The organism is Melioribacter sulfuriphilus (genome assembly GCF_052656625.1).
The window spans coordinates 346,030-403,700 of record NZ_JBQXXK010000003.1 but is presented as its reverse complement, the minus strand read 5'-3'; the positions used below and the strand labels follow the sequence as shown (position 1 = coordinate 403,700).

The 57,671-nt window shown below is 37.0% G+C and carries 45 protein-coding genes, 1 tRNA gene and 1 CRISPR repeat array (1 of these 47 running past the window's edge); of the genes, 38 read left to right on the top strand and 8 right to left on the bottom strand.

Annotated features, from left to right (window positions below; translation table 11 throughout):
* Window positions 1-10 precede the first annotated feature (10 nt).
* From ACUN8G_RS05540 to ACUN8G_RS05510, 7 genes are all read left to right on the top strand, one after another.
* Entirely contained in the window at window positions 11-1,246 is a 1,236-nt protein-coding gene (locus ACUN8G_RS05540) for an SGNH/GDSL hydrolase family protein (RefSeq protein WP_437346134.1), read from the top strand.
* A 239-nt stretch (window positions 1,247-1,485) separates the two neighbouring features.
* On the top strand, window positions 1,486-2,877 hold the full coding sequence (locus tag ACUN8G_RS05535) for a glycosyltransferase family 2 protein (RefSeq protein WP_437346133.1): 1,392 nt from the start codon (window positions 1,486-1,488) through the stop codon (window positions 2,875-2,877).
* A 23-nt stretch (window positions 2,878-2,900) separates the two neighbouring features.
* Window positions 2,901-3,335 carry a hypothetical protein gene (locus ACUN8G_RS05530; protein WP_437346132.1) on the top strand — a complete coding sequence of 145 codons (435 nt, stop codon included), beginning with the start codon at window positions 2,901-2,903 and terminating at the stop codon, window positions 3,333-3,335.
* Window positions 3,326-5,230 (top strand): hypothetical protein, encoded by a 1,905-nt coding sequence (locus tag ACUN8G_RS05525; protein WP_437346131.1) that lies wholly within the window; start codon window positions 3,326-3,328, stop codon window positions 5,228-5,230. Before ACUN8G_RS05530 ends, ACUN8G_RS05525 begins: the two co-directional genes overlap by 10 nt.
* Window positions 5,227-6,465 (top strand): fibronectin type III domain-containing protein, encoded by a 1,239-nt coding sequence (locus tag ACUN8G_RS05520; protein ID WP_437346130.1) that lies wholly within the window; start codon window positions 5,227-5,229, stop codon window positions 6,463-6,465. The genes ACUN8G_RS05525 and ACUN8G_RS05520 overlap by 4 nt, the downstream gene beginning before the upstream one ends.
* A 15-nt stretch (window positions 6,466-6,480) precedes the next feature.
* On the top strand, window positions 6,481-9,501 hold the full coding sequence (locus tag ACUN8G_RS05515; protein ID WP_437346129.1) for a PAS domain S-box protein: 3,021 nt from the start codon (window positions 6,481-6,483) through the stop codon (window positions 9,499-9,501).
* Window positions 9,502-9,532: 31 nt separating this feature from the next.
* Window positions 9,533-10,039, top strand: coding sequence for a methylated-DNA--[protein]-cysteine S-methyltransferase (locus ACUN8G_RS05510; RefSeq protein WP_437346128.1), 507 nt, complete (start codon window positions 9,533-9,535; stop codon window positions 10,037-10,039).
* Here ACUN8G_RS05510 and ACUN8G_RS05505 read toward each other — a convergent pair whose 3' ends face one another.
* On the bottom strand, window positions 10,040-11,344 hold the full coding sequence (locus ACUN8G_RS05505; protein WP_437346127.1) for an MFS transporter: 1,305 nt from the start codon (window positions 11,342-11,344) through the stop codon (window positions 10,040-10,042).
* A 289-nt stretch (window positions 11,345-11,633) separates the two neighbouring features.
* Here ACUN8G_RS05505 and ACUN8G_RS05500 point away from each other — a divergent pair, with 289 nt between their 5' ends.
* Window positions 11,634-12,794, top strand: coding sequence for a DegT/DnrJ/EryC1/StrS family aminotransferase (locus tag ACUN8G_RS05500; RefSeq protein WP_437346126.1), 1,161 nt, complete (start codon window positions 11,634-11,636; stop codon window positions 12,792-12,794).
* A 102-nt stretch (window positions 12,795-12,896) separates the two neighbouring features.
* Here the strand turns inward: ACUN8G_RS05500 and glmM are convergent, their stop codons facing one another.
* Entirely contained in the window at window positions 12,897-14,237 is a 1,341-nt protein-coding gene (gene glmM / locus ACUN8G_RS05495; RefSeq protein WP_437346125.1) for a phosphoglucosamine mutase, read from the bottom strand.
* Between the two features lie 138 nt (window positions 14,238-14,375).
* Between glmM and ACUN8G_RS05490 the strand changes: the two genes are divergently transcribed.
* The 12 genes from ACUN8G_RS05490 (at window position 14,376) to ACUN8G_RS05435 (ending at window position 30,192) form a co-directional block, all read left to right on the top strand.
* Window positions 14,376-15,977 carry a sensor histidine kinase gene (locus tag ACUN8G_RS05490; RefSeq protein WP_437346124.1) on the top strand — a complete coding sequence of 534 codons (1,602 nt, stop codon included), beginning with the start codon at window positions 14,376-14,378 and terminating at the stop codon, window positions 15,975-15,977.
* 45 nt (window positions 15,978-16,022) lie between these two features.
* A complete protein-coding gene (locus ACUN8G_RS05485; protein WP_437346123.1) occupies window positions 16,023-16,718 on the top strand; it encodes an endonuclease III domain-containing protein in 696 nt (231 codons plus the stop codon).
* 102 nt (window positions 16,719-16,820) lie between these two features.
* On the top strand, window positions 16,821-17,549 hold the full coding sequence (lipB, locus tag ACUN8G_RS05480) for a lipoyl(octanoyl) transferase LipB (protein WP_437346122.1): 729 nt from the start codon (window positions 16,821-16,823) through the stop codon (window positions 17,547-17,549).
* A complete protein-coding gene (locus ACUN8G_RS05475) occupies window positions 17,536-19,614 on the top strand; it encodes an alpha-ketoacid dehydrogenase subunit alpha/beta (RefSeq protein WP_437346121.1) in 2,079 nt (692 codons plus the stop codon). The genes lipB and ACUN8G_RS05475 overlap by 14 nt, the downstream gene beginning before the upstream one ends.
* A 12-nt stretch (window positions 19,615-19,626) precedes the next feature.
* Window positions 19,627-21,174, top strand: a complete 1,548-nt coding sequence (locus tag ACUN8G_RS05470; protein WP_437346120.1) for a 2-oxo acid dehydrogenase subunit E2 — start codon at window positions 19,627-19,629, stop codon at window positions 21,172-21,174.
* Between the two features lie 19 nt (window positions 21,175-21,193).
* The gene (gene lipA, locus ACUN8G_RS05465) at window positions 21,194-22,099 is read left to right on the top strand and encodes a lipoyl synthase (RefSeq protein ID WP_437346119.1); all 906 of its coding nucleotides are present in this window, start codon (window positions 21,194-21,196) and stop codon (window positions 22,097-22,099) included.
* Between the two features lie 266 nt (window positions 22,100-22,365).
* A complete protein-coding gene (locus ACUN8G_RS05460) occupies window positions 22,366-22,656 on the top strand; it encodes a 4Fe-4S dicluster domain-containing protein (protein WP_437346118.1) in 291 nt (96 codons plus the stop codon).
* On the top strand, window positions 22,653-23,726 hold the full coding sequence (locus ACUN8G_RS05455; RefSeq protein WP_437346117.1) for a 3-methyl-2-oxobutanoate dehydrogenase subunit VorB: 1,074 nt from the start codon (window positions 22,653-22,655) through the stop codon (window positions 23,724-23,726). The genes ACUN8G_RS05460 and ACUN8G_RS05455 overlap by 4 nt, the downstream gene beginning before the upstream one ends.
* A 38-nt stretch (window positions 23,727-23,764) precedes the next feature.
* Complete coding sequence (locus ACUN8G_RS05450) at window positions 23,765-24,550, top strand: thiamine pyrophosphate-dependent enzyme (RefSeq protein WP_437346150.1); 786 nt, start codon at window positions 23,765-23,767, stop codon at window positions 24,548-24,550.
* Window positions 24,547-25,110, top strand: coding sequence for a 2-oxoacid:ferredoxin oxidoreductase subunit gamma family protein (locus ACUN8G_RS05445; RefSeq protein WP_437346116.1), 564 nt, complete (start codon window positions 24,547-24,549; stop codon window positions 25,108-25,110). Before ACUN8G_RS05450 ends, ACUN8G_RS05445 begins: the two co-directional genes overlap by 4 nt.
* A gap of 118 nt (window positions 25,111-25,228) precedes the next feature.
* Window positions 25,229-26,579: direct repeats of the CRISPR family, unit length 30 nt; unit sequence GTCTTAATCGAACTATAGTAGAATTGAAAG.
* Between the two features lie 1,353 nt (window positions 26,580-27,932).
* A complete protein-coding gene (locus ACUN8G_RS05440) occupies window positions 27,933-28,517 on the top strand; it encodes a hypothetical protein (protein ID WP_437346115.1) in 585 nt (194 codons plus the stop codon).
* A 13-nt stretch (window positions 28,518-28,530) separates the two neighbouring features.
* Window positions 28,531-30,192, top strand: coding sequence for a glutamine--tRNA ligase/YqeY domain fusion protein (locus ACUN8G_RS05435; RefSeq protein ID WP_437346114.1), 1,662 nt, complete (start codon window positions 28,531-28,533; stop codon window positions 30,190-30,192).
* Between the two features lie 47 nt (window positions 30,193-30,239).
* Here the strand turns inward: ACUN8G_RS05435 and gltX are convergent, their stop codons facing one another.
* The 6 genes from gltX to ACUN8G_RS05405 form a co-directional block, all read right to left on the bottom strand.
* Entirely contained in the window at window positions 30,240-31,688 is a 1,449-nt protein-coding gene (gltX, locus tag ACUN8G_RS05430) for a glutamate--tRNA ligase (RefSeq protein WP_437346113.1), read from the bottom strand.
* A 31-nt stretch (window positions 31,689-31,719) separates the two neighbouring features.
* The gene (locus ACUN8G_RS05425; protein ID WP_437346112.1) at window positions 31,720-34,035 is read right to left on the bottom strand and encodes an ATP-binding response regulator; all 2,316 of its coding nucleotides are present in this window, start codon (window positions 34,033-34,035) and stop codon (window positions 31,720-31,722) included.
* 71 nt (window positions 34,036-34,106) lie between these two features.
* A complete protein-coding gene (locus tag ACUN8G_RS05420) occupies window positions 34,107-36,248 on the bottom strand; it encodes a S9 family peptidase (protein WP_437346111.1) in 2,142 nt (713 codons plus the stop codon).
* A 53-nt stretch (window positions 36,249-36,301) separates the two neighbouring features.
* Window positions 36,302-36,970, bottom strand: a complete 669-nt coding sequence (gene clpP, locus ACUN8G_RS05415; RefSeq protein ID WP_437346110.1) for an ATP-dependent Clp endopeptidase proteolytic subunit ClpP — start codon at window positions 36,968-36,970, stop codon at window positions 36,302-36,304.
* Window positions 36,960-38,270, bottom strand: a complete 1,311-nt coding sequence (gene tig, locus ACUN8G_RS05410) for a trigger factor (RefSeq protein WP_437346109.1) — start codon at window positions 38,268-38,270, stop codon at window positions 36,960-36,962. Before tig ends, clpP begins: the two co-directional genes overlap by 11 nt.
* 30 nt (window positions 38,271-38,300) lie before the next feature.
* A tRNA-Leu gene (locus ACUN8G_RS05405) sits at window positions 38,301-38,383 on the bottom strand.
* Between the two features lie 164 nt (window positions 38,384-38,547).
* Between ACUN8G_RS05405 and ACUN8G_RS05400 the strand changes: the two genes are divergently transcribed.
* The 18 genes from ACUN8G_RS05400 to guaA all read left to right on the top strand — a co-directional run.
* Entirely contained in the window at window positions 38,548-40,455 is a 1,908-nt protein-coding gene (locus ACUN8G_RS05400; protein WP_437346108.1) for a protein kinase domain-containing protein, read from the top strand.
* Window positions 40,456-40,462: 7 nt separating this feature from the next.
* Window positions 40,463-41,725 carry a UDP-N-acetylglucosamine 1-carboxyvinyltransferase gene (gene murA, locus ACUN8G_RS05395; RefSeq protein ID WP_437346107.1) on the top strand — a complete coding sequence of 421 codons (1,263 nt, stop codon included), beginning with the start codon at window positions 40,463-40,465 and terminating at the stop codon, window positions 41,723-41,725.
* Entirely contained in the window at window positions 41,715-43,907 is a 2,193-nt protein-coding gene (locus ACUN8G_RS05390) for a tetratricopeptide repeat protein (RefSeq protein WP_437346106.1), read from the top strand. The genes murA and ACUN8G_RS05390 overlap by 11 nt, the downstream gene beginning before the upstream one ends.
* Window positions 43,900-45,312: a CCA tRNA nucleotidyltransferase gene (locus ACUN8G_RS05385; protein ID WP_437346105.1), complete on the top strand. Its 1,413-nt coding sequence runs from the start codon at window positions 43,900-43,902 to the stop codon at window positions 45,310-45,312. Before ACUN8G_RS05390 ends, ACUN8G_RS05385 begins: the two co-directional genes overlap by 8 nt.
* A gap of 86 nt (window positions 45,313-45,398) precedes the next feature.
* On the top strand, window positions 45,399-46,745 hold the full coding sequence (locus ACUN8G_RS05380) for a TolC family protein (RefSeq protein WP_437346104.1): 1,347 nt from the start codon (window positions 45,399-45,401) through the stop codon (window positions 46,743-46,745).
* 15 nt (window positions 46,746-46,760) lie between these two features.
* A complete protein-coding gene (locus ACUN8G_RS05375) occupies window positions 46,761-48,035 on the top strand; it encodes an efflux RND transporter periplasmic adaptor subunit (protein ID WP_437346103.1) in 1,275 nt (424 codons plus the stop codon).
* A 12-nt stretch (window positions 48,036-48,047) separates the two neighbouring features.
* On the top strand, window positions 48,048-48,770 hold the full coding sequence (locus ACUN8G_RS05370; RefSeq protein WP_437346102.1) for an ABC transporter ATP-binding protein: 723 nt from the start codon (window positions 48,048-48,050) through the stop codon (window positions 48,768-48,770).
* Window positions 48,771-48,780: 10 nt separating this feature from the next.
* Window positions 48,781-50,019 carry an ABC transporter permease gene (locus tag ACUN8G_RS05365; protein WP_437346101.1) on the top strand — a complete coding sequence of 413 codons (1,239 nt, stop codon included), beginning with the start codon at window positions 48,781-48,783 and terminating at the stop codon, window positions 50,017-50,019.
* Window positions 50,019-51,251, top strand: a complete 1,233-nt coding sequence (locus ACUN8G_RS05360; protein ID WP_437346100.1) for an ABC transporter permease — start codon at window positions 50,019-50,021, stop codon at window positions 51,249-51,251. Before ACUN8G_RS05365 ends, ACUN8G_RS05360 begins: the two co-directional genes overlap by 1 nt.
* A 146-nt stretch (window positions 51,252-51,397) precedes the next feature.
* Window positions 51,398-52,231 (top strand): diaminopimelate epimerase, encoded by an 834-nt coding sequence (dapF, locus tag ACUN8G_RS05355; protein WP_437346099.1) that lies wholly within the window; start codon window positions 51,398-51,400, stop codon window positions 52,229-52,231.
* A gap of 11 nt (window positions 52,232-52,242) precedes the next feature.
* Window positions 52,243-52,539 carry an antibiotic biosynthesis monooxygenase gene (locus ACUN8G_RS05350; protein ID WP_437346098.1) on the top strand — a complete coding sequence of 99 codons (297 nt, stop codon included), beginning with the start codon at window positions 52,243-52,245 and terminating at the stop codon, window positions 52,537-52,539.
* A gap of 21 nt (window positions 52,540-52,560) precedes the next feature.
* Window positions 52,561-53,604, top strand: coding sequence for a PHP domain-containing protein (locus ACUN8G_RS05345; RefSeq protein ID WP_437346097.1), 1,044 nt, complete (start codon window positions 52,561-52,563; stop codon window positions 53,602-53,604).
* Between the two features lie 47 nt (window positions 53,605-53,651).
* Window positions 53,652-54,341 (top strand): tetratricopeptide repeat protein, encoded by a 690-nt coding sequence (locus tag ACUN8G_RS05340; RefSeq protein ID WP_437346096.1) that lies wholly within the window; start codon window positions 53,652-53,654, stop codon window positions 54,339-54,341.
* A 50-nt stretch (window positions 54,342-54,391) separates the two neighbouring features.
* Entirely contained in the window at window positions 54,392-54,958 is a 567-nt protein-coding gene (gene efp / locus ACUN8G_RS05335; protein ID WP_437346095.1) for an elongation factor P, read from the top strand.
* 12 nt (window positions 54,959-54,970) lie between these two features.
* Window positions 54,971-55,429, top strand: coding sequence for an acetyl-CoA carboxylase biotin carboxyl carrier protein (gene accB / locus ACUN8G_RS05330; RefSeq protein ID WP_437346094.1), 459 nt, complete (start codon window positions 54,971-54,973; stop codon window positions 55,427-55,429).
* A gap of 11 nt (window positions 55,430-55,440) precedes the next feature.
* The gene (gene accC / locus ACUN8G_RS05325; protein ID WP_437346093.1) at window positions 55,441-56,793 is read left to right on the top strand and encodes an acetyl-CoA carboxylase biotin carboxylase subunit; all 1,353 of its coding nucleotides are present in this window, start codon (window positions 55,441-55,443) and stop codon (window positions 56,791-56,793) included.
* A complete protein-coding gene (gcvH, locus tag ACUN8G_RS05320) occupies window positions 56,790-57,167 on the top strand; it encodes a glycine cleavage system protein GcvH (RefSeq protein ID WP_437346092.1) in 378 nt (125 codons plus the stop codon). The genes accC and gcvH overlap by 4 nt, the downstream gene beginning before the upstream one ends.
* 6 nt (window positions 57,168-57,173) lie before the next feature.
* Window positions 57,174-57,671: the 5' end (the start) of a glutamine-hydrolyzing GMP synthase gene (gene guaA / locus ACUN8G_RS05315; RefSeq protein ID WP_437346091.1), read on the top strand. 1,044 nt of this gene lie beyond the right edge of the window; the window shows 498 of its 1,542 coding nt (coding positions 1-498); it begins with the start codon at window positions 57,174-57,176; the stop codon falls past the right edge of the window.

Below are 57,671 nucleotides of genomic sequence, written 5' to 3'. Positions count from 1 at the left end.
AAGGAATTATATGAGCCGAGTTACATTAATATTATTATTGATTATATATAATTTTGTTTTCGCATCCGAACCGGTAAAAATTGATTTTATAGCTCCGAAAAATGACGTCCTTTATTTTTCACTCGGTAAGGACGAACCTTTGACCGGAAATCTGGAACAATTGAAATATTTTTTCGAGCAACTCGACCGTTTAAAGAATAAAGACAAAAGTTTGGTCCTCAGGATTGCTCACTTTGGCGATTCGCTGATACAGGGAGATGTAATCTCAGAATATCTCCGCGAATTATTCCAGGAGCGATTCGGAGGTCAGGGTGTAGGTATGATGCAAATTATTGCAAATGATATAAGAATGAGGACGACAACGCGTCATAGTTATTCAAGCGACTGGGATTACGTCTCAGTTATTACCAGAAATCCGGACAATTTACCTATTGGAATAAGCGGTTCGGTTGCTATACCAAATAAAAACAGCTGGGTTCAGTATGAAACAAGTAGAGAATTGAAATCATCTGTTTCGTTCAAATTTGCCCGTTTATTTTATAGCAACGCCGCCGATAATAGTGTAATTGAATATACGATTGATAACAGAGCCCCAGTTAAAATTAATCTAAAGGAAGGGAATGATCTGAAGGAGTTGATTATCGATGTCAAGGGAGAAGCTCATTTACTGAAAATAAAATTTATCGACGGTAAACGACCCTATTTTTACGGAGTTAGTCTTGAAAGCGGTGGTGGCGTTTATCTGGACAATTTTCCTATGCCGGGCAATAGCGGAGTATCGCTAATCGATATTCCAGAAAAAATTCTCCAGGATTTTGCCAGGCTTACAAATTACGGACTGATTATTTTAACCTATGGAGCAAACGTGAACTCGCCCAACAAATCGATTTACCAGTTATATAAAAATAAAATGCTGAAAGTTATTGAACATTTTAGAAAAGCATTTCCCAAAGTTGGATTTATTCTGGTTGGAGTGGGCGATAAAACCATGAAACGGGGCGGACGATTTATTACTAATCCCGACGTGCCATTGCTTTTGAATGCACAAAAGCAAATTGTAAAAGATGGAAATATTGCTTTCTGGAATCTTTGGGAAGCAATGGGCGGCGAAAATTCGATGGAAGATTGGGTCAATTCGAATCCACCTATGGCTCTTAAAGACTATTCACACTTTACAAAGATAGGCGGAAAAAGAGTGGCTGAACTCCTCTTTAATGCAATAATGAAAGCATATTCAGCGAAATAAATTTTTTACTCTTATAACAAGTTATATTAATTTCTTTATACTAAAGAATTAGGTCAATTATGTAACTTATTAGCTTGCAATAGTTTAATTAAAAGACTATATTCTTTATGTCTATTTTTGAGCCATTTTATCTAATTGTAAGGGAAATTAATATTTAGCTGTTTGATTAACGTTCATAATGACTAAAAAAATAATGGCATTTTTATTGAATAATATTTAATGAGTATAGTCTAAATTTGATGAGACAGGAAAAGTCAAAATATAAAATCGTCCTGGATAACAGGGAAATTAAGCCGCCAAAGCGGAATGTGGCGCGTGAAAAAATTCGAACAATCATTATATCGGGTCTAATTTCTTTGTTCCTAATTTTAATGATTATATATACAATGCCTTTTACCGTGTTGACCTGGAGCGGTTTATTCGTTTATTCCTCAATTGTTTCGCTTGTTATCTTCTTGTTTATCCTATTGATTCGTTATTTCGGTATCCTCTTTATGTCATATTTTTACCTGACCAAATATACAGTTGAAACCAAACCGGGATATTATCCCTTCGTTTCTATTATCGTTCCCGTTTATAATGAGGGAAAAATTATCAAATCTTCTATTGAGTCGCTGCTTGAACTCGATTATCCTAATTATGAAATTATTATTGTAAACGATGGTTCGACGGACAACACAGCCGAAGTGGCAGAAAGTCTGGTAGGTTATCATAAAGGAAAACGAGCGATGATAAAAGTATCGCTCATTAACAAACCAAACGGTGGGAAGTCGAAGGCCTTAAATGCCGGTATTCAGTATTCTGAAGCTCAATTTGTCCTCTGTATGGATGGCGATTCACAATTGACTACAGACACCTTAAAAATGGCTATGCGCCATTTTGTTGATCCAGCGGTGGGAGCAGTTGCTGGCAACGTAAAAGTGCAAAATCGTAAAAAGATGTTGACTGATCTTCAGGCACTTGAATATCTTGAAGGTTTGAATTTGGCAAGAAGTGCACAAGGTTTTTTGCAGATGGTCAATATAATTCCCGGCCCAATTGGGGTTTTCAGAAAATCAACCCTCAGAGATGCCGGCTTTTATTCGAGTGATACATTTGCAGAAGATGCCGACATTACACTAAAAATTTTAGCTAAAGGCTGGAAAATTGTATATGAGCCCAAAGCAATCGCTTATACCGAAGCCCCTGCTACAATTTATCAGCTTCTCAAACAACGTTATAGATGGACTCGAGGAATTTTACAGGCTATAAGAAAACATAAAAAATATCTTTATAATCCCACTCTGAATTTCAACAATAGTTTTATAATGTGGTCGATGTTTTACGAAGCGCTTATCTGGCCGGCGATGAACATCTTTGTTAATCTCTATTTTATTATTGTTGCTTTGTTTTACGGAATTCATATTACGCTCTTTCTCTGGTGGGTTGGTATCGCTGTACTCGACTTGATGTCGGCTGTCTTTTGTATAGCGGCCGAAAGGGAAGAGTTCAGACTTGTACCTTATGCAATAATTTACCGTGTCTTTTTTATATTACTGATTGACGTTACAAAGGCTATGGCGACAGTGGAAGAATTTATTGGATTTAGTATGACTTGGGGAAAACTCGAAAGAGTGGGTGCATCCAGATAATAAGTAAATATGAGGAAAGGGAAATGGAATTAATACCGATTTTATCTTTGATAGTTTTGGTAGCAACGATTTCAACGTTCATTCTGGCTGTCGGTGCTTACATTCTCTATAAAATTAGAGAGAAAAAAGGTGTATCTGAAAAAGCAGCTCAACCTGCTGCAATACCAGCAGAGTTGATAGCACCAGTTCCAATGGCTTCAGAATCAGCACAATACAGAAGCACTTTTGAACAACAGGCAGGCTACGAACCCATCAGAGAGCAGATGGAACGACCCGAGCTTAGACCAACTTATGTCGGTCCAGCTCCAGCTTCGTACCAGGGTGAGTTCACGAGAGATTCCGAAAGAACTCCAACTGTTGAACGTCATCGAAAAAAATTTATGCGTTATACCTCCGAAGGCTACGAAGAACCATCCGTTCAGCGGAAAAAAACAGAGGATAACCTCAGGTGGCGGTAAAAGAAAATTATAAAGGACTGAGGGTTAATTACTTAATTATTTTTTTAAGCGGATTAGTTCTGCTTTTCACGGCTCTTCTTGTTTTTTTATTAATACTAAAAAATATCTACGGTAATTACGAAATAAAAGAGATTATTCCGACCAAAGAAAATCTCATTAAAGACGAAAAAGCTGGTAAAATAGCAATCCTTTACTCGCAGTATACACAAAATATGCTGCCAGCTGGCAGTACCTGGCTAAAAGACAATATCGATACCTGGGAACGTTTTGTTACAAATTCCGGATATAAATACGACATAATTGACGATAAAAAAATTGAAGGCAACGAACATTTTGGGTACAAAATAATTGTATTACCCGGTTCAAAATCGTTAAGCGACCGACAGATTATAGCTCTTAAAAAATATGTTGAAGAAGGCGGAAGCCTCTTTGTAACAGGTGGACCAGCCACCTTTTCCGACGAGGGTAAATGGCGAGGATGGGATTTTTTTACCGAAGTATTCGGTCTTAAATTCAACAAGGAAATTAAACCCGAAGAAACTTATAAAATCCACACTCTTAGAGGCAATCTGCCTTTAACAGCCGGTATCCCTACAGGATACGCCCTTAAAATTGCTACGTGGGATAGACCGATCTATGCCGAAGTAATTGAACCGAGAACTACACAGGTTAGCTTCTGGTACGACTTCAGAAGGGAAGCAGGCCTGGTGAGAGAAGAAATTCAGAAAAGTGCCGGTATTGCATTTGGCACATACGGCAAAGGTCGTTTTGTCTGGTTCGGTTTCGAAATCAACTCAGTTTTAGGCGTTCAGAAGGATTTTGTCTATTTCGAGAAACTCTTTAATAATTCAATTAACTGGCTAACCTATAATCCTACTGCATTTACAAAAGATTGGCCGGGAGATTATAAAGCAGCGTTAATATTAGTTCCTACGGTCGACGATGCTCTCGAAAACATTAAGACAATCAGCTCGATTACTAACAAACATAATATCGAGCCAACTTTTTTTATAGACCCTTATACTGCATTGAAAAATAGATCGATCATAAAATCGCTCGCAAAAAGTGGGGAGTTCGGTGCAATTGTCGATATTGGATTTTTAGAATATCCCGAAGATACGGTAAATATGCTTTATGATAAGCAAACTCAATTTTCAAATATAACTTTTGCGCAGGATTCAATTGGTAAAATTATTGGTAAACCGATTAAAGCTATAATGCCATTATACGGTTTTTATAACGATTTCACTTTGCAGGCTCTGGCAAATAGAGATATCGGTTTCCTATTGACTGATTCTCTTACTGACAGATCCGTACCCGAAATCAAAATTCGGAATAATAAACAGATCATGGTCATAACTAAAACAGCAAGGGACGACTATGAAATAATTCGTAACTACGGTTTGACGGAAACAAAATTTCAACGATACACTTATGAAGAAGACGTCGACCGCCTGTTATTTGAAGGTGGTCTTTTTGTTTTTAAGGTACATACGAATTATCAACTGCGCCCTCAATACGTTTCCGTAATTAACGATGTTATTCGATACGCCAAGTCAAAAGATTTCTGGATTACATCGCTGGACGAATTAAAGAATTGGTGGCGTAAGAAACAAAGTCTTGAAGTTCGGTATGAATCAAGAAGTAAAAGGAGAGTGGCAGTAGAAATTACGAATCCAACGGAATATGATATTGAAAATGCAGTAATTGAAGTTAATTTGAATAAAAAAGTGAAAAATGTTAAAATTAGTTCAGACATGTTGAATACTAAAATCCCCCGTTATGAAGTTAGTAAAGATAGTCAATCTGTAATTTTTTATATTGACAGGATGAAATCCCACGAAACACGATCGTTGTTAATCGATTTTGATAATATTGATGAAAATAGTGTATGACCAATAAATTATTTAAATATTTGCCTATAGCAATTGTTATAATAATAGTCGGATGTGTTGAACCAATTACCAATTCTCAGACTACATCATCACAACCTACCATCCAAATTTTTTCACCTGTTACTGGGGACTCCGTAATGGTGGGTCAAAATTTAATTAATTATGATGCCTCCGACGGTACAGGTGGCGAAGGTCTCTCGTTTTATGAAATTTATGTCAACAATACTTTTACCGAACGTTTTGAGCAAAATTCAGATGGTACAAATCCCATCCTCTATCTTAATATTGGCGAAGCACTGCTTGGTAAGCGCATTAGCTATTTTGTAAAAGTTTATAATAAAAATGGGAAAGCCAAAGAAAGCGAAGTACAAAGCAATATTTATGTTAAAGATAAAATCCCCGATGCACCATCCAATCTCATAATAAAAAGAACAGGAGATTATACTGTAACTTTGCTGTGGCAGGACAATTCTACAAACGAGGATGGTTTCGAAGTATGGCGTAAAGAGGGTACAGGAACATACAGTTTGATTACAACTCTACCACCCAATACAATTAGCACAATTGACAACGGGGTTTCTCCGTTTACTGATTATTTCTACAAAATAAGAGCTTTTAACGAATCGGGAAAATCTGAGTTTAGCAACGAAGTAAGCACTTCATCTCTTCCGGGCGGAATGTGGAATCTTCAAGCGGAGGCAATTGGAACTCACATGGTTATCTTGAAATGGAACGATTTTGCTGTAAATGAATTGGGCTTTAAGATTGAAAGATATAATTCTTCTACTGGCGCATGGGTATTGATCGATATTACTGGACCAAATGAAACTTACTATGAAGACCATAATGTGGAAGGAAGCAAGGCGTATAAATACAGAGTCGCATATTTTACTTCAACATCTATAAGCGGCTATTCAAATGAAGCTACTGTCTCGACTTTTTACACGGACGTAGAAGCACCATCGAATCTCAATGCCTCTGTATATGGACCCAATACTGTCCGACTTGATTGGATAAACAACGACAAGTTAAGACTATCGGTTTCGTTGATTGTCGAAAGGAGAATTGGAACGGCGGGCGAATTTAATGAATTGATGTCAGCAGATTCTGACACTACTTTTGTTTTCGATACTTCGGTTATGTCGGGTATAACTTATCAATATCGGATACGACAAAAACTGGGCAACAGGATTTATACGGATTATTCAAATATTGCTACTGTTAAGGTTCCATGACAAAGGAATTAAAAAGTGAATTACGAAAATAAACACGGATTGATTGTCGATAAAAACGGCAAAATTATCGCCGTAAGTGATGAAATTAGAAAATTATTCCCAGGACTTATACCCCAGAATAATTTTTTTCAGTACTGGAAAGATCTCCTTTCCGTTGAGAAAGAACACAAATTCAGAATTCTTGAAAAGTTCGAAGAATGCAAAAGTAAAAATGATGTCACTTCTACAGAATTACCAATTACAATTGATGATAATAAACAAATCTATATATTGATTTATACGCCTTTGAGAAGTGAAAATAATATCTACTTTTATATTGATTTCATTCAGCAAGGCGAATCAAAATCAGAAGAAAGAGATACATATAAAATTAAAATTGCACTGAATCAAATTGAGGAGTTAATTGAGGATAGAGAAGTTTTAAGAGAAATTGAACGAGTCAAAAATTCTTATCCTTTCACTTTCATTGAAAAAATAAAATTCCAGAAAGAAATAAATAATCTTAAAAATTTTTTCTGGATCAAGGACAAAGATGACAAAATTGTTGTGGCTAACGAGGCTTATGCTTCGTGGCTCGGAACTACTGCGGCTAAACTCGAAAATAAGAACGAGAGTGATTTCCTGCCCAAGTATCTTTTGAATCTTTATTCACAAATTAATGATTTTATTAAAAGTAGTTCGAATATTATTGTTGTAAGTGGTTTGAAATCAGCAGGCGCATCAAAGAACTTTTCGATTTATCTCGTTCCGATTTCTGATCTCGAAAATCGTGTTATTGCAATGATTGGCTTTTCATATTTCGAATCAGAAAAACAAACGTTCCATTCCTTGACAGCTCATATTCCTCTGCCTGCTTGTGTGATTGATGCTAATCTTGAATTTACTGAGTACAATGAAATATTCGAAAGCTTATTCGAGTTGTATAAGAAAAAATCCAAACCAATTGAACTATTCGGAAATGAGGCAGTAAATAAGATTACTTCATTTCTTAAAGAGGATAAAAGTCGAACAGAAGATCTTTTCGAAGTCGAGGCGCTGGATAAAAAGCTGTATTCTTTCTCAGTATCAAAAGCAGGCAGCAATCTAATTTTAACTGGATATCAAATTGTAAGACCTGCTGAAAAAACTATGCATATCGGGATCGAAGAATATCTTAAAATTATACCAGACGCCGCTTATGTATATGATCTGGAAAATTTGAAATTTCTTGCCGTAACGGATGAAGCTCTCAAACTCTACGGCTACTCTAAAGAAAAATTTCTCGAACTCGACTTGACGGATTTATATGCTCCAGAGGATGTGCAGGCATTAATACAAAGTGAAGATAAATCCCTTCGCGGTAAGCCACTCAAACATAAAAGAAGCGACGGTAAAGATATCTACGTTACAATTAAGAGCACTGAAATTGTATTTCAAGGGAAAAAAGCTCATTTAAATTTAGTAAGGGAAGTATCCTCAGAATTAAAGGCACGCAGAGAGAGCCAGCTTTATAAACACGTTTACGAAAATACAGATGAGCTGGTTGTATTAACCGATAAAGACGGATTTATTATCTCGGTTAATGATGCTGTACCCCGTCAACTCGGTTATTCTAAAAGAGAACTCGAAGGCCGACCGATCATCAGTATTGTCTCGGATGATGATAGAGCGGTAATTAACAAAAATGTACTTCATTCAGAATCGAATAATACAATTAAATTAAATATTTCGCTCAAAAAGTCAGATGGCGAATTGACAAAAGCCGAACTATTTGCAAATCCGATAAAGAATTATGAAGGGGAGATAGAACAAGTAATAGTATTAATCCGGCTACAGCCAGAAGAGAAAACAAATAAATTAGCCGAAGTAACAAATGAAAGTTCGAATATCGATGCAACTTTTCTCTCGAATTTATTCCACGAATTGTTGACGCCATTGAACGTAATAATGGGCTTTACACAGGACTTATGGGAAAACATCGAAAATCCAAATGAAGAACAGAGAGAAGCAGTCGAAATTATAAAAGAGAATCAGAAAACATTACTTCAGATTATGGATAATGCAGTTGAATATGCTGCATATCTGCGTAAAAATATTAAGTACAAAGTTGAGCAAGTTAAATTAGCCAATTTGATGCCAGAAGTTGAGGATATTATTTCAAAGAGTGTTAAGCAACACGACAAATCTGTTAAAGAAGGAAAAATTTCTTCGTCTCTTATATTCGAAACGGACAAGCAGAAATTTGTAAGTCTTCTCAGTATGCTGTTGAATTTTGCAATTACGATAACAAAAGAAAAAGAATTAAAGATTTCTGCTAAGAAAGTAGACGACGAAAATTTCATTATTTTGATCGACGATTTAAAAGAGGGAGCAAGTCCATACCTTTTGAAAGGTTTACAGGATATACTTACTGACGACGAAAACTTCAGTAGGAAGAATTACGGCTTTTCCAGATTCTCGATGAAATTGGCAAAAAAACTGATGGAAATAATTGGAGCACGTTTCAAAATAATTGGTGAGAAAGATAAAAAACAGGTGGGAATAAGTATTCCATTTAAATTTACTCCATTTGAAGGTGGTGAAGTCGAAATCGAAGAAAAACAGAAACCTGAAGAAAAAATTGAAAAAATATCCTATAATACAATTGAAAAGCAAGCACCTAATATCTTGAAAAAGCTTGACTTATCTTCGATGACCTGTTTGTATCTCGAGGATCAGGTAGATTCTCAAATTTTATTCAAGAGCCAGATGAAGGATCTTAAAACAATTGAGGTAGTACCGAGTTTAGAGAGCGCAATCCCTTTATTAAAAACAAGGCGTTTCGATTTCTTGATTGTCGATATTAATTTGCAGGGAGAATATAATGGATTGGACGTGCTCCGAATTGTACGCAAAATGCCCGGCTACAAAGAGATCCCAATCATCGCATCTACGGCTTACATGCAACCAGGAGCACGGGAAAATTTTATAGCTGCAGGATTTACTGACTTTATTTCTAAACCACTGCTCCGTGATAAAGTAATCGAAATTTTGTCAAGAATTTATTCCGCATCTTAATTATATTTTCGTTCGATAATTCGGGAGGTTGATGCCGGGTAAGTATTTGACATATTACGAATCGCCCATCGGTAAATTGAAAATTACTGCAGACGAGAGCGTTATCAAATCGATACATTTTATGCTTGATATCGACGGCGTTGAATTGGAACAGGAAAATCCAAATGAAATACTCGAAAAATGTGTCTATGAGTTGAGTCAATATTTCAATGGTGATTTACAAAACTTCAGTATCCCGACAGAACCTGAAGGAACAGAATTCCAGAAAAGAGTATGGAATGAATTAAAGAATATTCCATACGGAAAAACAATTTCGTACTTAAAATTATCCAGACAATTAGGCAACGAAAGGTCGATTAGAGCTGTTGCCAGAGCAAGTGGAGAAAATAAAATTCCAATAATCATCCCGTGTCATAGAGTTATTGGTTCAGATAAAAGTCTTGCGGGTTATTCAGGCGGAGTTTGGAGAAAGAAATGGCTGCTCGAACACGAAGCAGCCGTTATTAATAACGAAAAGCAACTTAATCTTTTCTATTAATTATCCTTTCGATTTTGTAAATCTATTATAAAATAACATCAGTATTGTTGCCAGCATACCGATTCCACTTATTACAAGAAATATCATCTGAGGATTGTTCGTATCTTTTGTAAATAATTGATAAACCCAACCACCAAATGTACCGCCGAATCCCCAGGCAAGAGCTATTGGCAAAAACGCATAACCCTGGAACAATGCTTCCTGACCTTTTGGAGCCAGGTCGGCAATATATTCATAGAAGCGCGGAGCTTGTGTCTGTTCACCAATCGAAAAGAGAAATATGCCAAATACAATTACTGGAATACTAACTGATACCTCTGTCCCAAAAATATTATATGTATTTCCATTTGTAATAGGCAGCACAAAATACCAGATTAGCCATGTAGCAGTTGCAAATACAAAACCGATTACAATTGCAGTTTGAGTCGAAATTTTTTTTGTGAGACGGTTAACCGGTATTTGAAATAATATTATCGTCCAGGCTCCGGTCGATAAAATCAGTTCTATTGGAGTATCAAGCGAAATAAAGTCCGATATGTAAAATGGAATTATTATAAAAAATTGCCAGAAAAGTACCCAGTAAAGTCCAAAAATCAATAAGAATGTCATAAAACGAAGATTCGTGAGGACTTTGATCAAATTTTTCAAAACGGTTTTTAAATTCTGCGAATTGTAATTTTGTATCGGATTTTTATAAAAAAATTGCGTTACAATAAACATTAAAGCACAACTTATTGCCGAAACCAGGTAAACAAACTCAATTCCGAAATAATCTCTAACCAGATATGCAAGCAGAGGACCGATAGCCGCTCCGATATTAACCAGCCAGTAATAAATTGCATAACCGAGTGATTTCGTCTCTTCGGTTGTCGAAAGTGCTACAGTGCCAAGCACACTCGGCTTTATAAAAGAACCTCCAAGCGCTGTGAATATCAAAATAATTGTAAGAAAGGGGAAAAGAATCGACTGAGGAATTAAGTTAGAAAAGGTTTTCATTCCTGTTGCTCCAATTAGAAAATATCCTGCCGCCAGAACACCGAATGCAAACGAGAAAGCTTTTTTAAATCCTATTTTATCTGCTATTGCTCCTGCGAAAATTGGAAGTAAGTAAATCAAACCGCCAAAAATTGAGGAGAGCTGTCCTGCTTCTACTTCTGTGAATTTAAGATGATCCCGCAAAAAGATACTTAAAATTGTAGCCTGACCATAATATGCCAACCTTTCAAAGAGTTCCATCCCGTTGGCAACCCAGAAAGACGACTTAAAATTTGATTTTAACCTTTCGATCTTTTTCGATAATGTCATTTATGCACCGTAAAATTATTAGCACTTTTAATTTGGTTTACCAGTAATGTTATAGTAATATTTTGTCTCAATGATTTAGGTGCTTAATATAGTAAAAAATTTTATACGTGCATCGATAACTTGAATACAAAAACACTAACCAATAAAACAGTTAAGCAAAGAAAGCGTGAAGTTATTAATGTAGATCATCTGTACAAAAATTTTAAGTGAAGAAAAAAAATCAAATTTTACATTTAGTTATTCAATCTGTATTTGTTTAATTTTCTAAAAATAATTTTGAGGAGTTTTTATGAAAGTACCCCTTTTGGATTTGAAACCTCAGTATCAATCTATCAAAGAAGAGGTCGACAGAGCGATAATGAAAGTAGTCGAGTCGCAATATTTCATATTGGGACCCGAAGTTGAAGCTCTGGAAAAAGAAATTTGTGATTATATTGGTGCAAAGTATGCTGTCGGTGTATCCTCAGGAACAGATGCTCTCTTGCTAAGTTTGATGGCACTTGGAATTAAAGGCGGGGATGAAGTTATTCTTCCAACATATTCATTTTTTGCCACAGCTGGTGTAGTGGCTCGTCTGGAGGCAACTCCTGTTTTTACTGATATTGACCCTATCACGTTTAATATTGATGTTAAAGAGATTGAAAGGAAAATAACATCTCGTACAAAGGCAATTATACCCGTTCATCTTTATGGTCAGAGTGCAGAAATGGATGAAATTATGGAAATTGCTTTTAAGCATAATTTATACGTTATTGAAGATGGAGCCCAGGCAATTGGTGCTCAATATAAAGATGGACGTTATGTGGGTACTATTGGTCATACCGGCTGTTTTTCGTTTTTCCCGAGCAAGAATTTAGGTGGCTTTGGAGATGGCGGAATTGTTACAACAAACGACGAGGAGATTTATCACAAACTTAAAATCATGCGAGTCCATGGTATGGAACCAAAATATTATCATAAGTTTATTGGTGGAAATTTCCGACTCGATGCGCTTCAAGCTGCTGTGTTAAGGGTAAAACTACCACATCTCGATAAATGGTCTGAAAAAAGAAGATTAAACGCACAGCTCTATTATCAATTATTTGAAAAGACCGGTCTACTTGACGAGAAAAATAACTACTTAAATCCCGAAAAAGTAATTCTTCCTGAAGCGGTCTATAAAAATATTGACGGACTTAAAAACTATCATATCTATAATCAATTTGTAATTCGTGTAAAAGACCGCGACGGTTTATTAGAATATCTTAAAAAGAATGACATCGGCTGCGAAATTTATTATCCCGTTCCTTTCCACCGTCAGGAATGTTTTGCGTATTTGAATACTATAGATAGTGACTACCCAGTATCGAATTTAGCTGCCGAAACTTCACTGGCATTGCCAATATATCCAGAATTGAGTGACGAACAAATTGAGTACGTTGTTCAAAAAATAAGCGAATTTTATAAGTGATATTGAAAAAGGTTGTCTGAAAGTAGTTTTTTATGAGAGGCGCAAATTTCACGATTAATCTCAAATTTTTTTTAGAACAGCAGTTTCAGACAACCCTTTGTTTTATAATTCTTTCATGTACTTTTCAATCAACTCGTTTGATTTCGTTTTAGAATCGGATTCAACAATACATCTAATTATTGGCTCAGTATTCGATTTTCTGAAATGAACCCAGTGGTCCTCAAAGTCAATTCTCAGTCCGTCTTCACTGTTTGGTGAATATTTTGAATACTTCAGTGCGAGTTTGGATAAAATTTTGTCGGGGTCCTTTTTGCCGATTTCAATTTTGCGTTTCACAATGAAATATTCTGGCAGAGACTTTTTTAACTCTCCTAAAGTTCCGCCAAATTCCGTCAGATGCTGAAATAAAAGAGCCGTGCCAACTAAAGCGTCGCGTCCAAAATTTACCGAAGGCAATATAACCCCTCCGCTCCCTTCACCTCCAATAATGGCTTTAACCTGTTTCATCTTTTTGACGACATTTGCTTCGCCCACTGGTGACCTGTAAATTTTCGATCTAAAATTCGCGGCTACGTCATCAACAGCGCGAGTAGTAGATAAATTTACGACAACATTACCACGTTTTTTTGATAAAATAAATTTAACTGCCTGAGTAATTGTATTTTCTTCTCCAAAAGGTTTACCCTCTTCTGTGATTAATACAAGCCTATCTACATCCGGATCAACAACAATTCCGAAATCAGCTTTATTCTTTTTGACGAGTTTCATAGTTTTAGTGAGGTTTTCAGGTACAGGTTCAGGCAGTCGTGGAAATATGCCGTTCTTTTCACAATTGGTTTGGATAATTTCGCAGCCGAATTTTTCGAGAAGATACGGCATCGAATAAGCACCTGCACCGTTAACACAGTCAAGTACAACTTTAAATTTTTTCCTGCGAATTTTCTTCAGATCGATGTAAGGCATAGAAAGCACAGCATCGATATGCTCGTAAAGTCCTTTACTGTATTCAGTTACCGTTCCGAGTTTATTCCACTTCGCATAATGTTTTTGAGTCTCTTTCAAAAGTGAAATCATTTTATAGTGTTCTTCTGGGCTCATAAACTCGCCTTTATTATTCAGCAATTTTAATGCGTTCCATTCGTTTGGATTGTGACTTGCTGAAATCTGAATACCGCCTGCTGCTTTTAAATTTCTTACATTGAAAAGTACAGTGGGTGTGGGGCAGATGCCCAGGTCGATTACGTCGTTTCCTTTTGCAATCAATGTCCCGATTACAAGATTTTTTACCATATTTCCTGATATTCGACCGTCACTGCCAACTACAATTTTACCTTTACCGCAAAAATCTGCATATGCAGAAGTGTATTCTACAATCGTGGAAGGGTAAAGACCTTCGCCAATGATTCCTCTTATTCCTGATATGCTAACCATTAAAGTGTCCATATTACCTCTTATTTTTTGAAAAAAAACACAAAAATAATAACAGAAATGAATTATTAATTCGAACAAAAAACAAAATAAATTTAAATTTTCCCGAAAAATTTCGATAATAATTGCGGATGAATGAGCCCGCAGATAATAATGAATCAAGAAATAGTAAATAACGAGCAGTGGACTCAAATTGACCCGTATGGAGTTCTAAACGTATTAATTGATACGGATGAGATGTTTTGTCTTCTTGACCAGGATTACAAAATCCTGAAGTGTAATAATAAATTCAAATCTTATCTAATTTTGTACGACGGATTAAATCATGATGAAGGTGAAAATTTTCTGGAAATCTTTCCATTTGAAGACAGATTGTATTGGGAAAAGAATCTTGAAAAAGCTCTAAAAGTAAAATCGTTTTCTGAGGTTTATACATCCCCAAAACTCAAAGACAGGTACTTCGAAATTAATTTCCATCGTTTAAAGCTCGATGATAAGAAAAATGGAATTGTACTTAAAGTCCGAGACATTACCGAAAAGAAAAATATTGAAGAGAAGATAATCCAGAGTGAATTATTTGCTCAATCGATTTTATCGACTTCACCCGATGCAATCGTTACAACTGAACTTGACGGTACAATTTCTTACGCGTCAAATAAGTTTTTGTCGTTGCTCGGCATCGAAAAGGTTGAAGATATATTTTCGAAAAATATCCTCGATTTCATATTTGAAGATGATAGGGAACTGTTCAAAGAGAACATTTCTGTTGCTGCAACCGGCACCCCAATAAAATCGTATCTATTTCGTCTTAAAGATAATAATGGCAACGCAGTTTATGCCGAGTCGAATATCGGCGCTATTCTCAACGAAAACAAGAATCCTGTATTAATTCTCTTTATGATCCGCGATATTCAGGATCGGATAGAAGCTGAACTGGAACGAGAAAAATTGCTTCAGGATATTGCATATTCGCGAGATCAGATAGAACAGGAAGCTGCTCGTTATGTCGAGCTTAACGTCCAACTTGCCGAATCAGAAAAAAAATTACTTGAATTGAATACAGCAAAAGATAAACTCTTTTCAATAATCGGGCACGACCTAAAAAATCCCATTTTTACTATTCTCGGTTTTTCTCAAATTCTCGAAGAAGATTATAATGAAATGACCGACGAGGAAAAACTCGGATATATAAAAACAATTTATCAAACTGCAGCCTCAATACAGAAATTGCTCGAAAATTTATTAACCTGGTCGCGCGCACAAACCGGCCGCCTCGAAGTCAATCTCGAACCTCTATCGATACGAAACGTTATAAAAGAAACTGTGGATATTGTAACTACGCAGGCGGAAAAGAAAAATATCGAAATCAAAGTAGACATTAATTCGACATTGATGGTTTATGCCGACAAAAATTTGTTCGAAACGATAATAAGGAATTTATTGACAAATGCAATCAAGTTTACGGATCCAGGCGGACAAATTACTGTTTCAACACGTGACGAAAATGGTTTTGTAGTCATTGCAGTAGAAGATAGTGGCATAGGTTTAAGCGAAACCGATAAAAACAAACTTTTCAGAATTGACGTCAACAATGCAGAAATAGGGCAACACAAAGAAAAAGGAACAGGATTAGGTTTAATCCTATGTAAAGAATTCTGCGAAAAAATGGGCGGGAAAATCTGGGTTGAAAGCGAACTCGGAAAGGGAAGTACTTTTTATTTTACGGTTCCAATCTTTCAATATATCAAGAGATAACTCCATTTTTCGTATCTTAACTCACCTTTTTTAAAGATTATTAAAATGCTGGAACTCCTAAACAGTAGACTAATTGAACATTTCGGTTTGCCCGAGCGGAATAGACGCAAGCCCGAGCCACTGGATTTGTTAATTGCCACAATTCTTTCTCAAAATACTAATGACAATAATTCTTACGAGGCCTACCTAAATCTCAAGCAAAAATTCCCTAACTGGAGCAAGCTGGCAAAATCGCCGTTAGGTCAAATCGAAAAGGCTATTAGAAAAGCGGGATTGACCAGGCAAAAAGCGCGTACAATTAAAAATCTGGTTGTAAATCTTTCAAAAGAAAATCGTCTCGATATGAATTTCCTTAAAAAAATGAAGAACGAAGAAGCTCTCGAATTTTTAACTTCGTTTAAAGGTGTCGGAGTTAAAACTGCCAGTTGTGTACTCCTTTTTTCTTTGTACAGAAATGTCTGTCCAGTCGACACTCACGTTCATCGAACATTAAATCGGATTGGCATTGTTAACGAAAAATCGCCCGATAAGACATTTCAAAAAATTAATGAAAATCTTCCCGATGGAATTGCACATTCGCTTCATACAAATCTAATTAAACTGGGCAGGGAAATTTGCCGTCCCACAAATCCAGATTGCACAATATGTCCTGTAGCAGACCTGTGTGCATATCCGGAGAAAAACAATAATAGAGCACCGAAACGAAAAAAAAGTGACTTTTTATTACTCGATAATGTTTAATTTCCTTTCTAAGATAATTTGTCTTTTGAACGTAAAATCTTCTATATTTGTTAAACCCAAACAAAAGTAGAAGTTTAATTTAGTGCATTTTATTTGCCTTATATGAAGGATAATCAAATTAGAGAATTAAGATACTGTGATCTCGGTTTTATCGATTATGATGAAGCATGGGAGCTTCAAAAAAGAATTTTTAATCAACGTTATGCTGGCAAAACAGGTGATACTTTTTTCTTGCTCGAACATCCTCATACATATACGCTTGGTAAAGTAGCTTCGAGATCGAATTTATTGTTGACAGATGAACAACTTACGAAACGGGGAATTAAAGTTTATGATATTGACCGAGGCGGAGATATTACATACCACGGACCGGGGCAGATCGTTGGCTACCCAATAATCGACCTTAAGGAGTGGAAAGAAGATACACACGCTTATTTGAGGAATCTGGAACAACTTATTATCAACGTATGCAAAAAACATGGACTCGATGCCGGTCGCAAAGAAGGTTTAACAGGAGTATGGATTGAAGATCGTAAAATAGCAGCAATTGGAATTAAAGTAAGTCGCTGGATTACAATGCACGGTTTTGCTTTCAACATCAATACTGATTTATCCCTCTTTGACGGTATAATTCCGTGTGGCATAAGAGATAAAGAAGTGACATCGCTTGAAAAAGAAACTGGTAGAACACACGATATCAATTCTATTAAAAAAGAGCTGGTGGAAGAATTCGTGAAAATATTTGAATACCGTCATTACGTTGAGTTCGATAAAGGTCACTTCCTTAATTCACTAAAAGAATTTGAAAGGGCGGCGAATGAAGAAAGATAAATCTGAGCTAATCTTAAATGAAGAATTAACTCCTACGGGCAAGCTCGATTCATTCGGGGGCATGACGAAAAAAGAATTGTTAAATGTCCTTCGTTTGATGATAACGTCCCGTACGATCGACGACAAACAACTTACACTATTGAAGCAAGGTAAAACATTTTTTCACATACCCGGTTCAGGGCACGAAGCAGTTCAAATTGCATTTGGACTTCAAATCAAAAAGGGAATCGACTGGGCTTATCCATATTACAGAGATCTCGCATTCATGCTGGCTGCCGGAACTAAACCGGAGGATGTATTCCTTCATTTTCTTGCCCGTAAAAATGATCCGATGTGCGGAGGCCGACAGATGCCGTGCCACTGGTCGTCTAAAGAATTAAATGTGCCCACACAATCGAGTCCAACCGGCACACAGTTTTTGCAAGCCGTCGGTACTGCGCTTGCTTTGAAGAAAGAAAGAAAAGATGGCGTGGTTTATGTTAGCAGCGGCGAAGGAGCTACCTCTGAAGGTGAGTTCTTCGAGGCAGTTAATTGGGCGTGTCGCGAAAAGCTGCCGGTCGTATTTTTAGTTGAAAATAATAAATGGGCAATTTCCGTCCCCGTAGAAAATCAAAATGCGGGAAGAAATTCTTCCGTTTCAGAATTGCTAAAGGGCTTTGAAAATTTACTCCGTTTCGAAGTTGACGGAACGGATTTTCTTAAAGTACATGCGATTGCGAAGTCGGCTTTTAAATATGCACGCAATGGAGAAGGACCGGTTATTGTTGAGGCTCATGTAGTAAGGCTTTTTTCACATTCATCTTCGGACGACCAGAAAAAATATCGAACTCCTGAATCGCTGGCTCAAGACGCACGGAAAGATCCAATTAAATTATTCTCTGAGTTTTTAATTGACAGGGGCTTTTTGAACGAACTGGCACTTGAGGAACTCTACAAAGAAGTCAGAAACCATATTACTGCAGCTGCCGACTGGGCTTTGAAGCAACCAGAACCAGACACAGATTCTGCCATTAAATATGTCTACGACGAATCGGACAAGAAATCGAAGCTTAATTATGAAAAATCGAAAAGCTTCGGAAAAAATATTGTAATGGTCGATGCAATTAATCATGCACTGAAAGAAGAACTCGAATTTAACGATAAGATTTACCTCTTCGGCGAGGACGTGGCGGACAAAAAGGGTGGAGTGTTTACAGCCACTAAAGGTCTTTCAACACAATTCGGCAACGAACGAGTTTTTAATTCTCCATTAGCCGAAGCAAGTATAATCGGAGTTGCCATTGGAATGTCTCTAACAGGATTAAAACCATGTGTCGAAATCCAATTCGGTGATTATATATGGCCTGCATTCATGCAGATCCGTGACGAACTCGTTATGTATCGTTATCGTTCGAACAATCTATTCGAAACCCCAGTGGTGATACGTGTGCCTGTCGGAGGATTTATTCACGGCGGATTATATCACAGTCAAAATATCGAAGGTTTTTTTGCACACATGCCGGGACTTTATATTGCATATCCTTCAAATGCAGCTGATGCAAAAGGATTATTAAAAACGGCTCTTCGAATCAACGACCCGGTTTTGTTCCTCGAACATAAAGGTCTTTATAGACAAAGTTATGCCACATCGCCCGAACCGGATGCAGGGTATCTTATTCAGTTTGGAAAAGCTCGAAAAGTAACCGAAGGAACTGATTTGTCTATAATTACTTACGGCGCAATGGTGTACGAGTCAACTTTTGCAGCGAAAAAGCTGAAAGATGAAGGTTACTCGATTGAAATTATCGATATAAGAACAATATCTCCCCTTGATTTCGACATGGTAGCCGAAAGCGTGAAAAAAACTGGCAAGGTGGCTGTTATTCATGAAGATACACTTACGGCAGGTTTTGGCGCTGAAATTGCCGCACGGATTTCAGACGAGTGTTTTGAGTTTCTCGATGCACCAGTTAAAAGAATTGCCGCAAAAGATAGTCCAATTCCCTATGCTCCAAATCTTGAAAAATTTGTGCTGCCAGATAGAAATAAAATCTACGACCAGCTTAAATTATTATTGCAATATTAATTCGAGGTTTTGATGAAAGTTGAAATAATTATGCCGCAAATGGGGGAAAGTATTACCGAAGGAACAATAATCAAGTGGCATAAAAAAGTTGGCCAGCAAATTAAAAAAGACGAAATATTATTCGAAATAAGTACAGACAAAGTCGATACTGAAGTGCCAAGTCCAGAAAACGGAATACTGAAAGAAATCCTTGTACAAGAAAACGAATCGGCTGAAGTTGGTAAAGTTGTAGCAATTATTGAAACAGATAATACTGAATATATCGACAAACTTGAAGATACGCCTACCACCACTCAAGTTGGAGGCCAGATCATTGATATTGTCATGCCAAAGATGGGCGAATCAATCACAGAAGGAACAATTATCAAATGGCACAAAAAGGTCGGCGAAAAAATTAATAAAGATGAGATTTTATTTGAAATCAGTACGGACAAAGTTGATACCGAAGTGCCATCGCCCGAAGAAGGAATATTGTTAGAAATTCTCTACAACGAAAATCAAACTGTTGAAGTAGGACAACCTGTTGCAAGGCTTAAAACCACAACGGGATTGCAGCCTCTCCCTTCGGTTACCGAGAAGTACGAAACTGCCGAAAAGAAAGAAATCGAATCGATTGAAAAGCCAGTTCAACATAAGGAAGACTTCCGAAAAAGTGAAACTCGATTTTATTCTCCATCGGTCATCAATCTTGCAAGAGCCGAAGGAATTCCTTTGAGTGTACTCGATACTATCGAAGGGACAGGATTAAAGGGAAGACTAACCAAAAAAGATCTGGAAAAGTACATCGAGTCAAAGAGATCATCCACAACAACTTCAGAGCCTGGCCAGCCAGAGAAGTTTGAAAAAGCAACAGGTTCTACTTCTACTGGCGAGGAAATTATTCCGATGGATCATAATCGCCGCAGGATTATGGAACATATGGTAAGAAGCAGAGATACTTCAGTGCATGTTACTGCAGTTGCGGAAGTGGATATGTCGGTTATTTACAATTTTATCAAAGAGAGTAAAAACAGATTCACTATTAAATTGACTTACATGCCGTTTATAGCGTTTGCTACAGTGAAAGCTTTACAGCAATATCCACTCATGAATTCATCGATTGAAGGAACAAACATTATAATCAAAAAATACATCAATCTCGGTATTGCAGTTGCAATTGAGCCAAACGGATTAATTGTGCCGAACATTAAACACGCGGAAGAAAAAAGTGTACTCGGATTGGCAAAAGCTATAGCCGATCTGAGTGAACGCGCCCGATCAAAAAAGCTTGTGCCGGAAGATGTTCAAAATGGAACTTTTTCAATAACAAATTATGGAGTATTTGGTACATTGATCGGTACGCCGATTATAAATCAGCCTGAAGTTGGTATTTTAGGCGTAGGTGCTGTCGTAAAGAAACCTGTAGTTGTTGAAAATGGGGGAGTCGACTCGATTGCAATTAAACCTATGCTCTATTTATCGCTCAGTCACGACCATCGTTTGATTGATGGTATGATTGGTAGTAAATTTCTAATGTCGATTAAAAATATTTTAGAAAATTTCGATACAAGTTCTGTTTAATTCTTAATTCGGAGATTAAATGAAAATCAATCAACATCAAAAAAATTTCAAAGAAGCAATCGAAAAAGAAAGGCCGGATTTAGGGAAAAGACCCGAATGGTTGAAAGTACGACTTCCTTCAGGTGAGAATTATAAAGATGTGCATCGCTTGATGAGGCAAGCGAAGCTTAACACTGTATGTGAAGAAGCTCGCTGTCCAAACATTGCTGAATGCTGGAACAGGCGTACTGCAACTTTCATGATACTTGGGGACGTATGTACGAGAAGTTGCGGATTTTGTAATGTTAAATTGGGACTCCCTTCCGAACTTGACCTCGATGAGCCCAGACGTGTGGCAGAATCGGTTGAGCAGTTGAAATTGAAACACGTTGTAATTACTTCTGTCAACAGAGATGAACTTAAAGATGGGGGTGCGTCAATCTTTTCTGAAACTGTAAGGCTCATTCGTTCTAAAATGCCCTCTACTACAATTGAAATTTTAATACCCGACTTTAAAGGTGATACCGAGTCATTTGAAATCATAATGAAGAATCCACCAGACATTCTGAATCATAATCTTGAAACTGTCAAACGTCTCTATCATGCTGTTCGTCCTCAGGCAAAATACGAAAGAAGTCTTAAACTAATCGAATGGTTCAAACAAAAGGGATTGAGAACGAAAAGTGGAATTATGGTTGGTATAGGAGAAACAAAAGAAGAAGTATTCGAATTGATGAAAGATTTGTACAATGCTGGCTGCGATATAATGACTATAGGTCAATACCTTCAACCTACAAAAAATCATTTGCCAGTACATCGTTATGTTACACTGGAAGAATTTAAAGAATATAAAGATTTCGGATTAAGTCTTGGATTCAAAGCTGTTGAATCTTCACCTCTTGTGAGGAGTTCTTACCACGCGGATAAACACGCTACATTATCCTAACTGTAAGAAATCGATATCTCAGGTTTGGAAATAGGACTATTGCTCCTTTAATATAAATTCAAAACCTTCCCTTTTAGGCTTTATTTTTTGCCAATAATCATTATTTTAAACAACAAATTTTGTATCTCTATTTTGGCATGTTAGTTTCTAATGAAGGAACTATGAAGCTATTACTAATTGAAATACTACTAATCTTATACCTTAAACCGAGGAAAGGTTATAGCAAAACTATAACCTTTTTTTATTTTAAATAAACTGAGGTAAATATGGCAAAAGTAAAAGGAGATATCCTGATTGATATCGAGAAATGCAAAGGGTGTGAAATTTGCACGGTTGCATGTCCGCAATCAACACTCGAGCTTTCCCGAAAGTTAAATTCGAAAGGGTATCATTACGTTGTTAAAGTCAAAGATAATTGCACAGGGTGTACAAACTGTGCTCTGGTTTGCCCAGAAGGCATAATCAGAGTTTATCGCAAGACCGATAAAGCGAAAAAAGAACACCTTGCGACAATAACCGACGTCAAAAATGATATAACAATAACGGTGCGGCAATGAAAAAAGAACTCCGTTTAATGAAAGGTAACGAAGCTCTGGCCGAAGCCGCAATTCGAGCCGGCTGCGATGGTTATTTTGGTTATCCTATTACTCCGCAATCGGAAGTATTAGAGTATCTTTCAAAAGAAGCTTATAAAAGAACTGGAATGGTCGTTCTACAGGCCGAAAGCGAAGTTGCATCTATTAATATGGTCTATGGAGCCGCTGGTACTGGTAAAAGAGTTATGACCTCTTCCTCCTCGCCGGGAATAAGTCTTATGCAGGAAGGAATTTCATACATCGCATGCGCTGAACTTCCCTGTCTAATTGTTAATGTTATGCGAGGTGGACCCGGTCTCGGGACAATTCAACCCTCGCAAGGAGATTATTTCCAGGCTGTTAAAGGCGGCGGACACGGCGATTATAAATTAATTGTTCTCGCTCCTTCGACTGTACAGGAAATGGTCGACTTCGTTCCCCTTAGTTTTGAACTCGCATTTAAATACAGAAATCCGGTCATGATCCTTGCTGACGGAGCTTTAGGTCAGATGATGGAAAAAGTCGAACTCTTTGAACCAATTCCACGCAAAACCAATATCGAGGAATGGGCTACAGTTGGCAAACCGAAAAATAGAGAGAGAAATGTGATTACTTCCCTTCATATAGAACCCGATAAAATGGAAGAGATTAACAATAAACTCCAAGCAAAGTACAGAGAGATAGAAAAAAATGAAGTCCGTTTTGAAATGATTAATTGCGACGATGCAGATATAATTATTGTCGCTTTTGGATTGGTTGCCAGAATTAGTTCGAAAGCTGCCGAACTTGCCCGCCAGAAAGGCTTGAAAGTCGGCGTATTCAGACCAATTACTCTTTATCCTTTCCCTTACGTTAAATTGAATGAACTTGCTAGTAATGTCAAAGGTATTCTCGTTACAGAAATGAATGCAGGACAAATGGTTGAAGATGTTAAACTTGCGGTCAATGGCAAAGTCGAAGTTCATTTCTACGGTAGAATGGGAGGAATTGTCCCATCTCCGGAAGAAATACTTACTCAACTTGAAGAAAAATTTTCGGGAGAATTGGTATGATCGACAATAAATTACAAGAAGAAAAACACTTCGAAGAAATGATTGCCGAAGAAAGCATCTGTGTTGAAGAAAATTTAGTCTACGACAGACCGAAGACCTTAATTGATACACCGATGCATTATTGCCCGGGCTGCGGCCACGGAGTAGCGCATCGTTTAATTGCAGAAGCTATTGACGAACTCGGAATTCAGGAGAAAACAATCGGTGTGGCTCCGGTTGGTTGTTCTGTTTTTGCATATAATTATCTAGACATCGATATGACCGAAGCAGCGCACGGCAGAGCTTCGGCTGTGGCTACTGGAATTAAAAGGATGCTGCCCGATAAATATGTATTCTCTTATCAAGGGGATGGTGATCTGGCAGCAATCGGTACAGGCGAAACTATTCATACATGTAATCGGGGCGAAAACATTTTAATCATCTTTATTAATAATGGTATTTATGGAATGACTGGTGGACAAATGGCCCCAACAACACTCGTTGGTATGAAGTCAACTACAAGTCCCGAAGGCAGAGTTCCCGAAATAATGGGAAACCCCCTCAAAATTACAGAGTTAATTGCGCAATTACCTGGAGTTTATTACTGCGCGCGTGTAGCAGTAAATACTCCTAACAATGTCAGAAAGGCAAAAAAGGCAATCCTCAAAGGCTTTCAATATCAAGACCATAAGAAAGGTCTCTGTTTTGTAGAAGTTGTTTCGAATTGCCCGTCAAACTGGAAAATGACACCAGTGGAAGCCAATAAATGGCTGGAAGAAAATATGTTGCACTTTTATCCACTCGGCGAACTGAAAGTTCCAGAAAATCAAGGAGAGAAGGAATGACCGAAGAAATTATTATTGCTGGATTTGGAGGACAGGGGGTTTTATCTCTGGGACAGATATTATCTTACGGCGGAGTTATCGAAGATAAAGAAGTCAGCTGGATGCCGTCATATGGTCCTGAGATGAGAGGTGGTACAGCAAATTGTATCGTAATTATCAGCGATACTAAAATTAGTTCTCCGATAATATCGAAATTCGACACATTAATAGCGCTAAATCAACCCTCGCTCGATAAATTTGAAAATTCAGTTAAAGCAGGGGGACTTTTAATCTATGAAGCCAGCACAATTATAAATCCACCCAAAAGGAGAGATATCGAAATATTGCCAATCGAAGCAGCAAACGAAGCTGCAAGTCTTAAGAATACGCGTGTGATGAACATGATAATACTTGGTGCCTATTTGAAGAAAAAGCCAATAATTTCTTTCGACACGGCACTCGAAGCTTTAAAGAAAGTTTTGCCCGAAAGATATCATCATCTAATTCCTCTAAATAAACAAGCAATTGAAATTGGTATGGACTTAGCAGAAAAAGCCATTAATGTCTACCAGAAATTATAATTTTCTAATTTTACGTAAAAAGTCGTCGACCCCCTGGGAATTTTGCATTATTGGAGGTCGACGACATTTTTTTAAAAAAATGCTTGCAAAATAATTTAAAAATGCAGAATTTTCAGGTGTCTTAATCGAACTATAGTAGAATTGAAAGAAATTCAACGCCTGGATTTTCAGGCAAATCAACTTTGTCTTAATCGAACTATAGTAGAATTGAAAGGCGATATTCGGCCTCTGAATAATTCTCTTTGTTGAGTCTTAATCGAACTATAGTAGAATTGAAAGTTAAGACTTGCTGAATTTGAGGATTGTTCTCAGATAGTCTTAATCGAACTATAGTAGAATTGAAAGTCGAACGACAGGGCGTCGGCTCGTATGCTTCTACACAGTCTTAATCGAACTATAGTAGAATTGAAAGATACTAAATCTAAATAATATCAGATGACAACGGAGCGTCTTAATCGAACTATAGTAGAATTGAAAGCCTTGCCGCCGCCGAAAAATATAACTAACAAATCAGTCTTAATCGAACTATAGTAGAATTGAAAGAAATGCGTTTGTTGTTTTGGTTGACAACTGCACTGAGTCTTAATCGAACTATAGTAGAATTGAAAGCCTTTCAGGATTATTGTGTATGAACCAGGTACTGCAGTCTTAATCGAACTATAGTAGAATTGAAAGATGCCCGCCGTCATTCTCTTGAGCAACGATTTTAAACGTCTTAATCGAACTATAGTAGAATTGAAAGTAAAAACATAGAGTTCGTTGAATCATTATTAGTATACGTCTTAATCGAACTATAGTAGAATTGAAAGAATACCGTACGGCTTGCGTAACGGTATAAAGCATCGTCTTAATCGAACTATAGTAGAATTGAAAGAGAAACGAGTTGGCTTCATTTTCGCAGGCAATCATAGTCTTAATCGAACTATAGTAGAATTGAAAGTGATTTGTTATGATTTATTTCTATGACTAACCAATCATGTCTTAATCGAACTATAGTAGAATTGAAAGGCTGTTCAAATCTTGCCTCAATTCGCTTTTTTACTGGTCTTAATCGAACTATAGTAGAATTGAAAGGTTTATATTTGGGAAGAGAACCAAGTCAATGGATATGTCTTAATCGAACTATAGTAGAATTGAAAGCATATATATTACAAAAATTATATCTGCATCTCCGGTAGTCTTAATCGAACTATAGTAGAATTGAAAGAATATTGTCTTTAGAGAAAAACTTCGACAGAAATAGTCTTAATCGAACTATAGTAGAATTGAAATAAAATTCGTACAAAAATCGTAGGGTTGAACTCTTCAGTCTTAATCGAACTATAGTAGAATTGAAATATTCGCTGTCCATCTTAAATTTGTTGCTTTAATTTCCGTCTTAATCGAACTATAGTAGAATTGAAATATAGATTCTTCTGCTATCACATATGCACCACCCAGTCTTAATCGAACTATAGTAGAATTGAAATTTTTTATTTTGGCGCCCGAAGGCGCCTTGAAATTTTAGTCTTAATCGAACCCCGTCAAAGACGGGCAGGTATAGTAGAATTGCCCCCGCCAACGGCGGGGGTCGCCGTTCGTCCCACTAAACGAGCGGGACTCATTCCGAAAATCAAATGGTCCGACGAGTCACGCAACGACGTGACGAGTCGTCCCGCCAACGGCGGGATTAATCGAACTATAGTAGAATTGAAATGATATTGCTTGCTGGATGTGCGAAAAGTTATATAGTCTTAATCGAACTATAGTAGAATTGAAATCTGAATGAATTCACGCGCTATTGTAGTCAATCTGCGTCTTAATCGAACTATAGTAGAATTGCCCCGCCAAAGGCGGGATCGTCGTTCGTCCCACTAAATGAGTGGGACTCACTCCGAAAATTGAGTGGCCCGACGAGTCACGCAACGACGGGATTAATCGAATCCGTCTGAGTCGGACAAGCCCCGTCAAAGACGGGCAGGTATAGTAGAATTGCCCCCGCCTATGGCGGGGTCGTCGTTCGTCCCACTAAATGAGTGGGACTCACTCCGAAAATTGAGTGGTCCGACGAGTCACGTAACGGCGGGATTAATTGAGTCCGTCAGGGTTCGGACAGGTCCGTCAGAGTCGGACAGGTCCGTCAGGGTTCGGACGAGTCCGTGAGAGTCCGACAAATATTGTAGAATTGCCCTCAAGTAGATATATCTTTACTATATGTTTTGGTTATTAAATTTTATACAGACGATTCCACAATATTGTAGAATAAATTAAACTCTATGTCAGCAATGTCAAGAAATTCAAAAATTGATCTGTATCCTGTTGGATCACGCTTCAATACGATAAAATGAGAAATTTGTTCTTAAATGCTCAATTTAAAGTATTCAATTCGATTATCTTGTCATTTTATAAATTTATTTATCCTTCAAAAAAATAGTAAAAATAAATAGTAGTAAATTACTAAACATACAATGTGCCTAGAATCATAAACTTGCGCTATATGAATGAAGCTGTATACCGATAGTAATGAAAAATTTTTCATATCGGGCAAAACTAAATAAAAGAAAACTTTTTCAAAAAAAATGAAAAAATAAAGTTACTTCGCTTTTTTAAATTCTCGATTTTAACCTGTAGGATAAAGGTCAATATTAATTATGGTAAACATTAAATGTAATTCTTTACATAAGTGTATGGTTACTGAATATGTAACATAACAATTGTTAAAAGTATAAAATTAGAAATCTGCAAAATGGTGTCATTAATAAAGTACAAAGAATAATTATGAAATTTACACAGAAGAATACCCCATTAATTTCTATATTTGTACTTAAATTTTTACGATTATTATGGAACTTGATTTAATTACAGATATACACAAGTATTGTGATAACTGGTGTGACCGGTGTATCTATACAACAAGATGTGAGCTTTTCATCGAAACAATTTATAAAAACGAAAGAAAAAAAGTCGTTTTTAATCCAGAAGGATTTTTTAATGTCCTTCGGAATTTATTTGCTCAGGCTTACGATTCTTTCGATGCTATCGAATATTACGGTCGAAACTTAATGGAACTTTCCGAACTTTATGCTAAGGAATGTAACAATTGGCTGGCAAAAAACGAATTGTTGATTAAGCAAAATAATAATAAGAATGCGGACATTTTAGAAGCTCTGGAAGTAATTCATTATTATCAGTATTTCATCTTACTGAAGTTGAAAAATTCCTACGAAAGTGATGACGATGAAAAGTTAATCCAGCTTAAACTTGCTGAAGTAGCAATATCACGTTCAATTTCTGCGTGGTATCTTATTTTTAAAGTAAATAGCTTCGAAGATATTGGTAACATTATCGGCATTTTAAAATCGATATTAATATTACTTAATGAAGAAAATAAAGAACTAAAAAATTATTTCAGACCATATTTTGATTAAACATGAGGACGTTATGGAAAAAGAAAAGCCGAAAAATTTTATTTATGAAATTATTGACGAAGATATTCGCACAAATAAATGGGGAGGACGTGTTCATACTCGTTTTCCTCCGGAACCAAATGGCTATCTCCATATTGGTCATGCCAAGTCAATTTGTTTGAACTATGGAATAGCTCGCGATTATAACGGTAAATTCAACCTTCGATTTGACGATACAAATCCAGAAAAAGAAGATACTGAGTACGTAGAATCGATTATCGAAGATGTCAAATGGCTAGGTGCTGATTTCGAAGATAGAATTTTTTATGCGTCTGACTATTTTGAACAGATGTACCAATATGCAGTAGAACTTATAAAAAAAGGGAAGGCTTACGTTTGCGATTTATCTGCCGAAGAGATACGGAAAACCAGAGGTACCTTAACCGAACCTGGTATAGAAAGTCCATATCGCAACAGGACAATAGAAGAAAATCTTGACCTCTTCGAAAGAATGAGAAAAGGGGAATTCCCGACGGGCTCGAAAACTTTGAGGGCAAAAATTGATATGGCGTCGCCGAACCTTAATTTGCGCGACCCTGTAATGTACAGAATTATCCATGCAGAACATCACAGGCAGGGCAATAAATGGTGCATTTATCCAACTTACGATTGGGCTCATGGTTTAGAGGATTCAATTGAGGGAATAACGCATTCAATTTGTACATTAGAATTTGAAAATCACAGACCTTTATACGACTGGTTTCTCGATGAATTGAATATCTATCATCCTCAGCAAATTGAATTTGCACGTTTGAATTTAAGTTACACTGTTATGAGTAAACGGCGTTTGCTTCAGTTAGTTAAAGAAGGCTATGTAGATGGATGGGATGACCCGCGCATGCCAACAATATCGGGTTTGAGAAGACGCGGCTTTACACCCGAATCTTTATGGAATTTTGCAGAGCTTGTAGGTGTGGCAAAGCGCGATGCCATGACCGACATTGCATTGCTCGAATTTGCAATTCGCGACGATTTGAATAAACGTGCAAAACGTGTCATGGCCGTGCTCGACCCCATTAAAGTTGTCCTTACAAATTACGAAGGCGAAGAGGAACTCGAAGCAGTTAACAATCCGGAAGACCCATCTGCAGGAACCAGAAAAATTAAATTTACTAAAGAACTTTTTATTGAAAGAGCTGACTTTATGGAAGAACCTCCCAAAGGATTCAAAAGATTAATACCCGGCGGCGAAGTAAGATTGCGATATGCTTACATAATTAAATGCGAAGATGTTATTAAAGATAAAAATGGTAATATTATAGAACTGAGATGCACATACGACCCCGATACAAAAAGCGGTTCGGGTTCAAGTAATAAAAAAGTTAAAGGAACCATTCACTGGGTCTCGGCTAAGTACGCTTTCAATGCAGAAGTTAGATTGTACGACAGACTATTTACCATTGAAGATCCCGCATCGAAAGAAAACTGGCTCGATTATATAAATCCACAATCACTTAATATTATTGAGAATGCTTATGTTGAGCCTTCTCTTAAAGATTCAAAACCAGGCGATATCTTCCAATTTGAAAGACAGGGCTATTTCTGTGTGGATTCAAAATATTCCACAGACGATAAGCTTGTATTCAATAGAACCGTTACATTAAAAGATAGCTGGGCTAAGAAAAAAGGGGAGTGATTTATTGAAGAAAGAACTGAGCAATCCAAAAGATTGCTCAGTTCTTTTTATTTAAGAGTATTGATAGCTTGATTAATCCTTTTTATTGTTTCGTCTTTCCCGATAATAAACAAAATGTCGTAAATGCCAGGTCCCGTACTCATTCCCGATAAAGCCAGACGAAGTGGATGAATTAATTTGCCGGCTCCAATTCCTAATTCATTGGCGGTTTCCTTTAAAGCTTTTTCGTAATCTTCTTTTGATGGATTCTCCAGTAGCGCAAATTTATCTCTTAATTTCTTCAATTGTTCAGGAGTTTCGGCTTTCCAGTTTTTCTCAATGGCTTTTTCTTCGTAAGACGAGGGGGTCTCAAAAAAATAAGGAGACTTAGTGATAAACTCGTTAACAAACGAAACTCGTTCTTTCATAGCATGAATTACATTGAGAAGATAATCATCAGATAAAGCTAAATCAGCATACTTGCTTTTACTCAATTCCTCTTTTAACAATGTTAACAAGTCATTATCGGATTTAGCTCGCAGGTGTTCTGCATTGAGCCAATTCAATTTTTCTATATCGAAGACTGCGCCTGACTTGTTAACTCTTTCGAGCGAAAATTTTTCAATTAATTCTTCGATGTAATAGAACTCTTTGTCATCTCCTGCATTCCAGCCCAGGAGAGCAACAAAGTTGATTAATGCTTCTTTCAAATAACCTTTGGCCCTGTAATCTTCTACTGCCACGTCGCCCTGACGTTTACTTAGTTTCGATCGGTCAGGATTGAGTAATAAGGGAAGATGCGCAAAAACTGGCGGTTCCCATCCCAGAAAATTATAGAGCAGAATATGTTTGGGAGTGGAAGAAAGCCACTCTTCGCCTCGAATAACATGACTGATTTTCATTAAATGGTCGTCGACTACATTAGCCATGTGATACGTTGGGTAGCCATCGCTTTTTATCAAAACCTGGTCGTCTATATTTTTGGAGTCGAATTCAACCGTGCCTCTTATAACATCTTCGAAGATGATTTTTTTACCAGGTTCTACATTAAGCCGTACTACATGTGGAATGTTTTGATCCAGCTTCTTTTGAATTTCTTCTTTTGAAAGATGAAGACAGTGTTTGTCGTATTTTGCCTGAGGTAATTTTTTAGCCATCTGTTCTTTACGAAGTTCTTCAAGTCGTTCCGGCGTACAAAAACAATAATAAGCATGTCCTGTGGATATCAATTCATCTGCATACTTTTTATAAATATCGAGCCGTTGCGATTGCATATATGGACCGAAATCTCCTCCTATATCTGGACCTTCATCGTAGTCGAGTCCGCACCACTTGAGTGAATTGATCAAATTTTCAACAGCACCTTCGACGTATCTATTTCTGTCGGTGTCTTCAATACGCAAAATAAACTTGCCGTTGTTTTTTCGGGCAAATAAATAATTATATAACGCAGTTCTCAATCCGCCCACGTGTAAATATCCCGTAGGGCTCGGAGCAAATCGTACCCTGATATTCATAACAATTCCCTAAATTAATTTGACGATTAGATTAACTGTTCGTGTAGTATTTAATTTTGTCGATAAACTCTTTGCTATCAATTGGTTTGGGAATATAATCGGTTGCGCCTGCTTCGAGACATTTTTCTTTATCGCCTTTCATAGCAAAAGCCGTGAGTGCTATTATTGGCACATTTTTATATTCGGGCATCTGTCGTATCTTTTCGGTAGCCTCGAATCCATTCATTATTGGCATTTGCATATCCATCAAAATCAAATCGAATTTTTCTTTTTTAGCCATATTGACCGCATCTTCACCATTTTCAACAACGACTATATCTTCAAAATTGTTTTTCTTCAGCAATCTTGTAACGATAATTTGCGAGTGCTTATAATCTTCCGCCAGCAATATTTTCTTTACTCCTTTTTTGGTAAGTACTTCTTCTTCCGGAGGTGGCACTTCGTATTGATTGATCATTTTGCGGATTGTATCTGCCAGATCTTCGATGTTAGTAGATCTCTTTTCGAGCAAATCGTCGAAAAGTCCTTCGATATTTTTAAGGTCTTCCTGATAGTTTTCTTTTCCAGTATAAATGATAATTGGAAGGTGTGCAAACTTCGGTTCCGATTTGATCAATTTTATCAATTCAAATCCGTTTGGATGAGGCATATCCAGATCGATTATTGCCAGGTCGATATCCTTCTCCTTTAATAAATCCATTACATTTGCTGAAATATTTTCCGCTACTGGTTTGAATCCAGCGGATTCAATTGCCTGTTTTATGAGATTGAGAGTCGGTACATCGTCGTCAACGCATAAGATATTTGAATTTTTTCTCAATTTATAACTTGTAAGAACTTCGACCAGATAGTTGTAATTTATCGGTTTGACGAAATATTCAACAGCACCCATCATAAATGCCTTTTGCTGTTCGTGTTCGATGGAGCAAACAATCACAGGAATATTTTTCGTTCTTTCGTGTTCGTGGATTTTTCTAAGAAGTTCGAGACCGTTTGTCTCGGGTAGCTCGATGTCCAAAATAACTGCCAGGAGCGATTCAGAATTAATGATATCGAAAGCTTCCTTTTCTGTTGAGACGATTATCGGTTTGTAGCCCCATTTATTCAAATAATTGCTCAACAATTTTGAGGTAGCATAATCGTCTTCGATTACCAAAACTTTGTTCTCTGTATCAGGTTTTGGAATATTGTTTAATGCTTTGTCAATTTCAGACATTATTGCTCCATCGATTGTTATTTTGAATATAAGCTGGTTGTTAAATTGAACAACACTTATATCTCCATTCAAAAGATTGAGATATTTTTTTGTTAAATATAAGCTTAATCCCGTTAAGTTGGAATTCTTAATTTCATTAATTTTTTTTATTACGAAAGGTTTGAAAAAATTTTTAATTACATCGGCAGGAATATCGATCGCATCTTTCGCGGTTAATGTAATTTCAATTCCTCCTGTTTGTTTGTTATTTCCCTTCAGGGCAAAATTGCCAGATGTCGATAGGAGCGATGCCGTATAGATGAGATTGCTGAATATGTATCTTAATTTGAATTCATCCGATTTAATCTTACCTTCTATTTGAATGTTAGTATCGAAGTAGAATTTGTTATTAGAACGATGCCGGAACAATTTAATTAAATCTTCCAGTATCGACGTTAAGTCGACCTCTTTCTTATTCACAGTATAGTCACCCGACAATATTCGTGTCGATTCTTTCAGGTCGTTTAAGTATAGAAGAATACTCTGAGCCGAGCGGCGTATAGGAGCATAGTTCTCGGGTTTCAAACCGGTTTCCGATTTCTCGGATAAGATCGTAACCGACCCGATAATTGAATTGGCTATATTTCTGATATCGTCCGAAAAATTGTTGACCAGCTCAAATAACTCGTAATTAGATTGATTGAATTTATACGCCGGCATCCTGAAGGAAAGGAGACGGCTAACTAATGCCGAAGCCGATTCGATATTCTGTTTGTCGTTTTTGTCAATTGGCGATTTTTTCGAAATCGAAAGGATGAATCGATTGCCGGCATTATCGTTCAACATCAAACACGCATTGAATTTCGAGGTGTCAGAAGGAATTCCGCAGTTGCTGTCGAAATTTAGTGTGTTACTAAGATTATTGTTAATTACCCTACAATTCGGACAGGAGTAATTAGTACTGGAGTTCAATGTGACATTGTCAGATTTACCAATGAGTTTAAGATTAGCTTTCTCCGAAATACTGAATAATGAAGCCGAATGGAGGTTGAAATTACGTACAAAAAAACGACAGACTTCGTTATAAAAAGACTCGTCGCCCGAAATTACAAATTCAATCAATTCTTCAATACCATTTATTAGATTCTTCATCCAGACAATCCTAAATAATACTTATAAAAATAATAAATTTATATTTTAAGAACATCATGAGAAGAGTTCCTCTATAAATTATCGATGAAATAATTGGTAATTTTAGTATAAAGATGCAGAGCATCGCTTCCGCTAACACCGTGTTCGTGTTTTATATAGGGGAAATAATCAAGAGGCTTGTTCAAGTGCATGGCTTTTTCTGCAAAAAGCAAAGTATGCTGCCATACGACAACCGGGTCGAAAGTGCCATGGACTAAAAGTAATTTCCCTTTTAGATTTTCCACATAGTTTAGAAGCGATGATTCTTTATAACCTTCGGGATTTGTTTCGGGTGTATCCATATATCTTTCTGTATACATTACTTCGTATAGACTCCAGTCGATCACAGCACCACCGCCTACCCCAGTTTTGAATTGGTTTCCGCTTCTCAGCATAAGAGAAGTTGCCATAAATCCTCCATAACTCCAGCCAAATACACCAAATCGGGAAGTGTCAACATAAGATAATTTTTTCAAGTAATCGACGCCGCATAACTGATCTTCAATTTCAACAGTACCTAATCTTCTAAAGGTTGCCTGTTCAAATTCGAGGCCACGGTTATCCGAGCCTCGATTGTCGAGCGTGAATACTATATAACCTTTCTGTGCCATCAAATAAAACCAGATGAAATATCTACCGTAGCCGAATGAATTAGTAATTAATTGCGCATGTGGTCCTCCATAAACATAGAATATTACTGGATATTTTTTTGCAGGATTGAAGTCAGGAGGAAGAATCATTCGGCAATACAAATCAATGCCTTCTTTATTTTTAATCGTAAAAATTTCTGTCTTTCCCAGATTATAATCAGCAAAAGGATTTTGAGCTGTAAGTAAATTTCTCAATGGCTCATTTAATTTTGTAAGAACTATTTTTCTCGGGATCTCGTAATTAGAAAAGTTATCGATGAAATATGTGCCATCATCGCATTTCTGTACATAGTGAGTGCCAGGTTCATCTGTGATTTTTTCGAGGTTGTTATTCTTTAAATCAAGTCGGTAATAATGTCTTTCAAGAGGTGATTCTTTCGTAGCTGTAAAAAAGAGATATTTTCCGTTTTTATCGAAACCATTGAACTCAGTGATTACCCATTCACCTTTTGTTAATTGTTTAATCAGGTTGCCTTCTGTATCGTACAGATAAGCGTGTTTATAACCGTCGCGTTCGGATAGCCAGACAAATTTGTTTATTGAACCAGGGAGAAAATAAAGTGGATTTTCCGGCTCGACGTATTCATTGTCTTTTTCTTCAAAAAGAATTTTTATCGGTTCGCCGGAACCAGCGTCGTATTTGATTAATTTCAGGTGGTTCTGGTCTCTGTTAAGATGAGCTATGTAAAAGTTATTTTCATCGGGCGACCAGGTAAGAGAAGTAAGATATTGATCTTTCGGCTCGCCTGTTTTTAACCAAGTCGTCGTTTCATCCTTTAAACTGTAAATTCCAACCGTTACATGGTGGCTTGTTTGACCAGCCATTGGATATTTTATATTCTTTATACGAGCTGGTTTAAATGAAATGTCGAGTAGAGGAAAATCCGTAACCATCCTCTGGTCCATACGGTAAAATGCTATAAAGTTCGAATTGAGTGACCAGAAAATGCCACTTTCAATCCCGAATTCGTTCCTGTGTACCGCTTGACCAGAAATAATATTACTGTCAGCTTCGTTAGTAATTGCTTTGTATTCTTTGCCATCCAGACTCACATATAAATTATTTTTAATTGTAAATGCCAGATATCTGTGGTTTGGAGCTACTGTTAAATTTTCTGCTTTATCAGGTGCCCGGTTAATAATATCTGCGTTCTGTGCAGATATATTTACTCGTATTAATTTATTTTCGTAAATGAAATTAAATTCATCTTTGTTTATCCATGAAATCGACGTAAAATAATTAATCTTTTCTTCTCCATTTTGAGATAGGAGCCTATTGATTTTTTCTAAAGATATAACAGTATCGTACTTTTCCGATTCAGCTGAACCTTTTATAATAAAATTATCTTTAACGAACGAAAATTCATGGCTGTCTGGTATCCATTTTAGTTGACTAAGATTTTCCGGCATAAGTTTGGTATACGCATTTGTTATTACGTCATCGATGGTAAAGTTTTTCTTCTGTGGATGAATAAAAGATGAGATTAGTAGAAAAAATACGATAGATAATTTAATGCGGGGCATAAATACCTCTAACATTTTTGGGTATTAAAAAAGGGGTTATAAAACCCCTTTTTTTATTTTTTCGATTTATTATCTGATGGATTAACACGGTGAGTCAGAATATTGTCAATCAGGTTATATTCTTTAGCTTCTTCTGCTGTCATGAAATAGTCCCTGTCGCAATCTTTAGCAATCTGTTCGTATGATTTTCCGGTATGTTCGGCAAGTATTTTATAAATAGTATCGCGTGTTTTAATCATTTCTTTAGCATGGATTTCGATATCTGTAGTTTGACCCTGCAAACCACCGACCCATGGTTGATGGATCATAATTTTTGAATGGGGGAGAGCTGAGCGTTTTCCGGTTTCACCTCCAGCAAGAAGAACAGCTCCCATACTTGCTGCAAGACCGACACAAATTGTGGAAACCTTCGAGCGGATATATTTCATTGTATCATAAATTGCCAGTCCCGCCGAAACGCTGCCACCAGGTGAATTTATGTAGAGATAAATATCTTTATCAGGATCTTCAGCTTCGAGGAATAATAACTGTGCAATAATAAGACTTGCAATATGGTCGTCGATGGCTGTTCCTAAGAATACTATGCGTTCGCGTAAGAGGCGAGAAAAGATGTCCATACCTCTCTCTCCGCGTCCCGTCTGTTCAATTACATAAGGAACCAGCTGATTGAATATTTCATGTTTTTTTATTGCTTCAATATCTGTAAAAAAATCATTTTTCATTTTCTTTATTCCCTTCTTTTTCCTTTTTCATTTCTTCTGGATCAACTTCCTTAACTACGGCATTTTCTTTCAAGAATTTAATTACTTTATCTTCGAGCAGATAGTCCGCTCTATTTGTGTCTTTGTAATATTTAACCAGTTTATCGACACTAATGCCAGTTTTTTCTGATTCTTCCTGGGCCAGATTTTGTAGTTCAGAATCTTCCACTTTGATATTTTCTTTTTCGGCAATATTTGTAAAAATAATTTGCCATTTTGCAGTCCATTCGGCTCGAGGTCTAAGGTAATCTGCAAGTTGTTTTTCGTCAATATTCTTTTGGCCGTATCGGCGTGCATTTTCTTTCTCCAATTCGATAAATCGTTTATGGAGCGATTCGACCAATCCCGTCGGAGGTGTAAAGTCGTTGTTCTTAACTACTTTATTCAATAACGAATTGGTAAAGATTTCGTCGGATTGTTTTTCGTAATATTTTCTGAAGTTGTTATGCAACAAACTGCGCAATTCGTCAATGGTTGAAGCTTTTTCGTTGGAGATTTTTTTGATCAAATCCTCGTTTAGTTCCGGTTTAATCAACTTCTCAATTTTTTTGATTTTTACTTCGTAGTTAAATTCCTGGCGATGAAGTTCTTCTCCATGATAATGTTCATCCACAAAACTGAAATTGAAAATGTCTCCTACTTTTTTGCCTCTCGCATTTTCGAATATTTGGGGATTAACTTTTTCGTCGTTAAGATTGATTGTTATGTTTTCGCTTCTTTGATTTGGAACGGGATTTTTCGATTCATCGAGTTGCTGCAGATCGACAGTTATCCTGTATTCTTTCGACTCGACAGATTCAGCTTCTTCGTACTTAGTATGTGGCGCTATGAGATATTCAATTTCTTTTTCAATTTCCTCGTCTTTTACTTTAAATACCGGTTTTTCAACTTCTATTCCTTTATAATCTTTCACATCTACTTTCGGCATTATTTCATATTGAATTTTGAAGTGAAGTTTTTCGCCAATATTAAAGTCGATATCTGTCAGTTGAGGAGTACTGATTGGCTGAAGATTCTCCTGGTCGACTATATCCCAGAATTTTTTAGTGGCTATTTTTTCGGAAGCTTTATATTCGATAGCTTCTCCGTAAAGCTTTTTTATAATTGAAAGTGGGGCTTTACCTTTTCTGAAACCGTCAATCGAAATATTTTTTCTTTCTTCTTCGTAGGCTTTTTCAATTTCGGGTTTAATTTCGTCGTAAGATAATTTTACTTCGAGTTCCTGTAATGAATCGGATATTTGATTTACCTTGAATTCCAAATATACCTCTGACCTTTAGTGATGAAATAGTGCGAGAGGGGGGACTCGAACCCCCACGTCTATGCGACACTAGATCCTAAGTCTAGCGCGTCTACCAATTCCGCCACTCTCGCAATGACTTGCAAAAATATGCAAATAAACTCAAAAATAAAAGAGGGTGCAAACCGTGCTTTTATGAAATTCTGTAAATCCTCACGAAATTGCTATTTTAATAACTACTTACAAAGCATGTTATATTAATAATTTTTTATATTGATTGGTCAATTTTAATGGGCTTATGCAAAATCTTATCGGAATTCAAATTGATAATTATAGGATTGTCTCTATACTGGGCAAAGGTGGAATGGGGATAGTCTACAAAGCTTACGATACTAAACTCGACCGCTTTGTAGCAATCAAAATGTTGAATTCCGACATGTACGACCGTCTCAAATTTATTGAACGATTCAAAAGGGAAGCGAAAAACCAGGCTAAGTTGTCACACCCAAACATCGTTACTGTTTATGGCTTTATCGAATACGATAATCTGCTTGGTATAGTAATGGAATACGTCGAAGGGGAAAGCCTCGATAAAATTATAAAGAGACAGGGCAGATTTAATCTTTACGACGTGTTTTATATACTTAAACAAATTTTGCTGGGACTCGGTTATGCCCATTCCAAAGGTTTCGTTCACAGGGATATAAAACCCTCTAACATTGTGCTGAATAAAGAAGGTGTAGCCAAGGTGATGGATTTTGGCATATCGAAATCGTTGTTTGATGATACTGCAGTTACGAAGACAGGCGCAAAAGTCGGCACCGTCTATTATATGAGTCCCGAACAAATAAAAGGTTACGACGTTACTAACAGAAGCGATATCTACTCTCTTGGTTGTACGGCATATGAAATGATCGTTGGAAAACCTCCTTTTGATTACGAGAGCGAATATGAAATAATGGATAGTCACCTAAAAAAAGCGCCACCTAAAGTTTCATCGGCAATTGCAGGGATTCCTGATATGGTCGACGAATTAATTTTAAGAGCAATGGCTAAAAATCCTAACGATAGGTATTCAACCTGCGAGGAAATGTACAACGAGGTCCAGCGCGTCGATCAGCAGGTAGCAAAACTTTATACAAATTATTTTAGAAAAACAGAGGCTCGATCTGCCACGTATAAATTTATGTCCGCCTCAGCGTTCGCTCTCTTTTTTATTGTGCTTATTGGAATTTCGTATTTCGTTTACACTCAGGTAGATGAATTGTTAAAGAGTAATGCATTGGAAGAATTGAAAAAGTACAATATAGAAGCTCTCTTTTCTTCGCCCGAAGACGAATTTAATTTCAAAGAAATTGTCAGAATAAATTCGCCTGTTAATGTAAACCTTAATGGCATTTCCTTTTCCGGAAATACTTTTGCAGTGGCTGTAGGGGACTCTGGTGTTATACTAACTTCTAATGACAATGGTAAAAACTGGAAGTTGGTTAATTACGATAAAAAAGTTAATCTGAGCGATGTCTATTGTTCACCGCTCGGCAAGACAATTATTATTGGAGATTCATCCACGATTTTATACAGCACAAATTTTCTCGATTCGATAAGCACTGTTCAAGTCAAAGGTGGATATACTTTTTTCAAAATTAAATTTATTGATGAACAAATCGGTTTTATTACAGGCAACGACGGTCTTATTTTGAAAACAGTCAACGGAGGAATAAGCTGGTATAAAGTAGTTACGAACGCAAAAGATTTGATATTCGACATCGATTTTGTAAACGAAAGGAATGGAATAGCCGTCGGCTGGAACGGACTAATACTCATGACAGAAAACGGCGGTGAAAGCTGGAAACCGATAGAAAAGATTAAATTTGACAATTATATTAAATCGATCGACGTTACGAAACAAGGTTATTGCCTGGCAGCGGGAGGCGATGCAACTATTTTGCGATCTTCCGATTACGGTAAAGATTGGGAAATAGAAAAAGTAGCTGAATTAGGCGGCTTACAAAAAGTTCTTTTTATTTCCGATAATTATGCAGTTGCGACCGGCAGTAAAGGTATTATTATGTTTTCGAAAGATAAAGGTAAAACATGGAACCTGCTCGACAGCAGGATTTATTCCAATATGAACGACCTGGAATTGAATCCAGAACGAGAACTTTTTATAGTTGGTGTAAATGGTTTGATCATTAAAATATTTTAGAGGTCCTGTGGAAAAGTTCATAATAAAAGGCGGCAAAAAACTTGAGGGCAAAGTTGAGGTAAGCGGTGCAAAAAATTCAGCATTGGCACTCATGCCAGCTACTCTTTTAAACGAAGGAATTAATACAATCGAAAGCGCACCCGAAGTCAACGATATCTATACGATGATGAAATTAATGACAGAGCTGGGTTCGAATATTAAGTTCGAGGATTATACGCTTACAATCGACAATTCGAGAATTAATAATCAGGTAGCGCCGTATGAATTAGTTAAGAAAATGAGAGCATCGATCTATGTCTTAGGGCCATTATTGACGCGTTTTGGTTATGCTAAAGTTTCCATGCCGGGTGGATGCGCCTGGGGTCCACGCCCAATTAATCTTCATCTTGAAGCGATGAAAAAATTGGGAGCAGAAATCGAGCTCGAACTCGGTTATATTATTGCTAAGTCCAAGCGTCTACACGGCACAAAAATTCATTTCGATATTCCTTCGGTAGGTGCCACTGGAAATACGCTTATGGCTGCGTCACTTGCAAAAGGAACAACTTTGATTTCCAATGCTGCAACAGAACCCGAAATTGTCGCACTTGAGGAATATCTTACCCGAATGGGTGCTAAAATTAATGGAATCGGTACAAAGATAATCGAAATTGAAGGCGTAGATTCTCTAACCCCAGCTAATTTTTTAAACATCCCTGACCGAATTGAGGCGGGCACTTTATTAATTGCAGCAGGAATTACAGGTGGCAACATTACTCTTACCAATGTGATTTCGAAACACCTCGAAACTATTTTGATTAAACTGGAAGAAGCAGGTTTTTATATTCAAAATAATGAAAGAGAAATTAAGCTCAGCTCGACTGATTTAATTTCAAATGTGGATGTAACCACCGATGTTTATCCTGGATTTCCTACCGACATGCAAGCACAATGGATTGCTTTAATGTCGCTGGCAAAAGGGACATCTACTATTACAGACACTATTTATCCAGATAGATTCAATCATGTACCTGAATTGATAAGATTGGGTGCAGATATCGAAGTGGTCAATAACAGCGCTGTGGTTAAAGGAGTAGAAAAATTAACCGGTGCAAAAGTCATGTCGACAGATTTGAGAGCAAGTGCCTCTTTAGTAATTGCGGGACTGGCAGCAGAAGGAACGACGGAAATTCTGCGTATTTATCATATCGATAGAGGATATCAGAGAATCGAAGAAAAATTAAAAGCTCTTGGCGCCGATATCGAAAGAGTAGTAACCGATGAGTATTAAAAAGTTCTACTGGGGCCACAGGTATTTCTATGTATTGTTTTTTTTGCTGGCTCTCTTTGAACTGTTGCTTTCAAGATTCCCACTGCTAAACACATTCGACTATGAATTTTCCGCTTTGAATGGCATAGTGTTATTTATTGTCGGTGGTCTGATCTTCTTGAAATTTTCAACGGATCTAAATTCTGTTATTTCAGCATACCGGGAAGTTGCACTAAAATTGTTAATTGCAGCTGGTTTGGTTCTGGCAAACGGAGTATTTTTTTACCTGTTTATTAATCGCTGTTCGATTCTATATGGCTTTGCTTTTTATTTCGTTATTACTCTGCCTTCTCTTTTTAATGGCACCGTAATGGCATATATAATCAAACTAATTTTTAGAAAATATAATTTTCTCATTCTTATACTATCTTCAATAATTTTGTTCTCATTATCGTTAATCGAATTTTATTTATATCCTCAACTTTATTTTTATAATCCACTCTTTGGATTTTTTTCAGGCACACTGTACGACGAGAGCATTGTCGTAACAAATAAACTTATTCTCTACAGAGTACTTAATTTATTGATAGGTCTGGGAATATTGCGGGCGGTAATTGAAGTAAAGAAAAAGAAAATTTTAAACGACGTCTTAATCATCACTTTAGTCGTTACGATTTCATTCATTTTCTGGATACTTAAACCTGCATTCGGATTTGCCACAAATGTCGATTCACTAAAGAATAAGCTCGGTCAACAAATTGAAACTCTTCATTCACAAATATATGCCCCTCCCGATTACGAAAATGGAAAGTATGCTGCTCTCATTTACGAATATTATTACGAAAGACTTGGAGAACTATTCAAATTGGACGGAGAACAGATGGAAGTATTTGTATTTAAAGATAACCAGCAGAAAAAAGATTTGTTCGGTAGCGGGAGTGCGGATGTAGCAAAACCGTGGAGGAAACAGATTTTTACTGATATTAGCAGCCTTGAATCCACTTTGAAACATGAGATGGTTCATGTTTTAATGGCAAAATATTCTAATCCACCATTTTATATCCCTTTAAATCCAGCTCTTCTGGAAGGCGTTGCATCTGCATTGGACAACAATTATTACGGTTATCCCTTGCATTTTATGGCAAAGACTGCATTCGATAACGGCTATCGCATGGATATTAATAAATTATTTTCGAATTATTCTTTTTATGCAAATTATGCTGGATTATCGTATGTCTATGCTGGTTCGTTCGTGAAATACTTAATTGATAAATACAGTATAAAGAATGTTATCGAGTTTTATAGCTCGAACGATTTTATAAAAGCATTCAATTTACCACTCGAAGAAGTCGTCGAAGAATATTACAGTTTTCTTAGAAGTCTTCCTGAAACAACGAATAAAGAAGCTGCTCAACTTTATTTCGGTGGTAAGCCGATCTTTAAAAAAACTTGTGTACGTTATGCTGCACGCGAAACAAACAGAGGTTATGAGTACTATAATCAGGGCGATTTTTTGAAATCGACTCAAATATTCGAAAACATTTATTCGAAAACAAAATCGTATTCATCGTTAGCAGGATTGATAAAATCTTACATTGCACAAAAGAAATATTCGGGAGCCAGAAAAATTCTTTCAAACGAAATTAAATACTTTAAAGAAACTCCTTATATTTACGCATTAAAATTATTTTATGGTGACGTTTCTGCTTTAAATGATGATTATGAGGGTGCTCTCGGTTTATTCAAGGAAATTAGAAGTATGAATCTTAATCCTGAATACTATTTCATTTCTTCATTAAGAATATTTTTAGTTGAGCAAAACCGAATCAAAGAATTTCTGATGGGAGATAGAACCATAAGAAAAAAAATATTATACGATGCTTTGCAGGACGGTAATTATGAAGCCTTATATGAGTTATGCAACATGATGGATTCTGAAGATGAATATTTACATGTATTTAATAATTACCTGAATGTTGATAAAAACAATGTAAACAATTTGTACCTGCTAATTAAGTTATCGCGTTGTGCCTTAAAAGGGGGATACCACCAAATTGCAAAAAAAATTGCAGTGAAAGCTGCAGAAGGTATTAACGATATTTATTGGCGGGAAACGACTGTCGAGAATCTCAGAATGGTCAATTGGTTCGTCAATTTCGCAGAGGTAACAGAATACAAAATAACAACTCCGAATTATGATTGATATCAAAAATACACTAACCAGATACGATTTTTTAAAAAAATTTACCGAACTGGCTTATAAAAGGAATGAAAAAGTCTACCTCGTTGGAGGATTTGTAAGGGATGTCATTTTGAATAGAAGTAGAGAGGAAATGGATTTTTTGATTGTAGGCAACGGACCCGAATTTGCTCAAGAATTAGCGAAAGAATTTAATGTTGGTAATGTTACTATTTATAAGAATTTTGGCACAGCTCATTTCAATTACAATGGAATTTCTTTTGAATTTGTTGGCGCAAGGAAGGAATCGTATAATCGAAACAGCCGAAATCCTAAGGTCGCTCCAGGTACTCTGGAGGACGATTTGAACAGAAGAGATTTTACAATAAATACTTTGGCACTTTCGTTGAATAAAGATTCATTTGGAGAATTGATTGATCGATTCGGCGGACTTAATGATATTGAAAACAAGATTATAAAAACTCCGTTGGATCCTGTAGCTACTTTCGACGACGACCCGCTAAGAATTATGAGGGCTATTCGATTCGCTGCACAATTGGGCTTCAGTATAGAGGAAAAAACTCTACAAGCCGCATCAATGATGGCAGAACGCCTCAAAATTGTGTCACAGGAGAGAATTACCGATGAGTTCTTTAAAATTCTATCAACGCCTGTACCGTCGATTGGACTAAAATTAATGTATGAAAATGGAATTATGAAAGTTGTGTTTCCTGAGGTAGATGAATTGGGTGGTGTTGAACAACGTAAGGATTACCATCACAAAGATGTTTTTTATCATACATGTATTGTAGTTGACAACCTTGCAAAAGTAACTGATAATATCTGGCTGAGATTTGCCGGATTAGTTCACGATATCGCAAAGCCGCAAACAAAAAAATTTGTTGAAGGAATCGGATGGACATTCCACGGTCACGAAGAATTGGGCGCAAGAATGATGAAAAGTATATTTACTAAGATGAAATTGCCCATGAATAAACTTCATTATGTCGAAAAATTAGTTCGACTACATATGCGTCCCATTGCGCTTGTGGAAGAGCACGTTACCGATTCAGCAGTAAGAAGATTGGCTGCCGCTGCAGGCGAGGACCTCGACGACTTAATTACATTGTGTCGTGCAGATGTAACGGGTAAAAATCCCGAAAGAGTAAGTAAATATTTGTCGAATTACGATCGAGTAATGGAAAAAGTTAAAGAAGTTCAGGAAAAAGATCGCTTGAGAGCTTTCCAGTCACCTGTGCGTGGAGACGAAATTATGAGGGTCTGTTGTATTCCTCCTTCTAAAACTGTGGGTGAAATAAAAAAAGCAATCGAAGAAGCTATACTCGACGGCAAAATTCAGAATAATTATGAAGATGCCTATAATTACTTTTTGCAAATTAAAGACGAATATTTAAAGAAAGAAAAATAATTTTTACGATGTTGAAACTTTCCTCTTAATATGACGTCGTAATCAATGTAAATTAGGTGCAAATTAAGAGCACAAAAGGAGTGATAATGAAAAAAATAATTCTGCTAATCTTAATAATTCTGACTGCCATCCCTTTAATGGCACAGAAAAAGTTAACACTCGATAAGGCAATATCGATTGCGTTAAATCGCAATACTAATCTGATTAAAACGCAGAATAATCTCGAATCGAATTACTCTCAACTAAAAAATGCATATGGTGAACTTCTGCCGTCGTTCGGCCTGCAAGCACAATGGAACTGGCAGCGAGTTAATGACGTGGGCGGTACCCAGAGAGATTTCTTCGGCAATGTTGTCGAAATCCCTCCTTCTCAAACTGATAGCCGCTACTATTCGGTAGGAATGGGTGGTAATTTAGTTTTGTTCGACGGTCTTGCAAATATTTCCAATATCTATCAGAAAAAATATAATATAAAAGCTGCCGAGTATAATCTCGAAAAAGTAAAACAAAATGTGGTTTATGAAACAACAGATTATTTTTATCAGGTCTTAAATGCACGTGAATTGATGAAGGTTCGTGAAGAAAATGTTAAGTATTATCAAAAGTTTTACGAAACAGTTTATGAGAAAAATAAATTGGGTGCTGTGGCAAAAGCTGACGTCTATACCGCTCAGGTTCAACTCGGCAATGCTGAGCTCCAATTAATTCAAGCGCAAAATACATACGAAACAGCTTTGAGCAATTTACTTAATTTCCTGGGACTAGACGTACTTGAAGATTATGAACTTGTCGATCCATTCGAGGGAAAGAAAAGTATCGATACCGATTTTTATATGAAGGATTTCGAAGACATTCAAACAATGGTTAATTATGCAATGCAAAACAGGAACGACTATAAAAGTATGGAATTTAATCTGAGTTCGGCACAAAAAGGACTCCATATTGCCCGTACAGGTTTATTTCCCACACTCTCGGCAAATTATTCCTGGTCTACTTCTTCTGTCGATGTCAATAAGTTATTCGATAGGAAAGTATTCTATATCGGAGCAACATTGAGCATACCGATATTTTCTAACTGGTCTACCGAAAATCAAATTCAACTGGCTGAAGTCAATCTTAAAAATATCAATGAAGATTTGAATGCACTTGAAAGACAGATTAAGATCGAAATTAAACAGGGTTATCTTGACCTTACTGCAGCCAAGAAGAGCCTGGATGTTGCCACTAAAAATGTGCAGGCTGCCGAAGAAAATCTAAAATTGAACCAGGAACGTTACAATCTGGGCGCAGGCACTATTCTCGAAGTTCTCCAGGCTGACAGGGATTACATCGATGCTGTTAGAAACAAAATTAATGCATTGTATGACTTCTACACAAAGTACGACAGATTACAAAATTCTCTCGGTAAATTAGATTACAAAAAATTTGAATAAAAGGAGTAAATTAAAATGGCTAATGGAAATAAGAAATCCAGAAAAAAATTATTTGTTTTTGGCGGACTTGGATTGTTGGTTATAGTTGTAATTCTATTGGTAGCGTTCGCAGGTAATAAGGAAGAAATTATCTCTGTGCAAACCGAAAAAGTATCACGAAGGACAATTACACAGGTTGTAACGGCAACAGGAAAAATTAATCCCGAATTTCAGGTTAAAATTGCCGCTGAAGCCACAGGCGAAATTGTAAGTCTGTTGGTTAAAGAGGGAGACAATGTTAAAAAGGGACAATTGTTGTTGCGTATAAAACCCGATATTTATGAAGCTCAAAAAAACAGTGCCGAAGCCCGATTACAACAAGCTCGAGCTTCGTTGAATTCTACTAAAGCTTTGCTCGAAAAAGTTGAATCCGATTATAAACGAGTTCAGGAATTGGCTCAAAAAGGTCTGGCAAGTGATGCCGAACTGGAAGCTGCGCGTTCAAATTATTTACAAACACTCGGTAATTACGAATCGCAAAAATCATTAGTATCGCAATCAGAAGCAGCTCTAAAAGAAGCAACTGAGACTTTGAATAAAACTTATGTCTACGCTCCGATGGACGGCACCATAAGCAAATTGAGTGTCGAACTGGGCGAAAGAGTTATCGGCAGCGGCTTTACTGGGACAGAACTTCTTACAGTGGCAGATTTGAATAATATGGAAGCTACAGTTGAAGTTGATGAAAACGATGTAGTACTTGTTTCAATAGGTGATACGGCAAAAATTAATATCGATGCTTTCGGAGATAAAATATTTAAAGGCGTTGTCACACAAATAGGCAACAGCGCTATCACCACTGGTACAGGTACACAGGATGAAGTTGTCAATTTTGAAGTTAAAATTCGTTTAATCGACAAAGATGATAAAATACGTCCTGGAATGTCGTGTGATGCAGATATTGAAACCGAAACTAAAGAAAATGTTATTGCGGTACCAATTCAAAGTGTAACTGCCAGAGCGCCGAAACCCGTAAAACATCAAGAAGGTGAGGAAGGGGTTATAAATGAAAACAATAAGAAAAATAATAAACCCCAGGAAGTAGTATTTATTGTTGAAAACGGAAAAGCAAAAATGGTTAAAGTGAAAACAGGTATAAGTGACGATAACTATATTGAAATTATTGAAGGACTCAAAGGTAATGAAGAAGTCATTAGCGGTCCTTATCGTGCTATTTCGAAAGAACTTGAAGACGGGAAAACTGTTACAGTTACATCCGGCAAAACAAAATTGGCACAAAACGAAAAATAAGGCGGTAATGCTATGAACATAATCAATATAGAACATATTGCAAAAATATATCAGGTTGGCAGTGAGGAAGTTCATGCTCTTAGAGATGTATCGTTACGAATCGAAAAAGGTGAATATGTGGCTATAATGGGGCCTTCTGGTTCAGGAAAATCGACTTTAATGAATATTCTCGGTTGTCTTGACACTCCAACAAGAGGTTTATATGAATTCAAGGGCGTAAACGTAAGTGAAATGAGCGATAATGAACTGGCTGCAATTAGAAATCGCGAAATCGGTTTTGTGTTTCAGACTTTTAATCTGTTGCCACGCTCGGACGCATTACATAATGTTGAACTTCCATTGATCTATGCAGGTGTTCCGGCTCATGAAAGAAAAGAAAAAGCGCGCCTGGCTCTGGAACATGTAGGCCTGGCCGACAGAATTCATCATAAACCAAATGAGCTTTCGGGCGGTCAACGTCAGCGTGTGGCAATTGCAAGAGCGCTTGTTACCGAGCCCGCAATTATACTTGCAGATGAACCGACTGGTAATCTCGATACTAAAACCGGCGAAGATATTATGGCGCTTTTTAATGAAATTTATGAGCAGGGAAATACAATTATTCTTGTTACTCACGAAGAATATATTGCCGAACATGCAGAAAGGATCATCAGAATTCGTGATGGTTTAATTGAAAAAGACGAGAAAGTTGTCAATAGATATATTCCTCAGAAAAACGGCGCCTCAAAATTATAAAGGAGCTGAAATGAAAGAGTTTTTATATGAATTGAAAGAAGGCCTGTTGATTTCATTGAGAGCAATAGGTGCCAATAAAGCCCGCTCGGTATTGACTACTCTTGGGATTATAATTGGCGTTACTTCCGTTGTCTTAATGTCGACTGCTATCAATGGAATTGATAACGCATTTCAAAATGGTGTTTCGTCGCTCGGCTCGGATAATCTTTATATTGATAAATGGGAGTGGTTCAATAACGATACTCCCTGGTGGGAACTTAGAAACCGTAGAAATCTTACTATTGAAGACTACAAAAAATATAAAGAATTAGCAAAATTACCTTTAGCTACCGCACCTACAGTCTGGTCTTTTCAGAATATCAAGTATAAGGACAGAACTGTAGAATCGATAATTATTCAAGGAACAAATCACGAATACATAAAAACTACAAACCTTACGTTCAACGAAGGCAGATTTTTTAACGAACTTGAAAGTAATAGTGGCAGAAATGTTGTTGTACTTGGATCTGAAATTGCTAAAAATCTTTTCCCTAATGGTTATGCTGTTGGAGAGTATGTTAGAATAAAAGGACATAAATTCAAAGTGGTCGGTGTGCTCGATGAACAGGGAAGCTGGGTGATGGGAAACTTTAATCCCGATAAACAGGTATTTGTGCCATTGCAAAATATATACAAGTATTTTCAATCGGCAGATTTCAGAAGCATTACAATCAATGTCAGAGCTAAGAATAGTTTGATGGTAGAAGCCACAAAAGAAGAAGCAATTGGAATTATGAGGCGCGTACGAGGTTTGAAATATAATGAACCAGACGATTTCTCTATAAATCAACAGGAAGGTCTTCTCAATACAATTAATCAAACTGTTGGGGTAATTCAGATTGCTGGATTATTCATCACGGGTCTGGCGCTATTTGTCGGTGCAATTGGAATCATGAATATTATGTTTGTATCAGTCAAAGAACGAACAAAAGAAATTGGAATTAGAAAAGCAATCGGTGCAAAAAGAAGAACAATTCTCAGTCAATTTATAACAGAGGCTGCAATTATTTGTATGATTGGTGGTACAATAGGACTCATCATTGCGTTGATCTTAAGTCTGGTAGTCAATCAATTTCTCCCCACGTCGGTTCAGGTTGATACAATTATACTTGCAATAGTTATATCGATAGCTACGGGCGTTGTGTCGGGTTTTGCTCCGGCATATACAGCAGCCAAATTAGATCCAGTAGAAGCATTGAGGTATGAATAATGGAGTTCATCGAAATTATTAAAGTAGCGTTAAACTCTTTGAAAGCAAATCGACTCCGTTCAATACTTACGGTCGTCGGTATTATTGTAGGCATATTTTCAATTATTGCAATCAGCACAATAATCGAAATGTTGCAGACGAGTATAGAAAAAGGAGTTTCTCAATTGGGACAGAATACGTTCCAGATTCAAAAGTGGCCTGCAGTACAAACTGGTGGACCTGCCGAAAGAATGAAATATCGAAATCGACCGGATATAACACTCGAAGAGTATTTTCGTCTTAAAGAGAAACTAAAAGAAGCTAAATATGTGGGTGCTGAGCAGTGGCAATTCGGAAAACAATTGAAGGCGGCTAATCTTGAAACAAATCCTAATGTGCCACTTGCAGGAGTAACACCAGAAGCCTTTCCAAATAATAAATGGGAAATAGAATCTGGTCGTGCGCTTAATGAAAGAGACGTTCAAAGATATGAACGTTATATTATACTTGGACCAGATGTAGCAAAACGTCTTTTCCCTAATTCCAGCCCAATAGATCAAGAAGTTAAAGTCGACGGTCATAAGTTGCGTGTTATTGGTGTGCTGGAATCGCAGGGCGACTTTTTTGGACAGAGTCAGGATAATTTTGCAATTATGCCGATAACTACTTTTCAATCGTTTTACGGAAAACGCTCCCAGAGTATTAACATTACAGTTATGTCCCACGATAAAGAATCTTATAACAATCTAATTGAACTGGCAGAGGGTTATTTCCGACTTATTAGAAAAGTCCCGCCGGGCGAAGAAAGTGATTTTGAAATATGGTCGAACGAACAGGTATTATCGCAAATTAATGATATAACATCTGGAGTACGAATCGGCTCTATTGTTGTAGCTGCAATTGCATTGCTTGCCGCCGGGGTAGGTATTATGAATATTATGCTGGTTTCTGTAACAGAACGTACGCGTGAAATTGGTATAAGGAAAGCTATTGGTGCAAAAAAAATCAATATTCTTACTCAATTTATTTTTGAAGCGATAACACTCTCTTTATTAGGAGGAATAATTGGAATTATTTTAGGAATTGTAGCCGGCAATTTTGCAGGTTCTTTCCTCAATGCAAAAGCGGTTATTCCAGTAGATTGGGTATTAATCGGTGTCTTTTTGTGTGTGATAATCGGGGTTGTATTTGGTACCTATCCGGCCTACAAAGCGGCTAATCTTGATCCGATCGAAGCACTCAGGTATGAATAACATATTCTCGTTAATTAAATAACCGATATAATTGTTTGGACAACCATTTTTTTTGAAGTTCAATTTCGGCCAAATTTTATGCCCTTCTCAAAAAACATCTTTTTTGATTGCTTTCATTTCAATATTGAATTAAATTTGAAATCGCTATGAATCGAATTTATTTTTACAAATGTTCTGCGGCAGGAAACGATTTTGTTCTTTTTGATACTGAAATTACGCCGAATCTAAAACTTACAGAAGATTTTATACGGAAAATATGCGATCGCCGACTTGGCGTTGGGGCAGATGGTATTATTCTTATAAAAAAATCTGACAGGGCAGATTTCGAAATGAATTATTATAATGCCGATGGCTCAGGTGGTATGCTCTGCGCTAACGGGGCAAGAACCGCTCTTAAATATGCCAGTGTCGCTGGCAAAATAAGAAATGACGTGATCGTTTTCGAAGCGGGAGGAAAAAAATACAAAGGAGAAATAGTAAACGAGAGTGAAATTAAATTTTATTTTTCGGAAATAGGTGATATTAAAGAGATCGATAATTTAGAAGTGAATGGAAAAAGTATCGATGGTTACGAAATAAATACAGGAGCACGGCACCTGGTGGTAAACGTTGACGACATTACAAAGGAGATGGATTTAGATAGTTTGCCTGTAGTTAAATTAGGCAGAGAAATAAGATACTCCGAGAGGTTTAAACCGGAGGGAATTAATGTAAATTTTGTGAAATTACTAGGTCGTGAATTGAAAATAAGAACATACGAAAAAGGGGTGGAAGACGAAACACTTTCATGCGGAACTGGAAGCGCTGCAGCCGCAATTGTGGCATATAAAATTTTTAATTATAAACCACCAATTGTTTTGTATCCAAAAAGTGGCGATCGATTTGTAGTGGATTTTGTTGAAGATAAAAATAAAATCGCAGGTCTCTCATTAACCGGTCCTGCAAAAATTATTTATAAAGGTGAATTATTAAACTTATAAAGAGGAAATAAATGAGTAGAGTTATTTTTTCAATCCGTTACAGTATAATCCCTGAAAAAAGGAACGAATACCTAAACGTAGTGAAGGAATTAAAAAATCTTGTTCAGGCTGAAGGTCTGGAAAGTTATTCGGTTTACGAACAAAAAAATAAATCGAACTATTTTGAAGAAGTTTATATCTTTAATTCTGAAGAAGCCTTCGAAAATTTTGACGATAATCAGGACGAACGCATCGATCTTTTGATGACTAAATTATCCGACCTGATAAAAGAACAAACTACTCAATACACAACACTCGTCGAAGTGTAGATTAAGATAATCGAGTGTATTATGTATGAATACACGGGCGCCATCCACATCCATTCGAATTTCTCGGACGGGTCAGGAACGGTAGAAGAAATTGCATCGTTTGCAAACGAAGCTGAATTAAACTATATAATTATTACCGACCATAATACACTCCGAGCTCTCCATGAAGGATATGAAGGATGGTACGACAAAACCTTGGTGTTGGTTGGATGTGAAATTAACGATAAAGAAAACAAGAACCATCTTCTGGCATTTGGAATAAACGAAGCATATTCAACACGTCTAAGCGCAAAAGAATATGTTAAACTTGTAAAAGAAGCCGGTGGTATCGGCTTTATTGCTCATCCTCACGAAAAAAGAAATTCGATGGAAAAACATCCTCCATATCCCTGGACAGAATGGGATACAGAGGATTTTACAGGTATCGAAATTTGGAATCACATGTCAGAATGGATGGAGGGATTGACAGAAGAAAACAAGTATAATTACTTCGTTCATCCACTTCGATCTATAAGTGTTCCCCCACAAGAAACTATTGAAGTATGGGATAAACTTAATTTGAAAAGAAAAGTAGTCGGAATTGGTGGAGTAGACGCCCATGCCCATAAAGTTAATCTGCTCGGTTTTTTCGAAGTAGAAGTCTTCCCTTATAAAGTACTGTTTAAATCGATACGCACACATATTCTTACGGATGAACCCATCGAATCGTCAAAGATCCTTTCAGAAAATAAAAGTATTGTGTTGAATGCTTTGAAAGAAGGTAAATGTTTTGTATCAAATTTTTACCGGGGCGATGCTAAAGGTTTTAATTTTTTTGCTGAAAATGACGAAGACATATTTTATATGGGCGATACAGTAAAAAAAATGAACAATTTGAAACTCCATGTTGAAATACCCGGGAAGCCAGCTACGATAAAAATTATTCGAAACGGTGAAATATTTGCTAAAAAAGATGAAACTGCTGAATTATCCTTGCCCGTTGACGAAGCTGGCGTCTATAGAGCGGAAGTATTCGTCGGAAACAATGGCTGGATTTTTTCCAATCATATTAGAATTGGACTCTAATATTTACTAAATTTAACCCTCGATTTTAAAATTATTGTGAGGTTGCTGTGTTACAAAAAAAGAAAAAAATAACCAAAAAAGAGATCAAACAAGACTCATTAGTTACAACATTTTATAAGTTCACTGCTTTTTTCCAGAAAAACCAGATGAAAATTTACATCGGTGCGGCGATAGTAGCTTTGATAATTGTTGCTGTCATTCTCTATACGAACAAAAAAGAAAATGATAATCTCATGGCAGCAAGTCTATTGACAAAAGTAGTCCCACTTTATGAAGCCGCTCAGTACGAAGAGGCTATCGCTGGCAACAAAGCTCAAAATATCACAGGATTGAAAGAAATTGTTGACAGATACGATGGAACTGAACAGGGCGAAACTGCAAAAATATATTTAGCAAATAGTTATCTTTTAACCGGTAAGCTTGATGAAGCTTATGAATTGTATGACGATTACAGCGGCAACAATCCATTATTGATAGCAACTTCTCTGGCAGGAAAAGCTGCCTATTTTGAAGCGAAAGATAAATACGAAGAAGCTGCCGAATTCTATCGCAAAGCAGCTACAATTTCGGAAGAAAATCCTTCAAACCCAGAATATCTACTGAAAGCTGGAATTGCACTATTGAACATAAACCAAAAAGAGGAAGCAAAAAAATTATTCTTGAAAATTCAAGACGAATATAAAAATTACCCGCAAATAGAGGAAGTAAACAGGTATTTGGCACTTGCAGAAAATTAACTAAATTGGTAATAAACGTTAATATTAATTAACAAACGAAGGTGTGATAAATGGCAGATACATCTGATTTCAGAAACGGTCTTATAATTAAATTCAAAGGAGAACCTTACGTAATTGTTGAATTTCAGCATGTTAAACCTGGCAAAGGTGGAGCTTTTGTAAGAACAACCTTAAAAAATCTTCGAACCGGTCGTGTACTCGATAATACCTTCCGATCGGGCGAATCTGTTGAAATCGTTCGTGTTGAAAGAAGAAAATATCAATTCCTTTATAAAGAAGCAGCTGGACTTGTTTTGATGGACAATGAAACTTTCGAACAAATTACAGTTCCACAAGAATTGCTGGATGAAAAAGTTCTCTTTTTGAAAGAAGGAGAAGAAATTGAATTACTTGTTGATGACAATGAAAATATTATCTCCGCTGAAATCCCGATATTTGTTACACTTAAAGTAGTTGAAACTGAACCTGGCTTTAAGGGTGATACTGCAAACACTGCACTTAAGCCGGCTAAAGTTGAAACCGGCGCTACGATTAACGTACCTCTATTTATAAATGAAGGGGATATATTAAAAATTGATACCCGAACCGGTGAATACGTCGAACGAGTTAAAAATTAAATAAGGGCGAAAATGGACATTAACTTAGTTAAAAAGCTGATAAAAATAGTTGAGCAAAGCGAAATATCGAAAATTTCGATACAGGAAGGTGATGTTAAGATAAAGATATCGAAAAATTCCGATTCGCACGCTGAGGTAGCATTGACAAAAATTGCACCGGCTCAGCAGCCAGTTCAAGCAGCTCCTCCGGTAACCGAAAAACAACCCGCAGAAGAAACTCCCCCAAAAAATCTTCACGAAATCAGATCGCCTATTGTAGGTACATTTTACCGAGCTCCTGCTCCCGATGCCGACCCGTATGTTAAGGTTGGCGACGAAGTAAGCCCCGGTACAGTTTTGTGTATTGTTGAAGCTATGAAATTAATGAATGAGATTGAAAGTGATGTTAGTGGTAAAATTGTGAAAATTCTGGTTGAAAATGCAACACCTGTTGAATACAATCAGCCGCTCTTTTTAATCGAAACTTCGTAAAAGAGGAAAAAGTGTTTAAGAAGATCCTTATTGCAAATCGCGGTGAGATAGCCGTCCGGATTATCCGTACATGCAAAGAGATGGGAATTAAAACGGTTGCTGTTTATTCGGAAGCCGACCGCGATTCTTTACATACATACTTAGCAGACGAAGCCGTCTGTATCGGACCACCACATAGCACTAATAGCTATTTGAAAATTTCCAACATACTATCGGCAGCCGCCATAACAGGAGCCGAGGCTATTCATCCCGGCTACGGATTCCTCGCAGAGAATGCAGAGTTCAGTGAAATATGCGAGGAATCGAATATTAAATTTATCGGACCATCTCCCGATTCAATCAGAAAGATGGGCGATAAATCATTTGCCAAAGAAACCATGAAAAGCGTTGGTGTGCCTGTTGTTCCTGGCAGCAACGGTGTGGTGAAGGACATAAAATCTGCCCGTGAAATTGCCGCTCAAATTGGTTATCCAATTATGTTCAAGGCCTCAGCTGGAGGCGGTGGAAAAGGGATGAGAATCGTCTGGGAAGAAAAAGAACTCGAGAAGATGTTCCAAACTGCCAGCTCCGAAGCCGAAGCTGCTTTTGGCGTGCCCGACCTTTATATCGAAAAGTTTATCGAAAATCCACATCACGTCGAAATACAGATTATGAGCGATCGATACGGCAATGCATACCATTACGGCGAACGCGATTGCTCGATTCAACGCAGACACCAGAAACTGATTGAAGAATCCCCTTCTCCGCTTATTACTCCAGAAGTTCGACAAAAAATGTGCGAAGCAGCCCTTCTTGGCGTAAAAGCAGTCAATTACGAAGGCGCTGGCACAATTGAATTCCTCGTGGATAAATACTTAAATTTTTACTTTATCGAAATGAATACGCGGATTCAAGTAGAACACCCTGTTACAGAGATGGTAAGAAATATCGACCTGATCAAACAACAAATACTGGTTGCAGCTGGAGAGCGACTCGATAATTCACCTATGGAACCACGAGGTCATTCGATAGAATTTCGTATAAACGCCGAAGACCCAGAATACAATTTCCGACCGAGTCCCGGAAAAATTGAGTATCTTCATTTCCCGGGCGGTTTCGGCGTAAGAATCGATTCACACGTCTATAATCAGTATGTTATCCCACCATATTACGATTCACTAATTGCAAAATTGATTGTATGGGGAACCGACAGAAAACACGCTATTGCAAGGGCTAAAAGAGCATTTGAAGAATTTGCTGTCGAAGGAATTAAAACTACAATTCCTTTCCACCAGAAAATTTTAGAACATGAAGATTTTGTCAATGGTAATTTCGACACATCGTTTATAGAAAAAAACTTAAATAAATTAATGAGGATGTCATGAACGTACCAGCAGAATTATACTACACAAAAGATCATGAATGGATCAAAGTTGAAGGCAATGTGGGGATTATCGGAATAACCGATTATGCCCAGAGCGAATTGGGCGATATCGTTTTTGTCGATATCAACCCAAATATCAAAGAAGTTAAAATGTCCGAATCTTTCGGTACAATCGAGGCTGTTAAAACTGTTAGCGAACTTTATGCTCCAGTAGACGGCAAAGTAATTGAAATTAATCCCAAATTGCAGGATGAACCGCAAGTTGTTAATTCCGACCCCTATGGCGAAGGTTGGCTGATTAAAATTGAAGTCACAAATCCCGATCAGGTAAATCAACTGCTTGATGCCGAAGCTTATAAAAATCAAATTGCCTGATTTTAGATGGAGCATCATCAAAAAATAATTATACTCGACTTTGGTTCGCAGTATACGCAACTTATTGCACGTCGTATCAGGGAATCGAAAGTCTATTCTGAAATCCATCCCCATAATTACGACCTGAAAAAAATAATTGAAGAAAGACCAAAAGGAATTATTCTATCCGGTGGACCAATGAGTGTTTACGACGAAGACGCACCTGTTGTTTCAGAAGAGATTTTCGAACTCGGTATCCCAATTCTGGGAATTTGCTATGGTATGCAGCTGATAGCAAGGTATAATGGAGGAAAAGTTGAGCCTGCTTCAAACAGGGAGTACGGTAAAGCCGAGATTAACATTATTTCCGACGATCTAATTTTGAAGGATGTTGAAAATAATTCTGTTGTATGGATGAGCCACGGCGATTACATTACGGAATTGCCGAAAGGTTACAAAATTATTGCTCGTACTGAGAACTCGCCAATTTGCGCCATAAGTAACCGGCATAAAAAAATATACGGA

Bases quoted from the DNA above. Each gene is read 5' to 3' on its own strand.
- dapF (WP_437346099.1), top strand. From the start codon at position 51,398: ATGAATCGAATTTATTTTTACAAATGTTCTGCGGCAGGAAACGATTTT.
- glmM (WP_437346125.1), bottom strand. From the start codon at position 14,237: ATGGACACTTTAATGGTTAGCATATCAGGAATAAGAGGAATCATTGGC.
- ACUN8G_RS05520 (WP_437346130.1), top strand. From the start codon at position 5,227: ATGACCAATAAATTATTTAAATATTTGCCTATAGCAATTGTTATAATA.
- ACUN8G_RS05350 (WP_437346098.1), top strand. From the start codon at position 52,243: ATGAGTAGAGTTATTTTTTCAATCCGTTACAGTATAATCCCTGAAAAA.
- ACUN8G_RS05510 (WP_437346128.1), top strand. From the start codon at position 9,533: ATGCCGGGTAAGTATTTGACATATTACGAATCGCCCATCGGTAAATTG.
- ACUN8G_RS05420 (WP_437346111.1), bottom strand. From the start codon at position 36,248: ATGCCCCGCATTAAATTATCTATCGTATTTTTTCTACTAATCTCATCT.
- gcvH (WP_437346092.1), top strand. From the start codon at position 56,790: ATGAACGTACCAGCAGAATTATACTACACAAAAGATCATGAATGGATC.
- clpP (WP_437346110.1), bottom strand. From the start codon at position 36,970: ATGAAAAATGATTTTTTTACAGATATTGAAGCAATAAAAAAACATGAA.
- ACUN8G_RS05530 (WP_437346132.1), top strand. From the start codon at position 2,901: ATGGAATTAATACCGATTTTATCTTTGATAGTTTTGGTAGCAACGATT.
- ACUN8G_RS05535 (WP_437346133.1), top strand. From the start codon at position 1,486: ATGAGACAGGAAAAGTCAAAATATAAAATCGTCCTGGATAACAGGGAA.
- ACUN8G_RS05365 (WP_437346101.1), top strand. From the start codon at position 48,781: ATGAAAGAGTTTTTATATGAATTGAAAGAAGGCCTGTTGATTTCATTG.
- ACUN8G_RS05435 (WP_437346114.1), top strand. From the start codon at position 28,531: ATGGAAAAAGAAAAGCCGAAAAATTTTATTTATGAAATTATTGACGAA.
- ACUN8G_RS05470 (WP_437346120.1), top strand. From the start codon at position 19,627: ATGAAAGTTGAAATAATTATGCCGCAAATGGGGGAAAGTATTACCGAA.
- ACUN8G_RS05490 (WP_437346124.1), top strand. From the start codon at position 14,376: ATGAATCAAGAAATAGTAAATAACGAGCAGTGGACTCAAATTGACCCG.
- ACUN8G_RS05425 (WP_437346112.1), bottom strand. From the start codon at position 34,035: ATGAAGAATCTAATAAATGGTATTGAAGAATTGATTGAATTTGTAATT.
- ACUN8G_RS05455 (WP_437346117.1), top strand. From the start codon at position 22,653: ATGAAAAAAGAACTCCGTTTAATGAAAGGTAACGAAGCTCTGGCCGAA.
- ACUN8G_RS05345 (WP_437346097.1), top strand. From the start codon at position 52,561: ATGTATGAATACACGGGCGCCATCCACATCCATTCGAATTTCTCGGAC.
- ACUN8G_RS05360 (WP_437346100.1), top strand. From the start codon at position 50,019: ATGGAGTTCATCGAAATTATTAAAGTAGCGTTAAACTCTTTGAAAGCA.
- lipA (WP_437346119.1), top strand. From the start codon at position 21,194: ATGAAAATCAATCAACATCAAAAAAATTTCAAAGAAGCAATCGAAAAA.
- ACUN8G_RS05500 (WP_437346126.1), top strand. From the start codon at position 11,634: ATGAAAGTACCCCTTTTGGATTTGAAACCTCAGTATCAATCTATCAAA.
- ACUN8G_RS05445 (WP_437346116.1), top strand. From the start codon at position 24,547: ATGACCGAAGAAATTATTATTGCTGGATTTGGAGGACAGGGGGTTTTA.
- ACUN8G_RS05375 (WP_437346103.1), top strand. From the start codon at position 46,761: ATGGCTAATGGAAATAAGAAATCCAGAAAAAAATTATTTGTTTTTGGC.
- ACUN8G_RS05450 (WP_437346150.1), top strand. From the start codon at position 23,765: ATGATTGCCGAAGAAAGCATCTGTGTTGAAGAAAATTTAGTCTACGAC.
- lipB (WP_437346122.1), top strand. From the start codon at position 16,821: ATGAAGGATAATCAAATTAGAGAATTAAGATACTGTGATCTCGGTTTT.
- ACUN8G_RS05485 (WP_437346123.1), top strand. From the start codon at position 16,023: ATGCTGGAACTCCTAAACAGTAGACTAATTGAACATTTCGGTTTGCCC.
- ACUN8G_RS05390 (WP_437346106.1), top strand. From the start codon at position 41,715: ATGAGTATTAAAAAGTTCTACTGGGGCCACAGGTATTTCTATGTATTG.
- ACUN8G_RS05460 (WP_437346118.1), top strand. From the start codon at position 22,366: ATGGCAAAAGTAAAAGGAGATATCCTGATTGATATCGAGAAATGCAAA.
- accB (WP_437346094.1), top strand. From the start codon at position 54,971: ATGGACATTAACTTAGTTAAAAAGCTGATAAAAATAGTTGAGCAAAGC.
- ACUN8G_RS05370 (WP_437346102.1), top strand. From the start codon at position 48,048: ATGAACATAATCAATATAGAACATATTGCAAAAATATATCAGGTTGGC.
- ACUN8G_RS05380 (WP_437346104.1), top strand. From the start codon at position 45,399: ATGAAAAAAATAATTCTGCTAATCTTAATAATTCTGACTGCCATCCCT.
- ACUN8G_RS05505 (WP_437346127.1), bottom strand. From the start codon at position 11,344: ATGACATTATCGAAAAAGATCGAAAGGTTAAAATCAAATTTTAAGTCG.
- efp (WP_437346095.1), top strand. From the start codon at position 54,392: ATGGCAGATACATCTGATTTCAGAAACGGTCTTATAATTAAATTCAAA.
- gltX (WP_437346113.1), bottom strand. From the start codon at position 31,688: ATGAATATCAGGGTACGATTTGCTCCGAGCCCTACGGGATATTTACAC.
- ACUN8G_RS05385 (WP_437346105.1), top strand. From the start codon at position 43,900: ATGATTGATATCAAAAATACACTAACCAGATACGATTTTTTAAAAAAA.
- ACUN8G_RS05440 (WP_437346115.1), top strand. From the start codon at position 27,933: ATGGAACTTGATTTAATTACAGATATACACAAGTATTGTGATAACTGG.
- ACUN8G_RS05540 (WP_437346134.1), top strand. From the start codon at position 11: ATGAGCCGAGTTACATTAATATTATTATTGATTATATATAATTTTGTT.
- ACUN8G_RS05400 (WP_437346108.1), top strand. From the start codon at position 38,548: ATGCAAAATCTTATCGGAATTCAAATTGATAATTATAGGATTGTCTCT.
- ACUN8G_RS05475 (WP_437346121.1), top strand. From the start codon at position 17,536: ATGAAGAAAGATAAATCTGAGCTAATCTTAAATGAAGAATTAACTCCT.